This window comes from Ruegeria sp. AF8 (genome assembly GCF_056541825.1).
In genome coordinates, this window is sequence record NZ_JBQFYW010000002.1 from 170977 (window position 1) to 228647 (window position 57671).

The window sequence follows — 57671 nt, forward strand, 5'->3', positions numbered from 1 at the left end:
CTGATGGGCTGGACCGGCGGTTACGTGCTGCTGGCGCTGCTGCTGGCGCCTTATCTGCGCAAGTTCGGCAAATACACCGTGTCCGAGTTCATCGGCGACCGGTTCTACAGCCCGACCGCGCGCGTGGTGGCCGTGATCTGCCTGATCGTTGCCTCGACCACCTACGTGATCGGCCAGATGACCGGCGTCGGCGTGGCCTTTGGCCGCTTTCTTGAGGTGTCGAACACCGCTGGCCTTCTGATCGGTGCCTGCGTTGTGTTTGCCTATGCCGTTTTCGGCGGCATGAAGGGTGTGACCTATACTCAGGTGGCGCAGTACTGCGTTCTGATCACCGCATACACCATCCCGGCGGTCTTTATCTCGCTGCAACTGACTGGCAACCCGATCCCGGCTCTCGGCCTGTTCGGGGACACCGCGAGCGGCGAACCGCTGTTGACCAAGCTGGATGGCATCGTGACCGATATCGGTTTCAAGGAATACACGATGCACCACGCCGATACGCTCAACATGGTGCTGTTCACCCTGTCGCTGATGATCGGCACAGCTGGTCTGCCGCACGTTATCATGCGCTTCTTTACAGTGCCGAAAGTGGCCGACGCCCGCTGGTCGGCCGGCTGGGCGCTGGTCTTCATCGCGCTGCTGTATCTGACGGCACCGGCGGTTGGCGCCATGGCACGTCTGAACATCACCGACATGATGTGGCCCAACGGCACCAATGGCGAAGCGGTCTCGGTCGAGCAGATCGAAAACGACGCGCGCTATGACTGGATGGCCACCTGGCAGAAAACCGGCCTGTTGGGCTGGGAAGACAAGAACGGCGACGGCAAGATCCAGTACTATAACGACAAGTCCGAAGCCATGCAGGCCAAGGCTGCCGAAAAGGGCTGGGTCGGGAACGAACTGACCAACTTCAACCGGGACATCCTGGTTCTGGCAAACCCCGAGATCGCCAACCTGCCGGGCTGGGTTATCGGTCTGGTCGCTGCCGGTGGTCTGGCCGCCGCACTGTCAACTGCCGCCGGTCTGCTTCTGGCCATCTCCTCCGCCGTCAGCCACGACCTGATCAAGGGATCGATCAACCCGTCGATTTCGGAAAAAGGCGAGTTGCTGGCCGCACGGATCGCCATGGCCGTTGCCATCGCCGTCGCCACCTATCTGGGTCTGAACCCGCCGGGCTTTGCGGCGCAGACGGTTGCGCTGGCGTTCGGTCTGGCCGCGGCCTCGATCTTCCCGGCGCTGATGATGGGCATCTTCTCGAAGCGCATCAACAACACCGGTGCGGTTGCGGGGATGCTCGCGGGCCTGATCGTGACCCTGGTCTATATCTTCCTGCACAAGGGCTGGCTGTTCATTCCTGACACCAACTCGTTCACCGATGCCGATCCGCTGCTGGGCACGATCAAGTCGACCTCGTTCGGCGCCATCGGTGCGGCGGTCAACTTTGCCGTGGCCTATGTGGTCGCCGGTATGACCAAGGAGACCCCGCAGGAGATCAAGGATCTGGTCGAAAGCGTGCGTATCCCGCGCGGTGCCGGTGCCGCACAGGATCACTGAGGTGTCGGGCCTCTGGACTGGTTCCCTCCCGAATGAGGCCCGCCCTTTTTGACCAGACGGTCCCGTCCGGATATTCCGGGCGGGGCCGTATCAGTTTCTTGCCAAGGTTACCCCGATGCCACTGTCACCCGATCAGATCACCCGGTTCCTGGAATCCGTCCATCCCTATGACGGTCTTCCGCGCGCAGCGCTGGAAACCATTGCGCCGCAAATTGAGGCGTGGGAGGTAGAGACCGATTTCGCAGTCTACGATCTGGGCGAAAAACTTCCGGGATTATTCATCATCTACCAGGGCACGATCGAAATCAGCGACGAAAATGGTGTCGTCGTGTCCCATCTCGGTCTGAGAAACTCGTTTGGCGAACGCGGGTTGTTGCGCAATGGCAAGGCGGTGACCAGCGCCCGCGCCGATGCACGTTCCGTGCTTCTGGTCCTGCCGCCGGCCTTGTTTCACGAACTGATCGCCGCGCATGAGGTCGTGGCCAGGTTCTTCAACCGGGCCCGTGGACCGAAACCGCATCAGGACAATCTTGCCACAAGTGCGGTCGATACACTGATGACGCGCAACCCGGCCACCTGTGTCGCCGGGACATCCGTGCAGGACGCCGCGCGCCTGATGCGGGATCATGGCATTTCCTCGGTCTGTGTCACCGAGAACGAAGTTTTGAAGGGCATCGTCACGGTGCGCGATTTGTCAGGTAAGGTCGTGGCCGAGGCCCTGCCCGCCGCGACGCCCATTTCGGACATCATGACCCCCTGCCCGCTGACCCTTTCGCCCGGCGACATCGGCTCGGACGTGCTGCACGCGATGATGGAACACCGGATCGGGCATATCCCGATCACCGAGGGCGGGCGGCTGGTCGGGATGGTTACACAGACCGATCTGACCCGATATCAGGCGGTCAGTTCTGCCGAGCTGGTCAGCGCCATTGCAGATGCGGACAGTGCCGATGAGATGGCCAGTGTAACCGCGAAAATCCCTCGCCTGTTGGTGCAACTTGTGGCAGGCGGCAACCGGCACGAGGTGGTTACTCGTCTGATCACCGACATCGCCGACACCGCCACCCGCCGTCTGCTGACGCTGGCCGAGGCACGACTCGGCCCTCCGCCCGTGCCCTATCTTTGGCTGGCCTGCGGCTCGCAAGGGCGTCAGGAGCAGACGGGACTTTCGGATCAGGACAATTGTCTGGTGCTGGACGATGCCGTGACCGGGGCCGACATGCCTTATTTCGAAGCGCTGGCGAAATTTGTCTCGGACGGTCTGGATACATGCGGATATTTCTATTGTCCCGGAGAGATGATGGCGACAAACCCTCGCTGGTGTCAGCCGCTCCGCGTATGGAAGGAGTATTTTGCCGGCTGGATCACCAAACCCAACCCCGAGGCGCAGATGCTGGCGTCGGTCATGTTCGACCTGCGTCCCATTGGCGGAACCGTCGGCCTGTTTTCCGACCTGCAGACCGACACTTTGAAAGCCGCAAGCCGCAACTCGATCTTCGTGGCCCATATGATAGCCAATTCGCTTAAACACACGCCGCCGCTGGGATTGCTGCGAGGCTTCGCGACGATCCGCTCGGGCGAGCATCGCAACACGCTCGACCTTAAACACAACGGTGTCGTGCCAGTGACCGATCTCGGGCGGGTCTATGCGTTACAGGGGCAGTTGACCGAAACCAACACCCGTGCGCGCCTCAAGGCCGCCGAAGCGGCGGGAGTGCTGAGTCCATCCGGTGCGCGCGACCTGCTCGATGCCTATGACCTGATCGCGGAAACCCGGCTGGAACATCAGGCAACGCTGGTTCGCAGGAATGACAAACCCGACAATTACCTGGCCCCTGCGGAACTGTCCGATTTTGAGCGAAGCCATCTGCGCGACGCCTTTGTCGTGGTAAAGACGATGCAATCTGCGGTCGGGCACGGCAAAGGTATGCTGAGCTGACGCCGGGATTTGGGAGGAGGAGGCACCATGTTTCTGGAACTGATTGCTACGGTTTTTGCGGGTGTTGCCATCGCCGGGCTGGTGATGCTGATCAACCGCGCGACCGGAGGCCGCCTGCCGCGCTGGCTGGTGCCGGTAGTGGCGGGGCTGGGCATGATCGGGGTCACGATCACCAGCGAATATTCCTGGTATGATCGCACCCGCACCGCCCTGCCCGACGAGCTTGTCGTCGTGCAAGAGGTTGAAAGCCGTGCACTGTACCGCCCCTGGACCTACATAGCACCCTTTGTCGATCGCTTCGCTGCCATCGATGCCGCATCGGTTCAGACAAACCCGAAGGTTTCCGGCCAGCGCCTTGCCGATCTCTATTTCCTTGGCCGCTGGGCACCGGTGTCAAAACTGCCGGTTGTCGTGGACTGCACGGGTTTGCGGCGGGCCAACCTGTCCGATGGCGTTGAATTCGGCCCGGATGGAGAGGTTGTGAATGCCGAATGGATAAAGGCAGGCGCTGATGATCCGTTGATTGCGGCAATCTGCGAGGTACAGCGGTGATGTCCGGGCTGAGCCTTCGGCTTCGTGTCTTTCTGTTTTTCTGCCTTTTGGCCGCAGGCGGGCTGGCCGTGACCGGCGGGGCGCTGTGGCTGGGATACAGCCGCGCCGGAGCCCCTGACCTGCTGGACGCTTTCGTTTTCAGCGGGTTGCTGGTGGCATTCGGATTGCTGGGGCTGATCGTCGGGGTCTGGCTGCTGTTTGACGAAAACGTCGCTAAGCCCATCGAAAGACTGTCCGCGCAGATGCGAGCGCGCGCCCATGCGGGCGTGGCAACCGATCTGGATCTACACACGGCCCGCTATCTGGGCGATCTGGCCCCGGCCGCGGCCGGCCTGGCCGGAGTTTTGTCGGACACCACCATGAATACGGCCGAAACCGTTGCCGCCGAAACCGCGCGTTTGATGGCCGAAAAAGAACGCCTGACCGCGTTGCTTACCGACATTCCGGTTGCGATGGTTCTGGCAAGCCCACACCATCAAATCGTACTCTATGACGGCCAGGCCGCCGAGGTGTTGGCACAAATCGCGCCTCCGCGCCTCAACGCGCCGCTGTTCGACTATATGGGTCGTGACGCGCTGGAGGAGGCCTATGCCAGGCTCATCAAGACCGGCAAGGATGTGTCCTGCACCCTGTTCGGCGCGGACGGCGCGCAATCCTATGCGGTTCGGTTGAAGCCGCTTGGCAACGCGCCGGGCTATATGCTGATATTCGAAGAGGCCACGGCGCATATCCCACCGGACGCGGCGCGCCCTCTGGTCTATGATTTCGATCTGCTGGAGGCGCGTGTCGATGACGTGTTCGAGAACCGGCCGCTTGCGGATCTGTGCTTTGTTGTATTCGACACCGAAACCACCGGCCTGTTGCCGCACAAGGACGAAATTGTCCAGATCGGGGCTGTTCGCATCCTGAAAGGTCGCATCATTGCGGGTGAAACACTGGACATGCTGATCGATCCGGGCATTCCAATCCCGCCCGCCTCGACAAAGGTCCACAAGGTCAGCGACATGATGGTTCAGGGCGCGCCGGACATCGCCGCGGCCGGCCGCGCCTTTCATCACTTTGCCCGCGATGCGGTGATCGTGGCCCATAATGCCCCCTTTGACATGGCCTTTCTTCGCCGGCATTCGCACCGCATGGGGGTCGGATGGGATCATCCGATCCTGGACACGGTGCTGCTGTCCGCCGTCCTGTTCGGGGCCAGTGAAACGCATACGCTGGATGCGCTATGCGATCGGATGGGCGTAACCATCCCCGACGCTTTGCGCCACACCGCGCTTGGCGATGCACGGGCCACGGCGGAGGTTCTGGTCAGGATGCTTCCCATACTTCACGCCCGCGGCATGCGCACCTTTGGCGACGTGGTCGCCGAAACCCGCAAACATGGCCGTCTGCTGGAGGACCTGAACTGACGCAAAAGGCCACCGCGCCGACCTTGCTCCATGGACAAAGCGCGCCAAGCGTGGCAGGTGGGGCGGACTCAAGGATACGAACGCGCGCGATGACCGAAAAGACTTTTATTCCCGGCACGGACTCAACCCTTGCCTTTCGCGAGGCGTTGGGATGTTTCGGCACCGGCGTCACGGTTGTCACCACGGCAACCGCATCCGGACCGGTCGCAATTACCGTGAACTCTTTTTCTTCGGTTTCGCTGACACCGCCCTTGGTGCTTTGGTGTCTGGGCCGGGACTCCAACCGTTTCGACGCCTTCAGCACGACCCGCCACTATGCCATTCACGTGATGGCCGAAGACCAGCAGAACCACGCCCTCAGTTTTGCCCGCAACGGACTTGATTTTGCCCATGCCGAATGGATGCCGGACAGGAATGGCACGCCCTTGCTTGCCGGCTGCCTGGCCAGGTTCGATTGCCGGCTTGATGCCCGGCACGAGGCCGGAGACCATCTGATCATCGTCGGGGAAGTCGAACAGGTCATGTACCGCACCGGCAAGGGCCTGATGTTCAAACGCGGGCAATACGGCGCCTTCAAAGACCTGCTTTGAAACGCTCGGCTGCTACTTAGTGGCCGACAAACCCCTGAGGTGAATTGCCCAATGGGCAAGAGGGGCAGCGCCCCTTTCCGGGCTCCTCACTCCGAACACCGGCCTATTCGTCCGGAGCGCCGTGAACGGCGAATGCTTCCAGTTCGGCTTCTTTCGGCGTGATCACCCGATAGGCTTCGTGAACCCCGGTCTCTCCTAACTCGCGTGCGACGGTCAACAAGGTATTGGGCGCATGTTCGTCGCACAGCCCGGTCATCTGCGCGATTTCTTCCCGCGCAACGCCGAGCGCAACATTAACGGAGGGCGCACCGTAACGGTCGACGAAATGCTCCGCCAGCCCCTGCGTGAGACGTTTGATCTCGGCCTCTTCTACCTGCGTCACAGCGATAAATGTCACGCGTCCGAAGGTCTCAAGCCCAAGCCACCCGTTGGAAAATGCCTGCCGCGCCTTACCCACCAGATCGGCCTGCGACCAGTTTGAAAACTCGAACCCGCCTGAGATGCACCATTCTCCGGTGCGCGCCGGAGAGTGAAAGACATTCAAATCGCTTTCATCGAAATGGATTGCGCGCGCGAGTTTCATTCCTGTTTCTCCAACACTGTTTCCATCGGCACGAGATGCGTTCGGGCGTCATCCCGGATCAGCATTCCAAAGCGTTCGTCCGTACCCAGAAAAACACCCTTCCGATCACCGTTCGTGACCGGTTCGCCAACGCCTCGCAGCAGGACCATCCATTCACCGTGCAAAGGGGCGTTGCCGTCCTCTTCCCAACGGTTGAGCCAGGTCAGTGTGTGACGCGACCAGCTTTCGATCAATCCTGCCGGGGACACCTCGACGCAGCCCTCGTCATAGAGTGCGGTACGATCTGGCGTCTCGCCCGGCGCACCGGTCTGCATGAGCGCCAGCGTCCAGCCGATCACCAGCCAATCCGGTATCTGGCCGGGGTCAGAGGTCGAGGCCGCCGCGCGAAATTGCCCGCAGGCCGCACCGTTGACGCAAATCAGCCCGCCCCACCCCAGATGCACGGCCACTTCGGGCGGAGCAAGCACTCCCAACGCATTCTGGAATCCGACCGCACAGAGCGGCAGCATGGCCATCGCATCCCGCAATGGCACTTCCGGGGCAAAAACGATGGCCACCCGCAAACGGTCCGCCTGAATGTTGTAGGCCACCGTGCCCGCGTCGCAACCCAGCGCCGCGAGAGCCTGAGCGCGTTCGAACGGCTCTTCCCGCCCCTGCAGGGCGTGGCCCACAAGCAAGGGGGGAAAAACCGGGTGGGTCATGCGTGACCCTTGGTGATCAGATCGCGTGCGATGCGCCGGAAGGCGTCGGCCTGCGGGCTATCGGGCTTGCTGACCACGATAGGGGCGCCGCCGTCTGCCGCAACCCGGATATCGAGGTGCAACGGAATCTCACCCAGAAGCGGCACATCCAGCGCCTTGGCCTCGTTGGCGACGCCACCATGTCCAAACACATGCTCTTCGTGCCCGCAATTGGAGCAGATATGGGTGGACATGTTTTCGATCATGCCATGGATCGGGGTCTTGAGCTGACGGAACATGTCAATTCCCTTACGCGCATCGATCAGCGCGACATCCTGCGGCGTCGATACCACGATGGCCCCGTCCACCTTGAATTTCTGGCTGAGCGTCAGCTGCACATCGCCGGTGCCCGGCGGCAGGTCGACGATCAGCACATCCAGCGCGCCCCATTGCACCTGTCCCATCATCTGTTGCAAAGCACCCATCAACATCGGGCCGCGCCAGACCACCGCCTGACCCTCGTTCACCATCAAACCCATCGACATCATCGTGACGCCATGGTTGCGCAGCGGCAAAATGGTTTTGCCGTCGGGGCTGGCCGGACGACCCGATACACCCAGCATGCGTGGCTGTGACGGGCCGTAAACATCGGCATCCAGCAAACCAACCCGGCGCCCTTCGGCGGCAAGCGCACAGGCCAGGTTGGCTGAAACGGTGGATTTGCCCACCCCGCCCTTGCCCGAGGCGACGGCGATGATGCGATCCACCCCCGGCACCGCCTGCGGTCCGGTTTGTGACGGTTTGGGTTTCGGTTTCAAATCCGGCGGCGCTTTTTCGGAATGCGCCGTCATCATTGCCGACACTTTCTCGACGCCCGCGACCATCTTTGCCGCCTGTTCGGCGGTGGCACGCACCGGCTCCATCCGCTCGGCCTGTTGCGGATCGATCTCCAGAACGAACCTTACGGTGTCGCCTTCGACATTCAGCGCACGGACGATGCCTGCGCTCACGATGTCCTGGCCCGAAACCGGGTCTGTAATCTTTTTCAGGTTCGCCAGAACCGCGTCACGGGTGCTCATGCGTCGTCATCCTTGATCTGGCCGGTCACCACATGCTCTACCTCCAGCCCGTCGATGGTCAGCACCACCTTGGCCTCAAAGCTTTTGTCTGCGGGGTTACCCGCCTTGCGCAGCCCCTCTTCGATGGCCTGCTGGCTGGTCACACCCACCTGCTTGAGGAATTTGCGCATCGACATGTTGTAGTCTCCGCTCATCGCATGTGTCTCCATCTCATTCTGTTCATTTGACGCAATCGTCCCAACCCATCTAGGTTTGAGCCATGCGCTTTGTCTTGTTGTGCCTGAGCCTGATGCTCTACACCAGCCCCTCTTGGTCGCAAGAGGTGCTTGGCTTGGCCGCACCCGACGACGTGGCACGATCGGGATTGTTGAAACATATTCTTCCACGCTTTTCTCTCAAGACCGGTGTCAAGGTTGTCGCAGTCGAAACCGGGCCGATGGAAATCGTTACAGAAGCGCCCGGTGATCCGGTATTCCAGCGCAACGGCACACTTTATCTTCTGCGAATCGAGGACAAGCCCAAACAGCAAAGATTCCGAAAATGGCTGTTGTCCGATATCGGCAAACGGACGGTCGAAAGCTTTCAGCCCGAAAACGGGGCCTCCTTCAGTGCGCAGTTCGACGTCGCGGCGGTCACGGACACTCCGGAATTCGACGGCAATGCCGCGCTTGGCGCAAAGCTGTCTCTCAGCCATTGCGGGCGCTGCCACGTGATCGGACCGGAAAACCGGATGAACGGCCTTGGTTCGACGCCGTCTTTCGCGGTGCTGCGCACGCTGTCCGACTGGTCGGTGCGATTTCAGCAATTCTATGTCCTCAATCCGCATCCCGCCTTTACTCAGATCGAAGGCATAACCGCTCCTTTCGATCCCGAACGCCCACCGCCGATCCATCCTGTGTCGATCACCCAATCCGACCTGGAAGCCATTCTTGCCTTTGTCAGCGCCATTGCAGCCGCCGATCTTGGCGCGCCTCTGCAATCTCAGTGATCCTTTCGCTTGCCGAAATAATCCTCGGTGGTGACGACGCGCGGTTTGGGCTTGCCTGTGAACGGGTTGTTCTGGCTGTGGAACTGGGCCTGAACCCGGCAATCGTCGCACATCTGGATCAGGCGCGCCTGATCGGATGAAGCAAACATAGGATGATTTCCGGCCAACTTCTCCATGATCCGTTCGATGGTGGATTTCACCCCGAACGGTGCGCCGCATTCGACGCAGGCGAATGGCTCTTCTTCGTTCAGCACGCACTGAGAAAGCGCGGCGTCGTTCAGATTCAGTTGCGGAACCAGAGTGATCGCGGTTTCCGGGCAGGCCGTCCGGCACAGGCCGCATTGCAGGCAGGCATCCTCCTGAAAATTGAGCTGCGGTTTGTCCGGGTTATCGGTCAGGGCCGCTGACGGGCAGAGCGACACACAGCTGAGGCACAAAGTGCAGGCATCGGTGTCGACGACCACCGCGCCATAGGGGGCAGTTTCAGGCAAGGGCAGCGGTGCCTCGGGCTCGGGATTGAGCGCCTTTGCGGCAAGTCGCGTTATCTGGCGCCGGTTACCCAGCGGCAATACCGGTTCCGCCAGGGGCGCGGGCACAGGTTGCGCGTACAGAACCTCGGCCAACGCATCCGGATCGGTTTCGTCGATCAACCCGATCGAACTTTCGCCCGCTATCGCCTGCGCCAATTCCAGTTCCCGGGCCAGCGCATTGCGTTCGGTTTTGGGAGAAGCCAGAACATCCACCCGCGCGAAGCCATGCGACAGTGCCGCCAGCATCTCGGCATGGCCAAAGCCGGACACGATACCCAGTTCCAGCGGAAGCACACTCGCCGGCAACCCGCGACCGAAGCGGGCGGCCAATCGGATCATCTCGGCCCCGAACGCGTCATGCACCAGCAGGCGCGGCGACCCGCCGCCAGCTTGCCGATAGGTCCGTGCCAAAACCTGCATCCGGGCCAGAACCGAGGCGACCGGCGGATCTTCGTAGGTGATGGCCGTCGAAGGGCATAAAGCGGCGCACTCACCGCAGCCTGCACAGACCATCGGGTCGATCTGAACGTGATCGCCGACCGGAGTTATTGCCCCGGTCGGGCAGGTGTCGAGGCAGTTCGAACAGCCCGCCTGCCCCGCACGTGAATGGGCGCACAGGTTTTCGTTAAGGCGGACATACAAAGGTTTTTCGAAGGTTCCGACCAATTGCACAGCCTCAAAGGCCAGACCGGCGACTGCGACAGCATCCCGGTGGTCCGCGCTGAGATACCCTTCGCGTTTCTCGGGCGCATGCACCAGTGCAGATCCCCCACCAAGATCTATGACGATATCGCAACGCGACCTGGCCCCGTCGCGCGGCGCGGACCAGCCAAATGCGCCACGCCCCCCCGGCACAAGCCGTTGCATCGCATCAAGACGCAATTCGAACCCGCCCAGCGCGCCCTGAACCTGTCTTATTTTTCCGCGTATGGTATCGAATGCCCGCGACATGGGGCTGGCGCCGTCTGTCACCAGAACCGTCACGGCCAGACTGTCCGACAACCGCTGCGCAAGGTCAAAAGCCACGTCGCCCGGCCCGACAATGAAGCAGACGCCTTCACTCACGACATCCCGGCTGGGCGTCACCGGAAGGGGCAACATCGCTTCGGCCGCCAGCGCGGCCATTTTCGGCACCGCGTCCCGACCCTCGTCCGACCAGCCTGCCCGATCGCGCAAATCCACGAGCCCGAATGCGTCGACGCCAAGCTCTTCGGCGAGTTCCTCGAACACCACGCTTTCCTGCCCGCAGGCGATGAATAGCTCCCCCTCGCGCTGCATCGCTTCAGCGGCGGCGGACAGTTCAGTTGTGCAAAGCGCCGAGTGTACGCGAGAGCAGGTTGCCCCACACGCCCTGGCGACTAGATCTGCATCCAACGATTGCGTCCCACCGCAATCGCACAATACCAGTGTTTTCTCCATATCTCCCCTCGGGCAAACCTGTTCGACCGCCAATCACGCGCGCAACCGGCTGGTAAAGCAAGATGTGAAGCAAGCAAAAAAACGCCGCGCCATTTCTGCACTATAGTTCACAAAATTGGACACGCCAGCGAAGCGAACAAGAAAATTCCATCGATAAAATAATGGTGATTGCAAAAATTATCTTTTCTACGGACTTGGCACAGCCCCAGTTTGTGTACCATAGTTCACAACGCGGAAGGATGGGGAGAACCTTCCAGGGAGGAATACGTGGCCAAGGCCGCCAATCACATTGAAATGCCACTGGGCGTCGTCGTCCGGAAAACACCTGGCGTGACCCGATGGGCCACGTGGAACTGGCGTGCTGTCGCCGTATTGCCCGGCGCGGGGCCTGCCGACTGGCTGGAACTGCGGCGCGACGGCGATGCGGTCGAATACCACGCTGCCACGTTGCCGCTGACGCTCTGGGCATCCGACACCGAGGCCTACAAGGTCAATCTGTCTGACAGTCAGCCGTCAGTCTATCTGGTGCTGCGCGACGAGGCTGACAGCGGCGACACGCTGAACGCGGTTCTGGTCACGGCTTCTCCGTTCGAAGGGCAGGACTATGCCGACACCGGCGAAGAAATCGTCGAAAAGATTCCAATGCCCGAGGGGCTGATTGCCTGGATGCGGGATTTTACCTTGAAACACCATCGGGACGAGGCATTTGTGAAACGCCGCCGCGACAAGAAACGGGTGGATCTGGTGGAGGATGGCAAGGGCGACGCCCGCATCCGGCAGGACACGGACGTCTACCGCGCACCGCGAAGGGTCGTGCAATGAACTCTCCGGGCGATTTCTGGTCCCGCCGGAAGGCTGCCGTTCAGGCCGAGGCCGATGGCAAACGCATTTCGGCAGAAGCTCGGACGGTTGAGGCACGACAAGCCGAACTTGAGCAGAAGAGCGATGCTGAAATTCTGGCAGAGCTGGATTTGCCCGACCCGAACGACCTCAAACCCGGTGACGATGTCGCGGGGTTCATGGCTCGTGCCGTTCCCGACCGCATCCGCCGCCGCGCCTTGCGGCAGCTGTGGCGGCTGAACCCGGTACTGGCCAATGTGGATGGGCTGGTGGACTATGGCGAGGATTTCACCGACCCTGCACGAGTTCTGGACAATATACAGACGGCATATCAGGTCGGTCGGGGCATGATGGCGCATGTCGAAGCAATCGCCACCACATCCGAACACGAACACAAACCGGACGAGGATGAAGCCCCCCATGGCGAAATCACCGGCGGCGACCTGCCCATCGTAGAACCGGCACCGGCTCCTGAGACCGGGGTAGAAATCGCCGTCGCCGAAGAAGACGCAACAACAGCCGCACCGATTCCGCGACGGATGCGGTTTGAATTTGAAGGATAATCCGATGCCCGCAAGCAATGCGCAAACGCTGGAGATTGCCGCTGAAGACCGCATACGCGCCGACTTCTACAACTTTCTGGGTCTGCTGCTGGCCACGCCGCCCGACCAGGTATTGCTGAGCCAGATCGCCGGGCTGAGCGGCGATGAATCGGAACTGGGTCAGGCGATTCAATCCATGGCGCGCGTCGCCAAAGTAACCAAACCCGCCGCCGCAGAACGCGAATTCAATGCGCTGTTCATCGGCCTGGGCCGAGGCGAGTTGCTGCCCTATGCCAGTTTCTATCTCACCGGGTTCCTGAACGAGAAACCTCTGGCGCAACTGCGCAATGACATGGCCGCACGCGGCATCACGCGCGCCCGGAACGTGTTCGAGCCCGAGGATAACATCGCCTCGCTGATGGAGATGATGGCGGGCATGATCGTGGGCCGCTTTGGCACCCCTGCACCGCTGGACGACCAGAAAGCGTTTTGGAACAAACATATCGGCCCCTGGGCCGCGCATTTCTTTTCGGATCTGGAAGCAGCCGAGAACTCGGTTCTCTATGCCTCGGTCGGCACCGCCGGGCGGGTATTCATGGAAATCGAGCGCGAAGCGTTCCGGATGACGGCAGCGTGAATCGCTGCCACTCGCCAGCGCCGCAAACGGCGCTAGTTCGCAATTGGGAAAGGAGGAGCCCATGAGCAAGACCAAGGAAGAAGGCACCACACGCCGCAACTTCCTCAAACTGGCCGGAACAGCAGCGCCCGCTGCCGTCGCCGCAGCCAGTCTGACTGATAAGGCCGAGGCGGCCGAGCTGCCAACAGACGAAAGCCGCATTCAGGACACCGCGCATACCCGCGCCTATCTCGACAGCGCCCGGTTCTGAACCGGACGCCGTCACAACCCGGTCGACGGTTGCGTAAGGCCCGGACACCGGTTCAGGAATGACCAAGCAAGCCATCGCGAGGATGGTGAGCCAGGGAGGAGAGAAATGCTTAGGAAAAAGACCAACGGGGTTGCGAGACGCCCCCAGCGGACAAGTATCCTGTCCCAGGTCGGCGAGAAAACCGTCGATCGCCGCGCGTTCCTGCGCGGATCGGGCCTGACGATCGGTGGATTGGCCGCGATCAGCGCCACGGGCGGAACCGTGACGCCAGCCAGCGCCCAGACAGCGGCCAATCAGGCCGTCGAAAACATCAAATCCGTCTGCACCCACTGCTCGGTCGGCTGTACCGTGATTGCCGAAGTGCAGAACGGTGTCTGGATCGGGCAGGAACCCGGTTGGGACAGCCCGTTCAACCTTGGTGCGCACTGCGCCAAAGGTGCAGCGGTTCGCGAGCACGCCCATGGCGAACGCCGCCTCAAGTATCCGATGAAAAAGGAAGGCGGAGAGTGGAAGCGCATCAGCTGGGAAGAGGCGATCAACGAGATCGGCGATGGCATGATGCAGATCCGCCAGGAATCCGGGCCGGACAGCGTGTACTGGCTGGGCTCTGCCAAGCATAACAACGAACAGGCCTATCTGTTCCGCAAGTTCGCCGCCTATTGGGGCACGAACAACGTGGACCATCAGGCGCGTATCTGCCACTCGACCACCGTTGCAGGTGTTGCGAATACATGGGGCTACGGCGCCATGACCAATTCGTATAACGACATCCACAACTCCAAAGCCATCTTCATCATCGGCGGCAACCCGGCCGAGGCGCACCCCGTCTCGCTGCTGCACGTTCTGCGCGCGAAGGAGCAGAACAACGCGCCGCTGATTGTTTGCGATCCGCGCTTTACGCGCACCGCAGCGCATGCGGATGAGTATGTCCGCTTCCGTCCCGGTACGGATGTCACGCTGATTTGGGGCATTCTGTGGCACATCTTCGAGAACGGCTGGGAAGACAAAGAGTTCATCCGCACCCGTGTCTGGGGCATGGACCAGATCCGCGACGAGGTCCGCAACTGGAACCCCGATGAGGTGGAACGGGTGACCGGCACCCCCGGCAGCCAATTGCGCCGGGTGGCGCGCACCATGGCCAACAACCGTCCCGGCACGGTGATCTGGTGCATGGGCGGTACTCAGCACACCAATGGCAATAACAACACCCGCGCCTACTGCGTGCTTCAGCTTGCGCTTGGCAACATGGGCACCTCGGGTGGTGGCACCAACATCTTCCGCGGCCATGACAACGTGCAGGGCGCGACCGACCTTGGTGTTCTGTCCCACACCCTGCCCGGCTATTACGGCCTGTCCGCAGGGGCTTGGGGCCATTGGAGCCGTGTCTGGGGTGAGGATCTGGATTGGCTGAAGGGCCAGTTCGCCACGATCAAGGGCAAGGACGGCAAGGACAAGCCGCTGATGAACGAAAGCGGCATCCCCGTGTCCCGCTGGATCGACGGCGTTCTGGAAGACCCGGCCAACATGGATCAGGACAACAATGTCCGCGCCATGGTTCTGTGGGGTCATGCTCCGAACTCGCAAACCCGTGGTCCGGAAATGAAGACGGCGATGGAAAAACTGGACATGCTGGTCGTGATCGACCCGTATCCCACAGTTTCGGCCGTTCTGCATGACCGCACTGATGGCGTCTACCTGCTGCCGGCCTGTACGCAGTTCGAAACCCGTGGCTCGGTCACGGCGTCGAACCGGTCGCTTCAGTGGCGGGACCGCGTGGTTGAGCCGCTGTTCGAAAGCCTGCCGGACGAGGTCATCATGGCCAAGTTCGCCAACAAGTTCGGCTGGGCGGACCGGCTGTTCCGCAATATCGAGATGGAAGATCCCGAAACCCCGAATGTCGAAAGCATCACGCGTGAGCTCAACTCGGGTCTCTGGACCATCGGTTATACCGGGCAATCGCCAGAACGGCTGAAAAGCCATATGGCCAACCAGCACACGTTCGACAGAACAACGTTGCAGGCCGTGGGTGGTCCGAATGATGGCGAATACTACGGTCTGCCTTGGCCGTGCTGGGGTACGGCGGAGATCGGCCATCCCGGAACGCCGAACCTCTACGACATGTCCAAACCGGTGGCCGAAGGTGGCCTGTGCTTCCGGGCGCGGTTCGGAGTCGAGCGGGACGGAGATAACCTTCTGGCCGAAGGCGTATCGAATCCCGGGGCCGAAATTCAGGACGGCTATCCCGAATTCACCATGCAGATGCTGATGGACCTGGGTTGGGACGGCGACCTGACGGCCGAGGAACGCGCCGCCATTGACGCAGTTGCGGGTGAGAAAACCAACTGGAAAACCGACCTGTCAGGCGGCATCCAGCGGGTCGCCATCAAGCATGGTTGCGCCCCGTTCGGCAACGCCAAGGCCCGTGCAGTTGTCTGGACATTCCCGGACCCGATCCCGCTGCATCGCGAGCCGCTTTACACGCCGCGCCGCGATCTGGTGGCAGACTATCCCACCTACGAGGACCGGCATGCCTATCGCTTGCCTACCCTTTATGCATCGATTCAGAAGAACGACTTCTCAAAGGATTATCCGATAATCCTCACGTCGGGCCGTCTGGTCGAATACGAAGGCGGCGGCGAGGAAAGCCGGTCGAATCGCTGGCTTGCCGAACTGCAGCAGGACATGTTCGTCGAGATCAACCCGCGCGACGCCAACAACCTTGGCATTCGCGACGGAAGCCAGGTCTGGGTGGAAGGTCCCGAAGGCGGCAAGGTCAAGGTGATGGCGATGCTGACCGAAAGGGTCGGTGCCGGGGTGGCCTTCATGCCATTCCATTTCGGCGGCCATTTCCAGGGCGAGGATCTGCGGCACAAATATCCCGCGGGGGCCGACCCCTATGTGCTGGGCGAAAGTTCGAACACCGCGCAGACCTATGGCTATGATTCAGTGACCCAGATGCAGGAGTCGAAAGTGACCCTCTGCAAAATCTGGACAGCGTAAGGAGGACCGATATGGCTAGAGCGAAGTTTCTCTGCGACGCTGAACGCTGCATCGAATGCAATGCCTGCGTCACGGCGTGCAAGAACGAGCACGAAGTGCCCTGGGGCATCAATCGCCGCAGGGTGGTGACGATCAATGACGGCAAACCGGGTGAACGCTCGATCTCGGTGGCCTGTATGCATTGTTCCGACGCGCCCTGCATGGCCGTGTGTCCGGTGGATTGCTTCTATCAAACCGAGGACGGTGTGGTATTGCACTCCAAGGATCTGTGCATCGGTTGCGGCTATTGCTTTTATGCGTGCCCCTTTGGCGCGCCGCAATATCCGCAGGCGGGCAATTTCGGATCGCGCGGCAAGATGGACAAATGCACCTTCTGTGCCGGCGGTCCCGAAGAGACACATTCCAACGCAGAGTTCTCGAAATACGGGCGCAACCGGATCGCCGAGGGCAAGCTGCCCATCTGCGCCGAAATGTGTTCCACCAAAGCCCTGCTGGCAGGAGACGGCGATGTCGTATCGGCCATCTACCGTGAACGCGTCGTGGCGCGCGGGTTCGGCTCGGGCGCGTGGGGCTGGGGTACGGCCTATGACCAGAAGGGCGGTTAAACCGCTGATCTGAGACAACAACCGGGCGACCCGACCAACCGGGTCGCCCTCTGCCGCTTGCAGGGATCGAGATTACCATGATCCGAATGATTTTCGCGATCGTTTTCGCGCTGGGTTTGGCCACGGCCCTGTCCGCGCAGGAAACCGCGCCCGATACAGACTCGCGGACCGCCACGGGCGGCGCCACGACCCTTGAAGACATCCTCGCCCGGCAACGCGGCGAGCGGGTGGATGACGCCTATCGGTCCGGCAATACCGGCCAGGGCAATGTCGAGGCTCTGATCGGCCAACTGGGCACACGCGGCACCGCATCTGACAGCGACATGTTCCGCGCCCTGCGCTATGGCTCGGCGGACGTGACGACGTCTTCGCGCAGCCCGGCCTCGGGTATTGTCATTCAGGACAGCGGCATGTGGTGGCTGGATTTCCGTACTGGTCCGCTGCGCACATATGGCACCTACCTGCTGGGTGGGATGCTGGCAGTTCTGCTGCTGTTCTATCTGATCCGGGGGAAAATCCGCATCGACGGAGAAAAAACAGGCCGTACGGTCACGCGATTTTCGGGTTTTGAACGCTTCGGCCACTGGCTTTTCGGAGGCTCGTTCCTGATCCTTGGCGCGACCGGTCTGATCACGCTTTACGGGCGCGACTTCCTGATCCCATTTGTGGGGAAAACCGGTTTCGCCGCCATCGCTCTGGCCTGCAAGTGGGTGCATAACAACATCGCCTGGGCCTTTATGCTGGGGTTGATCATCATCACGCTGAATTGGGTCGCCCACAACATACCCAATCGCCATGACCTCAAATGGCTCGCTGCGGGTGGTGGCCTGTTTACCAAAAGCAGCCATCCGCCCGCCAAGAAGTTCAATGCGGGGCAAAAGGTCATCTTCTGGCTCTGCGTCATTCTTGGCGTGTCGATCAGCTTGTCGGGCCTGTCGCTACTTTTCCCGTTCGAACTGCCGATGTTCGCGAAAACCTTCGTCATCGCGAATGCCACCGGAATTCCCGAGCTACTGGGTCTTAATCTGCCCGAACAGATGTCTCCACATGAAGAGATGCAATATGCTCAGATATGGCATGTGATGATCGCCTATGGGTTCCTGGCCATCATCATCGCCCATATATATCTAGGATCGGTGGGCATGGAAGGCGCGTTCGATGCCATGGGCACCGGCGAGGTCGAGGAACAATGGGCGCGCGAGCATCACTCGCTGTGGCTGGATGAGGTCAAGGAGGCGCAGGCCTCCGACGGTTCGGCCTCGCCCGCGGAATAGATGCGGGCGCTCGCCCTTGCGTTAAGCCTGTTGCCGCTGCCCGGAGCGGCCGAGTTCTTTACACTCAAAGGGCACGGCGGCCCCGTAATGGGAATCGCAGTGGCCCCGGACGGGCGTATAGCCACCGCCAGTTTCGACAATTCTGTCGGCATCTGGACCGGACATGCACCGGAATGGCTGGACGGGCACGAAGCGGCAGTGAATGCAGTCGTTTTCAATGGAACGGCGATTTATTCGGCAGGCGACGATTTCTCGCTGCGCCGTTGGCCGGGCGGTGACGTGGTGGGCAGGCACAAGGGCAAGATCGTCGGGATCGCCGCCTCGAAAACTCATGTGGCGACGGCCAGTTGGGATGGCTCGATCGGGCTCTGGCCCGTCGACGGCGGTGCACCTTCAATTCTGGGTCCGACGGGGAGCGGCGTGAACGCGGTTGTTTTCACCACCGACGGCAGGCACCTGTACTCTGCCGGTGCCGATGGAACCATTCGTTTGTGGGATATCCAGAGCGGTACGGAACTGCGCCGCGTCGTAAGGCACGGATTTGGTATCAACGAACTGATCCTGAACGAAGATGACGGATGGCTGGCCTATGGCGCGGTGGATGGCGTGACCCGCATTCACTATCTCAGCACGGGCGAAGAACGCGATTTCACTCTGGACCGCCGCCCGATCCTTGCACTGGCCCTCAGCCCCGACCGGAGCCACCTCGCCGTTGGCGATGGCGAGGGGTATATCATGGTGATTGACACCGGGAACTGGCGTATCACCAAGGATTTTCGCGCCACCCTGCACGGTCCCGTCTGGGCGTTGGTCTATTCGCTGGATGGAGACAACATCCACGCCGGCGGCATCGACGACGCCATGTACAGTTGGCCGGTCTCGGCACTGGGAGAACATGGCGTGCTGGCCGAAAATGAACGCAGTTTCCTGAAGAACCCGACGCAAATGGGGAATGGAGAACGCCAGTTCGTCCGCAAATGTTCGATCTGTCACGCGCTGACCCCGGATGGCGGGCGCAAGGCTGGTCCGACACTGCATGGCGTATTCGGACGACGCGCCGGGGCGGTTACGGGATATCTTTATTCGGATACGCTGAAGAACTCTGATATCATCTGGACAGAAAAGACCATAAATGGCCTTTTCGATCTCGGGCCGGACCATTACATTCCGGGGTCCAAGATGCCGATGCAAAGGATCACCGGCGCGGAGGATCGCGCCGATCTGATTTCGTTTCTGCGTCGGGCCACGTCGGAGGAGGACTAACAATGAAAGCGTTTCTGGCCGCCCTCGCCACCATGGTCGTTGTCGCCGCGGCCGCCCCGATGGCCCTGGAACAACTTGGATTTTCGGCGCCTGAAACGGGTTCAGCGGTTCGCCTCGACTGAATGCCCGAGTTCCTGACCACCCGTGAACTGGCCGATCTTTTGCGCATCGGTGAGCGCAAAGCCTATGATCTGGCGTCGTCCGGCGAAATCCCGCATGTGCGCGCAATGGGAAAACTGCTGTTTCCGCGCGCCGAAATCCTGGCCTGGCTGAACGCATCGCATGCAGGCCCACAGGTTGCGGAACCGCCCCTGCCCCCGATCGTGGCAGGCAGTCACGATCCCCTTCTGGACTGGGCACTGAGGGAAAGCGGATCAGAACTTGCAACCTACTATGACGGATCCTTCGATGGGCTCGACCGGCTCAGGGACCGAGGCGCACAGGCCGCTGCCCTGCATATTCACGAAGAGGATGGCTTCAACCTGAACGCTCTTCAGCAGAGTATGGGAGAAGCGCCCGTCGTATTGATCGAAATCGCCCGCCGCAAGCGGGGATTGCTGTTGGCCCGCGAGGGCACCGGAATTTCCGGGTTTGCCGACCTGAAGGGCCGTCGCGTTGTTCAGCGGCAGAACAGCGCCGCAAGCCAGCGCCTGTTTTTGACGCAACTGGAGCGGCACGGGCTGAATGCGGATGACATGGCCCCTCTGTCATCTTGCGCCCGCACCGAAGAGGAACTGGCCATTGCCCTGCACGACGGCAAGGCCGAAGCGGGTTTCGGGCTGGGGGCGCTGGCGGGCCTTTATGGGCTGGGTTTTGTCCCGACGCATGAGGAACGCTTTGATCTGGCGATATGGCGCCGGGCATATTTTGACGCGCCGATGCAGAAACTCATGGCGTTCCTGCACTCGGACCGCTTCGCTGCCCGGGCAAGGGAACTGGGCGGCTATGACCTTGATGGTCTTGGCACCGTGCACCACAACGGACAATCCGGATAAGCCGCGGTCACCGGGATTTTTCGGGTCCCGGCTGACGCGGGCAACTCACTTTGCGTTCGGAAAAAATAGCTGTTGCCCGTCCAGCGAATAGGACGCAATGGCCATCTGGCCATCATCGCTTAACAGCCATTCGATGAATCGCTGACCGGCTGCGGCCTTGGTGCGCGGGTGCTTTTCGGGATTGACCAGGATGACACCGTATTGGTTGAAAAGTCGCGGGTCCCCCTCGAGCAGCACCTCCAAGCGTCCCTTGTTGCCGAAGGCAATCCAGGTGGCCCGGTCCGTCAAGGCGTAGGCGTCCATTCCGACCGCCACGTTCAGCGTCGCGCCCATGCCAGAACCCGTTTCCCGATACCACTCGCCCGAGGCGGCGCTCACATCGACATCCGCCGCTTTCCAGTGGCGCAGCTCCGCCTTGTGGGTGCCGCTGTCATCCCCGCGCGATGCAAACGGAGCCTGCGTTGAGGCAATCGCGGTCAGCGCGGCCACTATATCTTTGCCGCCCCTGATCCCGGCCGGGTCCGAGTTAGGGCCAATCAGAACGAAGTCGTTGTACATCACGTCGAAACGTTTCACCCCCCAGCCGTCGGCGACGAATTTCTCCTCAGCCGGTTTGGCATGGACTAGTAAGACATCGCCGTCGCCATTGGCCGCATTTCTGATCGCCTGCCCCGTGCCCACGGCGACCACGCGCACATCGATCCCGGTCTCGGCCTCGAAACCGGGCAAGATATGATCCAACAATCCGGAGTTCTGCGTCGAAGTGGTGGATTGCAAGACAATGAAATCATCCTCGGCCTGCGCCGATCCGACCGCAAAAGCAAAAGCGAGCGCGCTTGCCCGGAACCATGTTCCGATCATGATTTCCTCCAATTTCAAGGGTTACGTCACCAGCCCACCGGCCAGATAGAGGCGCGCCGCCTGGGTTGTCGGGGCATCAAGCACCTGTTTGGCAGCGCCGTGCTCGACCACACGACCGCCCTGCATCATTACGATATCCGCCGCAAGACGCCGGGCCTGACCGATATCATGGGTCACCATCACGATCCGCACGCCCTGTACCGAGGCATGCAGGACCATCCGTTCAATCGCCTGCGTGGCCGCCGGGTCCAGCGCGCTGGTGGGTTCGTCGAGGAACAGGATATCCGGCTCGGTCGCAAGCGCCCGCAGGATCGCCAGCCGTTGCGCCTCGCCGCCCGACAGCGAGCGCGCCGATTGCCGTGCCTTGGCCTGCAAACCGCCCTCGGCCAGCAGCTCCGCGATCCGGTTCCGGCGCGCTGTACGCTCCAGCCCCCGGCGTTTCAGCACGAAATCCAGATTGGCGGCGACCGAGCGGCGCAGCAAAACCGGTTTTTGAAACACCATCGCCTGCCTCGCCTTTTGTTCGGCATTCAAAATGGTTCCATCCTGGAAAACCTGTCCGGCATCCGGCAGGATCAATCCGTGCAAACACCGCAGCAACAGGCTTTTGCCCGCTCCGTTCGGCCCCAGTATGAGCGTCGGCCCCGGACCATCCAGCAATAGTTGCGGAACATCCAGCAAAACCCGGCCATCGCGCCCGACGCGCAGCTTGCGCACCTCCACTCCGCGCATGGTTTCCACGCCGAGATCACGCATGGAGCACCCCCTCACGCTCGGCTTTCAGGGTCAACACACTGACCATCGCATTCACCGCGATCGCGATGCCGATCAGGATTGCCCCCAAGGCCAGGGCCAGAGCGAGATTTCCCTTGGAAGTTTCCAGCGCGATGGTGGTCGTCATGACGCGGGTGACGTGGTTGATATTGCCTCCAACGATGATGACTGCGCCGACCTCGGCAATGGCCCGCCCGAACCCGGCCAACAATGCCGTGACCAGCGCCAGACGCGCATCCCACAGCAAAACCGGAACCGAGGCAAGGCGGGAAACCCCCAGCGAGCGCAGCTGTTCGGCGTATTCCTCGGCTAGCGTTTCAATCACCTGCCGGGTCAGGGCCGCCACGATGGGTGTCACAAGGACGACCTGCGCGATGATCATTGCTGTCGGCGTATAAAGCAGTTGAAGTACACCCAATGGCCCTGAGCGCGACAACATCAGATAGACCAGCAAACCGACAACCACCGGTGGCAGCCCCATCAGGGCGTTTACCAATACGATCACACCACGCCGACCGGGAAAACGGCTGACAGCCAAAGCCGCGCCCAGCGGCATCCCGATGAGAGCAGAAATCAAAACCGCAATGACGGATACGCGCAACGACAGAAGCACAATCGCCCATAGCTCGGCATCGCCCTGAAAGATCAGCGCCAGAGCCGCGTGCAGTTCTTCTGCAAAATTCTGCATGTTATTCCATCATCAAGAGTATCTGCGCAATCTGCAGGCAATCACAGCATTACTCTAATTCAAAACCTGAAAATCTCCAGCCGAGAAACCGGATTTGCAACAAAAAACGCGGCCCCGTTCGAGGCCGCGCCACCTTGCGATACCACCTGTCATCCAGGCGCCTGGATGGTCGATCAGTTCAGTGCGCCATCCGTGATCTGATGGGTCCATGCACCATCGGGCGCCGCAGTGATCACGGGATCCGAACCGCCGGCCAGCAGAGTGTTCACCGTGCGCTCATAATCCGCCGGATCAAGCGAGCCGTTGGACCCTGCCGTCAGCTTGGCGATCTCGCCCATCATCCGCTTTTGGTGCTTTTCGGTCTGCGCACCGGTTTCGTCGTTGTCGAGCACGATCAGTGCAGCTTCGTCGGGATTTTCCTCGGCGTATTTCCAACCCTTCATCGAAGCTCGCACAAAGCGGGTCATCTTGTCGACAAAGGCCGCGTCGCCCAGGTTTTCCTCCAGAACATACAGCCCGTCTTCCAGTGTGGCCACGCCCTGATCTTCGTATTTGAAGGTAACCAGTTCCTCGGGGCTGACGCCTGCATCGATCACCTGCCAGTATTCATTGTAGGTCATCGTGCTGATGCAATCTGCCTGACGCTGCAACAGCGGGTCCACGTTGAACCCCTGCTTGAGAACCTCAACACCGTTTTCGCCCTTGCCGCCGGTGTCGACGCCCAATTGGCTCATCCAGCTCATGAATGGGAACTCGTTGCCGAAAAACCAAACCCCCAAGGTCCGATTCCTGAGGTCATCTGGCGAGGCGATGCCGGCATCCTTCCAGCAAGTCAGCATCATGCCCGAGCTTTTGAATGGCTGCGCGATATTGACAAGCGGCAGGCCCTTTTCCCGCGCGGCCAGCGCGGCAGGCATCCACTCGACCGTTACATCCGCGCCGCCCCCGGCGATCACCTGCGTCGGTGCAATGTCGGGGCCTCCGGGCAGGATCGTGACGTCCAGACCCTCTTCTTCGTAGAAGCCCTTGTCTTTGGCCACGTAGTAGCCCGCAAATTGGGCCTGCGTGACCCATTTCAACTGCAGCGTAACCTCGTCCGCCGCGAGTGCGCCCGATGCGGCGAAGCCCAGCGACAGCGCCAGCCCAGTGATCATTTTTTTCATGTCTTACTCTCCTTGTTGAATTCGTTGCCCTCTTTTTTCGAGGATCTGTCTTGACTGCAATTCATCGTCTGCGTTGCGAAGGATGCCAGAACGTTACCGCCCGTTCGATCAATACCACGATACTGTAAAATGCCGTGCCCGCCACTGCGGCAACCGCGATCTCGGCCCAGACCAGGTCGATAGACAGGCTGCCCACACCGGTTGAAATGCGAAACCCCATGCCACGGGTCGGCGAACCGAAATACTCCGCCACGATGGCGCCGATCAGTGCCAGGGTTGTGGCGATTTTCAATCCGTTGAACACAAACGGCATCGCCGCCGGAAGACGCAGTTTCAGCAGGGTCTGCCAATACCCCGCGGCATAGGTCCGCATCAGATCCCGCTGCATCGCGTCGGTTTCACGCAATCCCTGCACCGTGTTGACCAATATGGGAAAGAACACCATCACCACGACGACCGCCGCCTTCGACTGCCAGTCGAATCCGAACCAGCTGACCAGTATCGGTGCGATGCCGACAATGGGCAATGCAGCAACGAAATTGCCGATGGGAAGCAGACCACGGGTCAAAAAGGCGGACCGGTCGATCAAAACGGCCGATACGACAGCCGCTGAACCGCCAATCAAGAACCCTGACAAAGCCCCCTTGAACACAGTCTGCTGAAAATCCGCCCACAAAATGTCAATCGACCGAACAAATTCTTCGGCCACATCTGACGGTGGCGGCAGAATGACAGGTGACACACCAAGGCCCCTCACCAACCCTTCCCAGAGGAACAGCAAGGTCACTCCGAACAAAACCGGGACAAGGACGCGTACGCCTCGGGTCTTGTTCCAGCGCGAAATGGCAAGCCGATAATTGGCCCACCAGGCCAACCCCCAAAAGATGAGCGCAAGCGATAGCCAAGTCATGTCCGCATCCCCATCCGACTGAGCGCAACGCGTTGCAGAATGTCGAGCAAAGTCACCAGCAAACCTGCCAGAATGGCCGCCGCCAGCAGGGCCGCCCAGATTGCCAATGGTGTCCCGAATTGATCCCCGATCAGAATCCGGGCGCCAAGGCCCGAAATCGCGCCGGTCGGCAATTCGCCGACGATGGTGCCGACCAGAGCAGCGGCAATGCCGACCTTGAGAGAGGTGAACAGATACGGCACCGATGACGGCAGGCGCAGCAAAAGAAAACTCTGGCGTCCCGACGCATTGTAGGTTTTCAGCAGGTCGAGTTGCGACAATTGCGGCGACCGCAATCCTTTCACCATCCCGACCAGAACCGGAAAATAGCACAGATAGGCCGAGATGATGGCCTTTGGCACGCCGCGCCCCTCGATTCCGACCTGAGAGCTGACCACGATGATCATCGGCGCCAGCGCGACGATGGGCACCGTCTGGCTGATGATCGCCCAAGGCATCAGGCTCATATCCACGACGCGGGAATAGACAATGGCCACGGCCCCCAGGATTCCCAGCGCAGTGCCCAGCAGAAATCCCCAAAGCGTCGATTGCAATGTGATCCCGGCATGATAGATCAACGAACGTTTCGACATCGCCCGCCCCCGCAAGGCCATTTCGCCCGTGGTCTTCCACAACTCGCGCCCGACCTGCAGCGGCGTCGGCAGGCGGGGCCGCTCCAGATCATAGCCGACGGACACCAGCCCCCGGTTTTGCGCCATCAATCGCCAGACCGAGACATCCTGCCGGGCCAGCGAGGTTTCCGGCACCACCTCTTGCCCGCCCCGTTCGGCCTGATCCAGCGCGACGCGAATATTCATCGGCGCCACGGCGATATACCAAAGGCCGACAATCACGGCGAGCACCGTCAGGATAGGCAGAAGATTTTTCATTCCGCCCTCCCCGCAATATCCAAAGCCTCAATCATCATAGGCGTGCCCCGCCCTCAATCCTTCGCGCACACGGTGTGCAACCTCCAGGAATTCCGGTGTATCGCGAATATCCAAGGGCCGCTCCTTGGGCAGCGGACTTTCGATCACATCTGTGATCCGGCCCGGGCGCGGGCTCATCACGACGATCCGGGAACTCAGATAAACTGCCTCCGGGATCGAATGGGTGACGAAGCCAATCGTCTTGCTGGTCTGCGCCCATAGCTTGAGCAACTGTTCGTTCAGATGATCGCGCACGATTTCGTCAAGCGCCCCGAACGGCTCGTCCATCAAAAGAATGTCCGCATCGAAAGCCAGCGCCCGCGCGATCGAGGCACGCTGTTGCATCCCACCCGAAAGCTGCCAGGGATATTTACCACCGAACCCTTTCAGATCGACCAGATCCAGAACACTCGCAACCCGTTCTTCCTGTTCTTCCCGGGAATACCCCATGATCTCAAGCGGCAGCTTGATGTTCTTGGCGATGGTACGCCAGGGATAGAGCCCCGCCGCCTGAAACACATAGCCGTAGGCCCGGCTCCGCCGCGCCTCGTCCGGGGTCATGCCATTGACACTCAGCGCACCTCCGGTCGGCGTCTCAAGCGCCGCGATACAGCGCAGGAACGTGGTCTTGCCACATCCGGACGGGCCGATAAAGCTGACGAAATCGCCCTTGTCGATGGTCAGGTTCACATCCTTGAGCGCATGTACCGGCCCGTCGTTGGTTTGAAACGTCAGGTCCAGATCTTCCGCCTTGATGACTTCTTCTTCCTTCAAATCTTCCCCCGTACGGTCTTCCAAGCATTGATAAGTTCGGACACCAGAAGGTCCGCGTGTTCTTCCTGAGTCGCATAGCCGATCACCGAAACACGAATGATCTCGTACCCCAGCCATTGCCCGTGGGTCGGGTATACCTTTCCCGCCGCCTGCACGATTTCCAATACCTCCCGCGTTTCGGCGTCGCTTTCGCCGCAGCGGATCGCAACTTGGTTCGCAACCACCTCGTTCATAACGGTCATGCCGGGTTCGGCGGCAATTTTTTGGGCAACCCTGGTGGCCAGCAAACAATGTCGGGCCACCATTTCGCGAACCCCCTGCCGCCCGAGATGGCGTAGGATGGCGTAACTGGGCACACCACGCGCACGGCGCGAAAGTTCAAAGACGGAATCCGTTGGCTCCCAGTGCGCATTGGTTGCCGGCAAATACTCCCCCCTCGCCGACATCGACGCCACCAGCGGGGTCCGATCATGGACGATGGCTACGCCAGCGTCGAAAGGCGCATTCAGCCATTTGTGCAGGTCGACGGCCCAACTGTCCGCGAGTTCCACACCGGCGAGCCGCGGGGCCAGATCCGGCACCGCCGACAGCCAGAGACCAAAAGCGCCATCTACATGAACCCAAGCATTTCGGGTGCGGGCCACGGGGATTATATCGGCGAAAGGGTCAAACGCACCGGTGTTGATATGCCCCGCCTGAAGGACCGCCAACACCGGACCGGTGGTCTGATTCAGGGCCTCCTGAAACGCATCCGGTCTTATCCTTCCCTGACCGTCCGTGGCCACGCGCAGCACTCGCGAGGCACCAAACCCGGCATATCGAAGAGCTGCAAAGGGCGCAGAATGCGCGTCGTCGCTGATCAGTACGGAAATCTCGGGCGCCCCGAACAGCCCGTCCGCCTCGACGTCCCAGCCTTCACGCGCCAGTAACGCATGGCGCGCCGCCATGATACCGGTGGTGTTTGCCAATGTCGCACCGGTGGCAATGCCCACTCCGCTTTCCGGTGGCAGATTCAGCAGGTCGATGACCCAATCGCAAACCGCACGCTCCATTCCGGTAATCGAGGGAGTTTCTGCCGAGGAGCCTACGTTCTGGCCCCAGGCCGACACCAACATGTCCGCCGCCACCCCGACCGGATGAGACCCGCCAAGGACATACCCGTAAAAGTTGGGCGAACTCATTTGGTTGATCCCCGCATCCGCATCTTCTGCGACATGCGCGATAACGGCTTCGGCGGGCATTCCCTCTTCGGCCAGCGATGTCCGGAAACGGGAAACCGCGGTATCGAGATCCAGAGCAGGAGGCACCGGACGCTCCGGCACACCCTGCCGATAGGCAACCGCCTTTTCGGCGGCCAACCGAATTGCGCCTTCCTGCTCGGGTGTAAGGCCGGACACGCGGCTCAAACCCCGGTCGCCGGAATTCCGCTCCGCTCTACCGGGCGGGGCGCGGTCAGTTCCTTCCAGGTGCTCAGCGCCTTGTTCACGGTCGTATTGGCCTCGCGCGCCACGAACTCACCATGGCCTTCCTGCGTGCGAATCTCGCCATCATGCACCGCCACCTGGCCCCGTGTCAGGGTAAAGCGCGGCAGGCCTTTGACCTCTTTGCCTTCGAAAACGTTGTAGTCGATCGAGGATTGCTGCGCATCGGCACTGATCGTTTTGGTTTTCTCAGGGTCCCAAACCACAAGATCGGCATCCGCCCCCACCAGAACCGCCCCTTTTTTTGGATAGCAATTCAATATCTTGGCAATGTTTGTTGATGTAACCGCAACAAACTCGTTCGGCGTCAACCGACCGGTGTTCACCCCATGCGTCCACAACATCGGCATCCGGTCTTCCAGCCCTCCGGTCCCGTTCGGGATCTTGGTGAAGTCGCCCACGCCATAACGTTTCTGATCGGTGGTAAAGGCGCAATGGTCGGTGGCCACGACACTCAGCGACCCGGACTGCAATCCGGCCCACAAGCTGTCCTGATGCTGCTTGTTCCGGAACGGAGGGCTCATGACCCGTCGCGCAGCATGATCCCAGTCGGGGTGGAAATACTCGCTGTCATCCAGCGTCAGATGTTGGATCAGCGGCTCACCCCAGACCCGCTTGCCCTGCATCCTGGCCCTGCGAATGGCTTCATGCGCCTCCTCACACGAGGTGTGCACCACATACAGCGGCACGCCGGCCATATCGGCGATCATGATGGCACGGTTGGTGGCCTCTCCCTCAACCTGCGGCGGGCGGGAATAAGCGTGTGCTTCGGGGCCGGTATTGCCTTCGGCCATCAGCTTGGCCTGCAATTCGGCCACCACATCCCCGTTCTCCGCATGCACCAGTGCCGTACCGCCTAATTCGGCCAGCCGTTTGAAACTGGCATACATCTCGTCATCGTTCACCATCAGCGCGCCTTTGTAGGCCATGAAATGCTTGAACGTATTGATGCCGCGCTGTTCGATCACCGTCTTGATGTCGTCGAACACCTGTTCGCCCCACCAGGTCACGGCCATGTGGAAGGAATAGTCGCAATTCGCGCGGGTCGATTTGTTATCCCAACGCTTCAGTGCGTCCAGCAGGCTCTCGCCCGGATTGGGCAGCGCGAAATCCACCACCATCGTGGTCCCGCCCGCCAGACCGGCCCGCGTGCCGGATTCGAAATCGTCCGAACTGTAGGTGCCCATGAACGGCATCTCCAGATGCGTGTGCGGGTCGATGCCGCCCGGCATCACGTAACAGCCGGTGGCGTCCAGTTGCTCGTCACCCTTCAGATCAGGCCCGATCTGCGTGATCACACCGCCCTCGATCAGCACATCCGCCTTGTAGGTCAGATCGGCGGTGACGACGGTTCCGTTCTTGATGACTGTGGTCATTCTTTAAACTCCCTATTCGTTCTAGGCGCATCCGCGAGTTCTCGGTCAAGAGAAGCTCGGTAGCGAACGCATCCGCGCATAAATTGCGGCCAATCCGGCACGACAGGCCCACCCCCCGGCGTATCAGGAAGCAATGCCCACATGTCCGGCCAATGCCAACACAGATCGTGGCCACTGGAATCTCGATGCGCACGGATCGCCGCTCTCAATTTGCGGGCTTCCGAGAGAAGCTGATCACGCTCCATGTTATCAAGGTCACGATCCGGGTTGTTCATTCCACGATCTCCGCTGTCTCCACGACCGCGTGGAACAGCACATCCGCCCCGGCGGCGGCCCAGTCCTTGCTGATTTCCTCGGCCTCGTTGTGGCTCAGCCCGTCGACGCAGGGGCACATGACCATCGCCGTCGGCGCCACCCGGTTGATCCAGCAGGCGTCGTGCCCGGCGCCCGAGATGATATCGGTATGCGTAAGTCCCAGCCGCTCGGCCGCGTTGCGCACGGCAGTAACGCAGCCCTCGTTGAATTTGACCGGATCAAAGCCGCCGACCTTTTCGAATTCAATCTGCAGGCCCATCTCGTCGACGATATCCTGTGCCGCAACCCGCAATCGGTTCTCCATATCGGTGATCACATCCAGTTCGGGAGAACGGAAATCGACCGTGAACACCACCTTGCCGGGGATCACGTTGCGCGAATTGGGATAGACATCGATATGCCCCGCCGCTCCGACCGCATGCGGCGCATGGGACCAGGCGATCTCATCCACTTTCTCAAGAATACGCGCCATCGCCAGACCGGCATTCTTACGCATCGGCATCGGGGTCGAGCCGGTATGGGCATCCTTGCCGGTCACCGTGATCTGGGTCCAGCTCAGCCCCTGCCCGTGAGTAACGACGCCGATATCCTTGCCTTCGGCCTCGAGAATCGGCCCCTGTTCGATATGAAGCTCAAAAAACGCGTGCATCTTGCGCGCACCAACCTCTTCATCGCCACGCCAGCCGATACGTTTCAACTCGTCCCCGAACTTCTTTCCTTCCGCATCTTCTCGATCATAGGCCCAATCCTGCGTATGCATCCCCGCGAACACACCCGAAGACAGCATCGCTGGGGCATAACGCGTGCCTTCCTCGTTGGTCCAGTTGGTCGCCACAATCGGATGTTTGGTCTTGATCCCCAAATCGTTCAGAGTGCGGATAATTTCCAACCCGCCCAGAACGCCCAACACACCGTCATATTTTCCACCCGTCGGCTGCGTGTCCAGATGCGATCCGACATAGACCGGCAGCGCCTCGGGCTCGGTCCCTTCGCGCCGGGCGAACATGTTGCCCATCTGGTCCAGCCCCATGGCACAGCCCGCGTCCTCGCACCATTTCTGAAACAGGGCGCGCCCCTCGCCATCCTCATCCGTCAGAGTCTGGCGATTGTTGCCGCCCGCGACGCCGGGGCCAATCTTGGCCATCTCCATCAGACTGTCCCACAACCTGTCGCCATTGATTCTGAGGTTCTGCGCCGGAGCTGCCATGTTCTTCTTCCCTGTTGCTTGCGATTTGGCTCGCTTTTGGTGTCTTGATTTGACCATCTGGTCAAACTCACGCTATCACGGGTCAGACATCAGTCAAGAAATTGCAGCACACCTGGCAAAATTTGCTAACCCCCGGGGATCAGGCTGGCAATAAATGAGATCAAAGTTCACCAATGGCCGAAAACCACACACCAACCCGTATCCAGAAAAAAAACCGTGCAGCCATTCTGGACGCGGCTCTGAATGTTTTCTCCACGCAAGGGTTCCGTGGCGCAACCGTCGATCAGATCGCCTCAGAGGCAGGGCTGAGCAAGCCCAACCTTCTATACTACTACCGCAGCAAGGACGCGATCTATTCCGCCCTGCTCGAACGGCTGCTGGACACATGGCTGGATCCCCTCAGGGCGATTGACCCGGATGGAGACCCGCTGCAGGAAATGCTGTCCTATATTCAACGCAAGCTGGAAATGAGCCAAAACCACCCGCGCGAAAGCCGCTTATTCGCGAACGAGATCATCCGCGGGGCGCCACATATTCATGCCGTGCTGTCCGCTGACCTCAAGACATTGGTGGATGAAACCGCGCAACTGATCCAGCGCTGGATCACTGCAGGGTCCATCGCCGATGTGAACCCCTACCACCTGATATTCTCGATCTGGTCGCTGACCCAGCACTATGCCGATTTCGATGTTCAAATCCGAGCTGTTCTGGGCAAAGAAGATCCTTTCGAAGGGGCAAAGCCATTTCTTGATACGCTCTACCGCAAACTTCTGACGCCTTAACGGTAACTAAGCCGTGTTCGGGAAATTTTCTGACATGAACCGCGTCAGACCAAATCCCGAACATTGGGTTGCGCAGCTCTTTGCGACCAAATCAGCACAGCATGGGGCAGCGGTGCGCCGCTCAATGACATGGGTCGGGCGCGAAGTGGGTCATGAAGCATTCATCAACGAAGTGCGGAGGCGCGGATATCATCTTTTCCGCACCGCCGACCAATATATCGTCATCTGCCACAACGGTCCGATCGCCATTCTGTCCTGAGAAAATCCGTCGAATTTTCTGTATTGAGGTTTTTCGACGAAAAAATCTTCTTACTCGGCCGCTTTCGCCATCGGATTGTTGGGATGCGTCGTCCAGTTCGCATAGTCAGCCTCGACCACCTTGCCGGTACGCGGATCAACCTCGCCAGCAGCCAACGGCACCATCGAAATGCACCCTTCCACCGGACAGACATCCACACAAAGGTTGCAGGCCACGCATTCATCGTCCTTGACCTCGAAGATACGGTCGGAAGACATCGAGATCGCCTGATGACTGGTATCCTCGCAGACGGCATAGCAGCGCCCGCATTTGATGCACTGATCCTGATCAATGCTGGCCTTGGCCACATAGTTGAGGTTCAGATATTGCCAATCCGTGACATTGGGCACCGCACGACCGACAATTTCAGAGACATTTGAGTAACCCTTCTCGTCCATCCATCTGGACAGCCCTGCGGTCAGTTCGTCAATGATCTTGAACCCATAGGTCATCGCGGCGGTGCAGACCTGAACCGTGCCGCAGCCCAAGCTCATGAACTCGGCGGCGTCGCGCCATGTGGTCACTCCACCTATGCCCGAGATCGGAAGACCGTGCGTGTCCGCGTTTCGCGCAATCTCGGAAACCATCGACAATGCAATCGGTTTCACCGCAGGGCCGCAATAACCGCCATGGCTGCCCTTGCCGTCAATCGACGGTTCGGGGCTGAAGGTGTCCAGGTTGACACTGGTGATCGAGTTGATCGTGTTGATCAGCGAAACCGCATCCGCCCCGCCATTTTTTGCCGCCGTCGCCGGCTTGCGGATATCAGTGATATTCGGCGTCAGTTTCACAATCACCGGCTTGTCGTAGTATTGCTTGCACCAGCGCGTGACCATTTCAATATATTCCGGCACCTGACCCACGGCAGAGCCCATGCCACGCTCGCTCATTCCATGCGGGCAGCCGAAATTGAGTTCGATCCCATCGGCCCCGGTTTCGGCCACTTGCGGAAGAATCGCTTTCCAGGCCCCTTCTTCGCACGGGACCATGATCGAAGCAATCAGCGCCCGGTCCGGGTAATCCGACTTTACGCGCGCCATCTCCTCAAGGTTCACCTCCAGCGGGCGGTCCGTGATCAGTTCGATATTGTTGAGCCCCAGCAACCTGCGGTCCGCGCCATAGATCGCGCCATAGCGCGGGCCGTTCACGTTGACCACCGGGGGGCCTTCGGCTCCAAGTGTTTTCCAAACAACGCCGCCCCAGCCCGCCTCGAAGGCGCGGCGCACGTTATATTCTTTATCCGTCGGCGGCGCCGAGGCCAGCCAGTAGGGATTGGGGCTGGAAATTCCCAGAAAGTTTGTCGTCAGATCAGCCATTTGCATCTCCCTGCGCTAGTCGCGCTTTTTGAATATCATCTCTACCGGCGCGATGTCGCCGGTTCCCACCGCCCGCGTCATGTTGGAAACCATTTCCGCGGCGCTTGCGCCCATCAGCATCGGCAACCCCAGCATCGGAGGGCCGGACTCCTCGATTTTTGCCTTGAGCTGGGCAAAGAACTCCCGGGCAACCTCGCCTCGGTCACGCCGCGAAAGCAATTCGAAACCGGCCTTGTCCGCAGCTTCCAGATAGGTTTCGGGCGTGGCCAGAAACGAAGCTGTCGGATCGCTTGCCCACGGCACCGGAAATACCGGAGCCGCACCAAAACGCATCACATCATATACTGCGAACGCGCCGCCAGGTTTGAGAACGCGCGCGACTTCGGAAAACAGCTTTTCCTTGTCGGGCAGGTTCATGCCCACATGCAAAAGTGTGGCGACGTCGAAACTGTCATTTTCGAACGGCATATCCAGCGCGCTGCCAACCTTGAACCGCGTCGGAAGGCTCAACAGACCAGTCAGTTGCCTGGCGGTTTCAACAAAATCCGGCGTCAGATCGAGCCCGGTGACATCCGCCCCGTAACGCGCCGTCATCAATCGTGCGGGGCCACCAATTCCGGCCCCCACATCCAGCACCCTGACGCCATCTTTCAGCCCCAACTGATCAAGCAGGGCGATGGTCGCCTCTTCCCCGCCGATATGGAATTCGTCGATGGATTTCAAATGTTCCGCCGCCACCTTGTTGGCCGCAATGCCACTGGCTTGAAGTGTATCCATGATCTTTTGAAACAACTCCGCGCCGCCGTAGTGCGATACGATCTTGTCTTCAGGACCTGGCATAGAATTTCCTCCGCTTGGCGATTCCTCCTGCCTCAGTCTACCCCATCAGGCTTGCATGGATGTCCATTGCCGCATCCCTCCCCTCGGCAACCGCCGTCACGGTCAGATCCTCACCACCTGAAGCACAGTCACCGCCAGCCCAGACGCCCGCAATTGAAGTGCGCCCCGGCCCGGACACCGCGATCTTGCTGCCATCCAGCTTCAATCCGTCCGGTGCGCCTTCCAAAGTCTGGCCTATGGCCTTGAGGACCTGATCGGCAGGGATGCGCACGGTTTCGCCGGTACCGGTCAGTTGACCATCCACGCTGGATGTATATTCCAATTCGATTTCCGAGGCCGTTTCAGACCCGTGGATTTTCACGGGCTGGACATTGGTCATTATCTTGACGCCGCTGGCGGCCGCCAGATCCTGCTCGTACCGGCTTGCCCCCATGGCGTCGCGCCCGCGGCGATAGGCTATTGTTACATGCTCGGCTCCGAGAAGTTTGGATTTGACTGCTGCATCCACGGCGGTCATGCCGCCACCAATCACCACGACATTCCGCCCAACGGGAAGATGCGCCAAATCGGCCGCCTGACGAACATCTGAGATGAAGTCGACGGCGTGACGCACACCATCGCTGTCAACACCCGGCGCGCGCAGGGCATTGACCCCGGCAAGGCCAATTGAAAGAAAAACGGCGTCGTAATTGTCGCGCAACCCGTCCAATGAAATGCCTTCACCAAGAACCGAACCGGTTTCGATGGCAATGCCGCCGATTTTCAGCAGCCAGTCCACCTCGGCCTGGGCAAAGTTGTTTGTCGCCTTATAGGCAGCAATACCGTATTCATTCAGACCGCCCGCCTTGGGCCTGGACTCGTGGATGACCACCTCATGACCATGCATCGCCAGGCGATGGGCGCACGCCAGCCCTGCGGGCCCTGCCCCCACGACCGCCACGGTTTTGCCTGTTGGGGCGGCGCGTTCAAACGGATGACCACCCGCCGCCATCACACTGTCCGTGGCGTAACGCTGCAAGCGGCCAATCTCGACAGGCTTGCCTTCGGCCGTTTCACGTACGCAGACTTCTTCGCACAGGGTTTCCGTCGGGCAGACACGGGCGCACATTCCGCCCAGGATATTCTGGTCAAAGATGGTTTTTGCCGCCGCTTCGGGCTGGCCCGCCTGAATCTGGCGGATGAACAGCGGGATATCTATGTCAGTGGGGCACGCCGTGGTGCACGGCGCGTCATAGCAGAAATAGCATCGATCCGCTGCCACCGCAGCCTCGTGCGGTGCAAAAGGCGGATGCAGATCCGCGAAATTCGACGTCAATTCTTCGCTGGAAAGCCGTCCGGCCACAATGCCGGGAGCCATCTGGCCCTGTGCCATCGCTCTACTCCCTGTAGATTTGTTTTCTTGCTCCCAGCTTGCCACATTTAAAAATTTTATCAATTGGTAAAATTTGTCGATTGGTCAAAAATCGAAAGAACCCGGACTGTCAGACCCGGATTTGTTGGTTTTGACCGGCTTAAATTCCGAAAATGCCGCTCAGACCATCCCGGTCAGATGTCCGGACTTTATCCAGACCCTTGCCCCCTTTGATCCGGCAGTCGCACCGAACTCGGAATTCGGCGGCAACCGAAGCCAGTCCCACTTGCGGAAACGTTCGCCGGCTTCGGTGAACTCACCCTTGATCACAAACACCTCTATCCCACCATTCGCGAGAATCGCGATTTCGGCACCCGGTGCCCAGGACTCGACGCGCACATCCTCGCGCTCATCACGAAACAGCGGGATGTCGTCGTTTCCGAGCGTGGATCGGCAGACCTCGGTCCGGTCGGCCGGGTCGAACTGATGCAGTTTTACAAGAATGATGGCGCCTTCGGTTGCTGATGGCGTGTGCGACGAGGTTGGAGGATTGCGGACATAGCTGCCGATTGGGAAGTCGCCGCTTTCATCCTGAAAAACACCGTCGAGAACGAGGAACTCCTCGCCACCGTCGTGAGTATGGGCGGCAAATGCGCTTCCCGGAGCGAAACGGACGATAGTTGTCGCCCGGGCGACCTCCGCACCAATCCGGTCCAGCATTTTCCGCTCGACCCCTACCGCCGGAGACTGCACCCATTCGTTTTCATCGAAATGCACCGCAGCGCGCTGCGTAAAGTCGGCGTTGATCCTCATCAGCATTCTCCTGACCTGCTTTTCAATCTGAAATGGTATTTCAGGCCGAAATGTCCAACCTGATCCAAGGATCACCCAACCAGAAACACTGTTGCGACCGAAGTGGTTCCCACCCAACAGGACACATTCTATAAGCGTTCAACGGCTGGCGCTGTGCAACATGCAAGAGAGCATCAATGACACAAAAAACAGAGGCAAGCTTCAACGTCGTAGTCATCGGGCAAAACAATCGCCTGCAATACGAGGCCGTTCTGTTTGCGGCATCCTTGCGCCTCTATTCACCCAATTTCACGGGCCGCCTGATTGTCGCCGTGCCGCAGGAAGGACCGAAATGGAGCAGTGATCCGAGTATCCACAATCAGGATGTGCTGAACGCACTGGAATTTCTTGGCGCGGAAATCCTGCCGTTCAAAAGCACCGCCTTTGGCGAGAGCTACCCCTATGGCAACAAGATCGAAGCCCTGCTGGCATTGCCCGAAGGCGAGCCATTCGTGTTCTTCGACACAGACACACTCATTACCGGCGAACTTGGCACGGTTCCCTTTGACTTTGACCGCCCTTCGGCTTCGTTGCGGGTCGAGGGCACCTGGCCAAAGCCGACCCTCTATGGCCCGGGACATGACGGAATCTGGCGGGCGCTGTACCGGCATTTCGAACTGGACTTCGAAAGTTCCCAGGATCAAAGCCAGCCGGTGGGCCATTGGCGGCGCTATCTCTATTTCAACGCTGGGTTCTTCTACTATTCCTGCCCACGAAAGTTCGGCCGCCGCTTCCTCGACTATGCCTGTGCCATTCGCGACGGAGACATTCCCGAACTCGTGGGGCAAAGCCTCGATCCCTGGCTGGATCAGGTGGCGCTTCCGCTGGTGATCCATTCCTTCGGCGGAGGGCGCGATGCGTTGCCGCCGGGGCTGCTGGATGGAACCGTCAGTTGCCACTATCGCCTGTTTCCGCTGCTTTACGCCCGCGAAAGCGATCATGCAATCGAAGCCGCGCAAGCGGCAGCCGCACCGAATAAAATCAAGAAGGTGCTGAAACACTATGAACCAATTAGAAAAATTGTAATTCAGAGGAAGGGTGAAAAGGTGCGGGCGCTGTTCGATCAGAACGACCTGCCGGCACGCGAGCAGATCATTCGCAAAAGGATCAAAGACAAAGGGCTTTGGCTGCGGTAGCCCGGCATCCGCGTCCCGGGGAATGCGCGATACCTCTCTTTACCTCGGGTCCGTTGTGCAACCGCATGCGATAGCTTACAGAATCAGGCAAGCATATGTTCCAAAGGGAGACTTGATTATGTCCAACGGCCCCACCTACGGCTTTGACACGTTGCAAATTCATGCCGGAGCCCGTCCCGATCCGGCAACCGGCGCAAGGCAGACACCGATTTATCAGACCACGGCCTATGTGTTCCGCGACGCCGATCACGCAGCAGCGCTGTTCAATCTGCAAGAGGTGGGCTTTATCTATTCGCGCCTGACCAACCCGACGGTCGCCGTATTGCAGGAGCGTATCGCGACGCTTGAGGGCGGCGTTGGCGCAGTATGCTGCTCTTCGGGCCATGCGGCGCAGATCATGGCGCTGTTCCCGCTGATGGGACCGGGCTGCAACGTCGTCTCCTCAACCAGGCTCTACGGCGGCACGGTCACGCAGTTCAGCCAGACCATCAAGCGGTTCGGCTGGTCGGCAAAATTCGTCGATACCGATGATCTGGACGCCGTGAAGGCGGCCATCGATGAAAATACCCGCGCCGTTTTCTGCGAATCCGTTGCCAACCCCGGAGGGTATGTGACCGACATCCGGGCGCTGGCCGACATTGCGGACGCCGCAGGCATTCCGCTGATCGTGGACAACACTTCGGCCACCCCGTATCTCTGCCGCCCGATTGAACAGGGCGCGACGCTGGTGGTGCATTCGACCACCAAATACCTGACCGGAAACGGCACGGTGACGGGCGGCTGTATCGTGGATTCGGGACAGTTCGACTGGTCGGCCAATGACAAGTTTCCTTCGCTCAGCGCGCCGGAACCGGCCTATCACGGACTGAAGTTCCACGAGACGTTCGGCCCGCTTGCCTTCACTTTCCACAGCATCGCGATCGGGCTGCGCGATCTGGGCATGACGATGAACCCGCAGGCCGCACATTATACGCTGCTGGGTATCGAAACCCTGTCCCTGCGGATGCAACGCCACGTGGAAAACGCGATGAAGGTCGCGGCCTGGCTCGAAGCGGACGATCGTGTGGAGTTTGTGACCTATGCCGGCCTGCCCTCGTCGCCCTATCGCGAACGCGTACAGAAATGCTATCCCAAAGGGGCCGGCGCATTGTTCACTTTTGCCGTCAAGGGTGGCTATGACGCCTGCGTAAAGCTTGTCAATGCCTTGGAAATTTTCAGCCACGTCGCCAACCTGGGTGATGCGCGCTCGCTGATTATCCACTCGGCGTCGACCACGCATCGCCAGCTGACGGTGGAACAGCAGGAGGCCGCGGGGGCAGGACCGAACGTGGTGCGCTTGTCCATCGGGATCGAAGATGCCGACGATCTGATCGCCGACCTGGATCAGGCACTGGCAAAGGCCTGCGCCTGACAAGGCGGCAGGGCGCTAAGCGATGAAGCCGCCGCGCACCAACGACCTCGGGCAACCGATAGGAGAACCGGTCGACACCGGTTTTCCACGCCCTGCGCCTCCCCGCACACCGATGCTGGGACAGTTTTGTTCTGTATTGCCACTGGATATTAAAGCGCATGGACCAGCGCTGTTTCGGGCCTATGCCCGCGACACAGGCGGGCGGAACTGGACTTATCTTCCTTATGGGCCATTCGACAGCGAGACCGGGTTTCTGGGCTGGATGAGCGATACTTGTCTTGGGAACGATCCGCTTTTCCACACGGTTTGTGACCCAAATGGCGCCCCCATCGGCGTGGCGAGTTATCTGCGGATAAAACCTGCGACCGGCACCATCGAGGTCGGGCATATTCACTTTTCGCCGCTCCTCCAGCACCGCCCCGAAGCGACCGAGGCGCTGTTTCTGATGATGCGCCGCGTTTTCGACGAACTGGGCTATCGCCGCTATGAATGGAAATGCGACGCGCTGAATGCCGCGTCGTGCCGCGCGGCGGAACGTTTTGGTTTCCGCTATGAAGGAACGTTCCGCCAGGCGACCCACTACAAAGGACGCAACCGGGACACCGCCTGGTTTGCGATCATCGACAAGGATTGGCCCCGGATCCGGCAAGCTTACGAAACATGGCTTGATCCCATGAATTTCGACACATCGGGCCACCAGAAAACGGCGCTGATGGCCCGTATGGAAGAATAAAGCACTCCGCGAAATACTTGAAACACCGGCTATCACACAACGCGTTGAAATCTTTGAATTCCGCAGCGGTGAGTGCTTCAGCTGCTTCGCGAAGTGCCGCAGCGGCCTATTCCGCGATCTCGAACACCATCGACACCGACGTTTCGACGGCAATTTCACCGGCCGCAATCGGGACACTGCCGGCATCCGCCATCGACATTTCGGCCATTCGCATCATCGGGCGGCCACCTCCGCCGTGATCATTGATGGCTATGACCTTGCCGAGGGTGATACCGGCGGCGTCGGCAAGTTGCCCCGCTTTCTCCATCGCATCCGCAACTGCCTTGGCGCGCGCCTGGGCGGTCAATGGTTTCGGGTCCTGCATTCCAAAGCTCAACCCGTTGAAGTCATTTGCGCCGTCACGGATGACTGCATCCACTACGGTGCCCAGATTATCCAGGTCCCGCACCCTCACGATCACCCGGTTCGATGCCACAAATCCGGTTATTCTGGGCTCTTCACCACCTTGGCCATGTCGCCCGACCCAAACCGGAGAAAGCGACAGATCACGGGTCTGGATATCGCGCGCCTCTATTCCCATCTCACCCAGCCGCGTCAGAATCGCCGCGACCGCGTCCGATGTCGCCTGCATCGCCGCGACGGCCTCGGCATTCTGGTTTGTTACCCCCAATGTGATCGTCGCCATGTCTGGCACCGCTTCGACCGTCCCGGTTCCGTTGACCGTGATACGGCCTTCATCGGCACGCGCCAGGCCGGCGGCTGTTGCCAACAGAACGGCAATAAGAAAAGCCAATATCTTCAAAACACTTTCTCCCGTTGTTGCAGTTCTCAAGATGGGTGCGCGGGGCTTTGCCGGACAAGGGGAGATTTGGTGTTTTCCTTTCCCTCGGCGAATTCCTGCTTTAGTGTCGGCGCGCGGACGCGATGGTGTCTGCACATGATCTGAGGTTTGCGGTATTTGCAGGGCATGACACCCACCTTTGCATTGCTGTTGTCGGTCGACAAAATCACGTTGCTGCACCGGGCTGATCAAGGCTGGTTGCGGGTCGGAGACGTGCGAACCGATGAACCTGACCTCGACGACGCACTTCAGAGATTGCGGCGGCGCGCAAATAAGCTCGGCGATGACACACGTTGCAAGGTTGTGATACCGAACGATCAGATCAGATATCTGACCGTTGATACCAATTCGCTTTCCGAAACCGACCGGCAGGCCAAGATCGAATCGGAGCTTGAATCCGCAACGCCATATCGGCTGGACGATCTGAAATACGACATCGCCGAACGTGAAGCGGACGCTCAGATCGCTGCGGTGGCCAAGGTAACGCTGCTCGAGGCCGAAACCTTTGCCCGGGAATACGGGTTTCAACCGGTCAGCTATGTTGCCTTGCCGGAACCTGGTGCGTTTCCGAAGGAGCCATATTTTGGCGCAACTCCGGGTATGGACGAGATAGTCGAACCGGATGAAGAGCGGATCGAGATCGTCGGAGAAGCCGACTTCTCTGCTTCCGAAGATCTTCAGCCCGCTCTTGCTTTCGATACGCTGGCGCAGGCGGAGGACAACCCGGCCCACTCGGAAAAAACCGCCGCCAAACCGGTCGAGGAGCAGCCGAGCAGCATTGATTTCTCATCCTGCCGCCGCCCCACACTTGACGATACCAATGAGGAAGACGTCGAGGCATCACCTGTCAATCCCAAGACGAACCTGCACCCGGAAGTGCCACCGCCGCCCCCTCCGGCGATACACCCGATTGCCGATCCCGCTCCGGCGTCTGCGTTTCAGGCACCCGCCGCACTGGGCAGATCGCCACTGGATGAAGCCGAAAGGTTGACGATCTTCGGTGCCCGGAACCGGGCGCCGAATCATCGAAGGATGGCAATTCCCGTTTTTGCCGCTTCTTTCATTGCTGTCTTGGCCTTGGCAGGTTGGTTTGTATTGCGACCGAATACTGATCCGGTCAGTCAACCGGATGAACCCAGGGCGGAACAGGTGCCTCCTGAACGGATCAGCCTTGCGGAACCCGATGAACAACCCGGAACAACCATCACTCCGGACATTCCCGATACGGCCGGAACGCCTGTTTTGTCCGTGACCGACAACGCGGTTCTTGACGCTTTGCGCGTCGAACCGCGGACCGTTGAGGAGGTTGACACCGATCCGGAAGGCGAAGAGGTGCTGTATGCGGCGACCGGCATCTGGAGCGATGCGCCTCTCCCGCCGCAGGACCCCGAACTCGACACCTCACTGGATGACCTTTACGTGGCCTCGATCGATCCGGCCGATCTGTCGCAGGATGCCCTCGCACTGCCCGACGCGTCATCTTTCGAAACCGACCAACCTCCGGGTCAGGCGGGGTTGCCTGGCACGGCTGGTGCAACATTCGAACTGGATTCGCGGGGTCTGGTGACTGCCACACCCGAAGGGGCTCTCAACCCCGATGGCGTGATCGTTTATCTGGGGCGGCCCGCGCAGGTTCCCCCGCCGCCGCCTGAACGCGCCGAACCAGAGCCGGAAATAGACGAAGCGCAGGTCGTACTTGCCGGGTTCAGACCAAAGCTGCGCCCCGAATCCCTTGTTGAAGACAACGAACGACTGCAACTGGGTGGTCGGTCGGTCGAAGAACTGGCTGGCTTGCGCCCCAGATCGCGCCCCGAGTCCCTGCAAGCCGATCCAATGATTGACGAAACGCCAACCGCTTTGGCGGTGGTGGTCGCACTGAAACCAAAGCTCCGTCCGAAAGTGCCGGCGGCGAACACGGCATCAGTACCGTCGGCGGCAAACGGATCACTTGGCACCACCGCGGGTCAGGGCAATGCCGCAACATCCGACGAAGCTGGCAGCTTTGCCGCAAAATCGGTTAAACCGAAGATACCTTCTTCGGCTTCGGTCGCGCGTCAGGCCACGCTGGACAATGCGCTCAACCTCAGACGTGTCAATCTGATCGGCGTCTATGGCACCCCTGCCAACCGCCGTGCCCTGATCCGCTTGCCCAGTGGACGGTATAAAAAGGTTAAGGTCGGCGACCGGGTCGACGGTGGAAAAGTGGTCGCCATCGGGGACAGCGAGTTGCACTATCAAAAGAACGGCCGAAAGGTGACGCTGGGTATGCCGAAAGGCTGAGTTCATGGTTCTCAGCCTTGAAATTCATTTAGACCGCCACCTGATAACCGGCACCTGGACGCGAACGATCCGCTGCGATCAATCCGATATGAAACACAAAAAAAAGCGCCGCGCGAGGGAATCGCGGCGCTTTTCCGATCCGGGGCCATTGAACTGCCCCGATTCTCTTGTCCGACTATTGGGCCGCGTGAATTTCACCGGATTCTATCTGCTCGCGCTCGATGGATTCGAACAGGGCCTTGAAGTTGCCCTCGCCAAAACCGTCGTCACCTTTGCGCTGGATGAATTCAAAGAATATCGGCCCGATCACGGTCTTCGAGAAGATCTGGAGCAGAATCCTGGTTTCACCACCATCCACGACGCCTTCACCGTCGATCAGGATGCCATGTTTCATCATCCTGTCCTTGGGTTCATCATGGCCCGAGACCCGGTCATAAGACATGTCATAATATGACTCGTTGGGACCGGGCATGAATTTCAAACCCTTGGCCGCGATCGCATCCGTCGAGTCATAGATGTCATCGGTGCCCACGGCGATATGCTGAATACCCTCTCCCTTGTATTTCTTGAGATAGGCTACGATTTGCCCTGTCTCGCCCCGGTCTTCGTTGATCGGGATACGGATGCGGCCACAGGGCGAGGTCAGCGCGCGGCTGAAAAGCCCGGTGTACTTGCCTTGGATGTCAAAGAAACGGATTTCCTCGAAGTTGAACAGATCGCCATAGAACCCGAACCACTTGTCCATGTTGCCCTGGAAGACATTGTGCGTCAGGTGATCGAGGTAATAGAACCCATCGCCACGTGGCTTCGATTGCTTAAGCCATTCGAATTCCTCGTTATAGGGCGACGTTTCATAGTACTGGTCGATGAAATAAATCAACGAACCACCGATGCCTTTGATCGCGGGCACGTTCATCGTCTTGTCGGCAGCATCATAGGGCTCCGCGCCTTTCGAGACCGCGTGCTCGTATGCCTTCTGCGCGTCCACCACGCGCCACGCCATTGCCGGAGCGCAGGGACCGTGCTCATCGACGAATTTCGCGGCAAAGCTGTTTGGATCGGCATTCAGCACATAGGTCACATCCCCCTGTTGCCACAGTTCAACCGCAGGCTTGTCCCTGTGACGGGCGACAAGTTCGAAACCCATCCTGGAAAACAGATCGCGCAATTCCTGCGGCTCGGGGTGGGCGAATTCGACGAATTCGAAACCATCGGTACCTGCCGGATTCTCGGCACTTATTACAGATTTAGGGGCATTGTGGGGGAAAGGACCCATGAGGCGTCTCCGTCGAAATGGTGTGGAACATTTGCTGAGTCGAGAATACCCCTTATCCAATGCTGATTTTGCGCAAAGTTTCTCTTCCGTCAGGATTTACATGCGCGTTTCACGCATTAATCTTGTTGGAAACAAGGATATACCGCAAATGCTGGACGCTACTGACACCAAGCTGTTAGCTGCCTTGCAGATAAACGCACATCTGACTTCGCATCAACTTGGCGAACAGTTGAACCTGTCGCCCAGCCAGGCCGGGCGCCGCCGCCAGCGGTTGGAGACCGAAGGTTACATCACCGGATATGCCGCCAAGCTCGATCCATTGAAACTTGGTTTGCACGTACAGGGCTTTATTCAGGTTCATCTGGGCACCCATGGCCCCGACCAATCCGCCGGTTTCGCCCGCATGGTTCATTCACGCTCGGAAATCACAAGCGCCTGGACAATGACCGGAGAGGCGGATTATCTCCTACATGTCTATTGCGACGATCTTCCCGCGCTCAATCGGTTGCTTCATGAGGTCATTCTGCCGCATCCTGCTGTTGCGCGGGTACAAAGCCAGATCGTAATGGACCAACTGAAACGGGATGCGCCGCTGCCCACTTGAACGCCTGAAAGGTCAGCAATGGAAAACTTCCTCTATCAGGCCTCGATATATCTGGCCGCCGCGGTCATCGCAGTGCCGTTGTCGGCGCGTCTGGGGTTGGGATCCGTTTTAGGATATCTGGCTGCGGGCATCGTTATCGGGCCGATTCTGGGATTGGTCGGCGCCGAAACAGAGAGCCTGCAACACGTTGCCGAGTTCGGCGTCGTCATGATGCTGTTCCTGATCGGCCTCGAGCTGGAACCCAAGGCGCTTTGGGACATGCGAGACAAACTTCTGGGGCTTGGCGGACTTCAGGTCGGGCTTTCAACGCTGGCCATCATGGTGGTGGCCATGATCGCCGGGCACGCCTGGACCATTGCCCTTGCGGTCGGACTGACTCTTTCGCTGTCCTCGACAGCAATCGTGCTTCAGACACTGTCGGAAAAGGGGTTGATGCAGACAAATGGCGGCCGAGCAACGTTTTCGGTGCTGCTCACACAAGACATTGCGGTCATTCCCATTCTTGCATTCCTGCCGCTGCTCGCCCTCAGCCCCGTCGCGCGGATACAAAGTGATGGTTCCATCAGTCGCGGTGGGATCGAGGCCGGACATCATGAGTCGCTGTCCCTGGTCGACGGCCTGCCTGGCTGGGCGGTTACGCTGGTCACAATCGGAGCGATCGTCTTTGTCGTTCTTGCAGGCATCTACCTGACCCGCCCTCTGTTCCGCTTCATTCACACCACACGACTGCGCGAGATGTACACAGCCTTGGCGCTGATGATCGTGGTGGGCATTTCTTTCCTCATGACGCTCGTTGGGCTTTCACCCGCGCTTGGTTCATTTCTGGCCGGCGTGGTTCTGGCCAGTTCGGAATTTCGTCATGAAATGGAAAGCGACCTTGAACCTTTCAAAGGTCTGCTTCTGGGATTGTTTTTCATCACCGTCGGGGCCGGCATTGACATCGCCTATTTCTTCCGCGACCCGCTGGACCTGATCGGGCTGGCTCTTTTGGTGATCTTTGCCAAGGGCGTCATTCTTTATGTTGTAGGGCGTGCTTTCAGGCTCAAGGGGCGGGATCGCTGGCTGTTTACGCTTGGTCTTGCCCAGGCCGGGGAATTCGGTTTTGTGCTATTGGCGTTTTCCACCAAACAGAATGTCATCCCACCGGAACTTTCACAGAAGCTGCTGATGATCATCGCGCTGACCATGCTTATCACGCCGCTGTTGTTCATCCTTTATGACATCCTGTCCCGCAACATGCGCGACAAAGCCCCCATGCCAGAGCCGGACATGATCGACGACGCCGGGCCGGTTATCATTGCCGGCATCGGAAGGTTTGGTCAAATCGTCAACCGGTTGGTACAGGCCAGCGGCTTCAAAACGATCGTGCTGGACCACAATATCGAAACGATCCAACTCATGCGGCGTTTCGGTGTCAAAGGCTTTTTGGGCGATCCGACCCGCCCGGAATTGCTGCGCGCGGCAGGGCTGGCCAAAGCGCAGGTTCTGGTTGCCGCCATGGATGATCCCAAAATGGTGACGCGACTTGTGAGCTATGCGCGCCGCCAGCGCTCCGATCTGCACATCATTGCCCGCGCGCATGACCGCAACCATGTTTACGAACTCTATCAGGCCGGGGCCGACGACATTGTGCGTGAAATGTTCGACGGTGCGCTGCGCGCAGGCCGCTATGTTCTGGAAAATGTGGGGCTCAGCGAATACGAGGCCGCGCAAGCCGAAAAGACGTTTTACCATCACGACCGCACCACGATCCGGGATCTTGCGGATCTGTGGGTTCCCGGCATGCCAACCGCCGAGAACAAGAAATATATCGAACGCGCGCAGCTTCTCGAAAAAGATCTCGAAACCGCGCTTTTGGAACTGGCCGAAGAACACGCCAAGAAAAGAGCCTGACCCGCCCGCAGTCCGGATGAACCGCCCTAACCGTCCGAGACACCCGCCTCGGCAAAAGTCGCCATACCGGAATGGCAGGCGACGGCACTTTTGACAATGTTGATGGCAAGCGCCGCGCCCGAGCCTTCGCCCAGTCGCAACCCAAGCGACAACAGCGGCGTTTTGTTCAGTTTTTCCAGCACCGCCCCATGAGCGCCCTCTGCGCTCTGATGTCCGGCGACTGCATGATCCAGTGCACCGGGCACGGTGCGACCCAAACATGCCGCCGCCGCCGAACAGATAAAGCCATCCAGGATCACAGGTATGCGCAACACCCTCGCAGCGGCAATCGCTCCTGCCATGGCCGCAATTTCACGACCACCGAGACGACGCAGAATTTCAATGCCATCCCCGCCATCGCGATGCAGCGCCACGCCTTCGGCCACAACGCGGATCTTGTTGGCAAGCCCGGCATCGTCAACACCGGTTCCGCGCCCGGTCCAGTCCGCAGCCTCACCGCCGAACAGGGCGCAGGCAATGGCGGCGGCCGGTGTGGTGTTGCCGATTCCCATTTCACCGACGACCAAAAGATCGGCCTCCGGGTCCACCGCACGCCAGCCGGTGCGCAGCGCTTCCAACAATTCGTCCTCGCTCATCGCGGGTGCCTTGGTAAAGTCATGCGTCGGCCGGTCCAGCCCCAGTGCATATACATCCATCTTTGCGCCCGCCGCCTTGGCCAAATGATTGATCGCGGCACCGCCATGCTGAAAGTTCAGTACCATCTGTTCGGTCACTTCCGCCGGAAAGGCCGACACACCCTGCGCCATGACCCCATGGTTACCCGCGAAAACGATCACCTGTGGCGCCTGGATTGTCGGCCGTGCATCTCCTCGCCATCCGGCATACCAGATCGCCAGGTCCTCCAGCCGGCCCAGCGCTCCGGGGGGCTTGGTCAACTGTCCGTTCCGCTCTTCTGCGCCCTTGACCGCTTCGGCATCGGGACCGGGCGCACCGGCGAGAAGAGTACGAAACATTTTCAGATCGGAAAGTTCGGGCAGCATTGAAAGCCTCGTTGCATCAGAGTGGTGCTGTGTGTTTAACCAATGCTTGCAAAGCGACAAGACCCTGAAAGGCCTGGGAGTGACCAAAAACGACACCGCCCCGTTTTCTGCGTGGGATATCCCGCTGGCTCTGGTCCTGCTGACCCGCCTGCCCCTGCCGCGCCTGCCCGAAGAGGCGTTTGCCCGCCAGTCGTGCGCCGCATGGGCCTATCCGCTGGCGGGGCTTGTTGTCGGAGCGCTGGCCTGCGGTGTCGCCTGGATCGCTATCTGGGCGCAGCTGCCAGCGTTTGCAGCCGCCGTCCTGTTGGTTGCGATACTGATCATCGCGACCGGAGCAATGCATGAAGACGGGTTGGCCGACACCGCCGATGGACTCTGGGGCGGTTTCACGGCCGAGCGCCGGCTCGAGATCATGAAGGACAGCCATATCGGCACCTATGGCGTGCTGGCGCTGTTGCTTGTGCAGTTGCTGCGGATCAGTGCCGTCGTAGCCCTGATTGGCGCGGGTCTGCTGACGGGCGTATTGGCCGCCTGCCTGTTTTCCCGCGCCATGATGCCGGCGTTGATGCGTACTCTGCCCAACGCACGCAATTCGGGGTTGAGCCATTCGGTCGGCGCTTCGCCCCTGCCTGCCGTTCTGGCTGGCATCGGCCTGGCCATTATACTGTCTTTGTTGTTGCTAGGCGGATCAGCCATCGCACCGATGCTCTGCGCCCTGATCTCGGCGGTCATTGTCGCGCGCGTTGCCACGATCAAGATCGGTGGTCAGACCGGCGATATTCTGGGCGCCACCCAACAGGTATCCGAGGTTACATTCCTTTTGGCGCTGACAGCTTCGATCTAGGACGCCCCACCGGTTTCAATGCGCAGCGTCGCGCCACAGTGTTTGCAATGCACGGCGTCCGGATCGTGCCGGAACAGACCGCAGCTTGAGCATTTATAACGCACCTTCTGCGGCATGAAAATCGCCTGTGCCAGGCGGACAAACAGCGCAACGCCGACGACCATGATGAAGACTGAAAACAGCTTTCCAGCAGGTGTGCCAAGCGTAATATCCCCGAACCCGGTTGTCGTCAGCGTCGCCATGGTGAAGTAAAGCGCATCAATATAGGGGGTCTGCGCGTCCTCGGGGACAAAGAAGACCAGTACTGCGGTCGAGGTCGCAAACACAAAGACCATCAGATTGATCGCCGCGATCACGGCATCCTCGTGGGTCCTGAAAAATGGACTGTCCCGGCGCAAGTCCCGCAGCAGATGATAGGAATGGATCAGCCTCAGTGCGCGCAGTATCCGCAGAAACGCGAGATTGCCGGTCAGGAACGGGTCGAGCAGCAGGGATACGATCACGACGATGTCCGCCAACGTGTAAACCTGTCGCAGCAGTTTCCGGCGGTCTTTCGATATCCACATTCGGGCAGAGAAATCCAACAGGATAATCAGCCCAACCCCAAGGCTTGCTGCCGTCAGCCCGGGTCCATGCGGGATGTTCGCGGTGGCGACAAAAAAGATGATCGATGCGATGTCGAACAGGATCAGCCCATAGCGGAACCAGACCGAGACTGGCTCGTGGCTGATGTATAGAAACTTGACAGTTTGCTTCATCATGACCCCGTATCTTCCTGCATTTACAGAAAAATACCCGACAAGCGCCGCGATACCAAGCACCGGGCCATGAAAAAAGGCCGCCCCGGATGACGGGACGACCCTCGTAATGGTTTGAACGCGATCAGGCTGCGCGCGAGGTCAGGACATCATCCACCTGCTTGGCGGCCGACATCTCATCCCCGCCGGAAACAGCCGCGACTTCGCGGGTCAGACGTTCCAGCGCGGCCTCGTAAAGCTGACGCTCGGAATAGCTCTGCTCGCGCTGATCGTCGGTGCGGTGCAGGTCACGGACCACTTCGGCGATCGAGATCAGATCGCCCGAATTGATCTTTTGTTCGTATTCCTGCGCACGGCGGGACCACATGGCGCGTTTGACCTTGGCCTTGCCCTTCAGCGTCTTCATCGCCTGGCTGATCACATCCGGCGAACTCAGCGAGCGCAACCCGCTTTCGGTCGCCTTGTTGGTTGGCACGCGCAGGGTCATCTTGTCCTTTTCAAAGGAAATCACGAACAGCTCGAGCGTGAACCCGGCAACTTCCTGCTCTTCAATCGAAATGATCTGTCCGACACCATGCGCCGGATACACAACATACTCGTTCGGGCGGAATTCGAGCTTTTTCGACTTGGTCATTCACATCTTTCCTTGGTTGGAAACCGGTATGCAAGCAACAAAAAAAACCAAACGGGGCTCAATCTCGGCCCCGGCTGGCGGTGTCATTGTCACTAATTCACAACTCCAAAGCACGCATACGTTCGGAGCACATCCCGGTCTCTGTCATCTGTACTTACTATGTATACCACAAAAAACCGGCCGCTGAAAGCTGACCTAGCGTAAGATAAGGGCAAACACCTTGTTTTCAAGACACTGACAATCGTTTGAACGATCAATCAACAACTGTCAGGCCGAATCGTTCAGCCACCTTCGCCGGGCGCCTCGGAGAAATACTTCTCCATCTTGCCTTCTTCGCCATCCCGTTCTTCGGCATCCGGCAGCGGATCCTTCTTGGTCACGATCACCGGCCATTGTTCAGCAAATTTGCGGTTGAACTCCACCCACTGCTCCATCCCCGGTTCGGTATCCGGGCGGATTGCGTCGGCAGGACATTCCGGCTCGCAGACGCCGCAATCGATGCATTCGTCGGGATGAATGACCAGCGTATTCTCACCTTCATAGAAACAGTCCACCGGGCAGACTTCGACACAATCGGTGTATTTGCAGCCAATGCAGTTTTCGGTGACAACATAGGTCATGGTCGGGATCCTGTTTACGCTTTGGGCGACTAGCTAAATCAGACTTGCCCGGTCTTCAAGGGAAGATCACCCTTCATCGGGCCGAGAAAGATCAAGCATACGCCGATCCTTCTTGGATGGGCGCCCTTTTCCTTCAAATTTCGGATTCGGTGGCGGCACGTCCCGTTTTTCGGTCAGATCAACATACAATGTTTGCGCCTCGGGCGCGGGGCCGCGCCTTGAGCCCAGGGCTTCGACACGAACGACTCGTATGTCCCGGCCCTGCGCGAAGGTCAGAACATCTCCTGGGCCGACGCTATGGGCAGGTTTCAGCACCCGGTTTCCGTTCACGCGTACATGCCCGCCACCAACCTGCCGGGCGGCCAGGCTGCGCGTCTTGAAAAATCGCGCATGCCACAGCCATTTGTCGATCCGAAGCTTGGCCTGAGCCTCGCCCATGCCTGGTCAGTCGCCTTCCTTAAGGGCCATCAATGCGGCAAAGGGATTGTCCGGATCAATGGCCTTTTCCTTTTTCGGCGGACGGGAGGAGAATGTCTTGGCTCCCTGCGGCGGCTTGCCCCCCTTCTTACCGTGCGGCTTGCCGCGCCCGTCCTGGGGTTTTCCACGCGGCTTGCCTTTTCCCTGACCCTGACGCTGATCCCGGCGCGGACCACGGTTGGCCTGACGCTTGCGGCCCCAGGTGAAGGTGTAATAGACCTCTACCTCGGACTCGTCCGATGCCGGTTCGGCTGTGGGAACCTCGACTGCCGCCTCGGTGCTTTCGGTGGCCTCGGCTGACGCCTCGGCGGGTGTGGCGATCACTTCGGGTGCCGTGTCCGCAACCGGCGCTTCTTCGGCAGTTGGTGGTTCCTCCGCCTCCGCCGCGGGCTGCTCGGCTTCGGCCGGTGCAGGTTTGACCTTTTCTCGCTCGCCTCGTTCAGCACTATAGCCCAGCCCCTGCATCAACTCGGCGAACTGATCCAGTGTCATCCCGGTGATCGAGAGCATATCCGCCTTGGCCTCGAACCCGCCACGGCTGTCCTCTGAACGCAGCATATCTGCCAGACGCTCCAGCATGTCGATGCGGATCGAACGCTCGCCCGCCGCGCGATATCCGCACATGGTGTCATATCCGTTGGGCGCGTCGGCAACGGTTGGAACCGTCACCAGCCCCGGCGGCGGAGCTTCGGGGAATTCCTGCAGGTTTTGCGCCAGCGACCACAAAACCAGACGCAGCCGGGTCGGCGCCGGCTTTAGCAACAGCGGCATGAAGATGGTGAATTGCCCGAACCGTATACCGTGCTTGCGAAGCGCGCCGCGTGCATCCTGATCCAGATCCTTGACCTCTTGCGCCACCTGTGCACGTGGCAGGATGCCGAACGCCTCAACCATGCGGAAAGCGAAGCCGCGCGCAAGACCGGTCAATTCCTCATCCCGCGAAAGGGACAGCAACGGCTCGAAAAGCGCTGCTATCTTGCGGTCGATGAAATGCTGCAGACGGCGCTGGACTTTTTGCTCGACATCCGGGCCGGCCGCCTCGTCCACAAAGACTTCCACCTGCGGCTTGAGCGGTTCAGCACCCGAGACTAGTTTGCCCACGGCATACTCGCCCCACATCAGGCCGCCCTGTTCGGTAAAATCAATTTCGGTATCGGGCGCATTGTAGAAACGGTCGGCGCGAAGATGGAATTGCGGCGCCAGCGCCTGCAGGGACGCCGATTTCAGCGCTTTCGCTTCGGCTCCTTGTGCGCTTTTGTCCGGGCTGAACCGGAACCCTTCCAGACGACCGACGAATTCACCTTCGACAGTCACTTCACCCTTGTCATTAACCTCGGCCAAAAGGGCCTCCTTCTGCTTGAGCCGGCGCAGCAAAACGGATGTGCGCCGGTCCACAAATCTTTGAGTCAAACGATCATGCAATGCGTCTGACAGCCTGTCTTCTACAGCGCGCGTTTCCGCGCGCCAATGTGATTCGTCACGTATCCAGCCATTGCGTTGCGTGACATATGTCCACGTGCGAATATATGCCAGCCGTTTGGAAAGTGAATCAATGTCGCCGTCGGTTCTGTCGATCCGGCGGATTTGTCGCGCCAGGAACTCTTCGGGAATGGCGCCGCGTTCGTGCAGATGGCCATAAATCACCTCCAGCAGGCTGGCATGTTCGGCGTGGCTGATGCCGCGAAAATCGGGGATTCGGCAAACATCCCAAAGCAGCCGCACCGATAGGCCATCACTTGCGCGCGCGGCGACTTCGGCCACCTGCGATAGCGACTTCAGGACATTGAGATCGTCGGCAGGCCGCGCTTTGACCAGATTTTCTTTGTCGGGGCCAACTTCCAGCGATGCGATCAGCGCCTCGACCGAACCAAAACGCAGCGCCTCGTTACGCCAGTTCAGTTTCTTCAGCGGCGTGAAGCGGCTTTCCATGATCGCCCCGGCCACGCCGTCATCCAGCGGTGGGGCTTCACCGGTGACGCCGAATGTCCCGTCGGACATGCCGCGCCCCGCCCTGCCCGCGATCTGAGCGAGCTCGTTCGGCGCCAGCGGCCGCATCCGTCGCCCGTCGAACTTGGCGAGCGACGAAAACGCCACATGGTTCACATCGAGGTTGAGCCCCATGCCAATGGCATCCGTGGCCACCAGGTAATCGACTTCGCCATTCTGATAGAGCGCCACCTGCGCATTACGCGTGCGCGGGCTGAGCGCCCCCATCACCACGGCGGCGCCACCTTTCTGACGGCGCAGCAGTTCGGCAATGGCATAGACGTTTTCCACCGAGAACCCGACAATGGCGCTGCGCGGCGGCATGCGCGAGATTTTTTTCGAGCCGGAATAGACCAGTTGCGACATCCGCTCGCGCCGGACAAACTGCGCCTGGGGAACAAGGGCGGCAATGGGGCCGCGCATGGTGTCCGCCCCCAGAAACAGCGTTTCATGCGTACCGCGGGCGCGCAACAGGCGGTCGGTGAACACATGACCCCGCTCGGGATCGGCGCAAAGCTGAATCTCGTCCACGGCAACGAAATCGGCGCCCATGCCTTCGGGCATCGCTTCGACTGTGCAGACCCAGTATTGCGCGCGGCTCGGCACAATACGCTCTTCGCCGGTTACCAGGGCTACGACCGAGGGGCCGCGAATGGCGACGATCTTGTCATAGATCTCGCGCGCAAGCAGTCGCAACGGCAGGCCGATCACGCCTGTCCGGTGCCCCAGCATCCGGTCGATGGCATAGTGGGTTTTGCCTGTGTTGGTCGGGCCCAGAACGGCCACGATTCGAGATGACCCGCTCACCTTCGCCCCCTGCCCCGCATTCCGGGGCGTCTAGAGTGCCTTGCCCACGACCTGGGGCCTCAGCCGATTCACGGCCTTGGTTACTTCCTCGTGATGGGGATGTATAGCCAGCGCACGCGAATAGACCTCATAGGCGTCTTCCGGGCGATTCAACGCCTCGAAGATCAAGCCCAGCCCGAATATCGCGTCGTAGTGGTTAGGGTTAAGCGCCAGCGCCCGTTCGAGGTCGGCTAGCGCCAGACCGTATCGCTGCAGCCCAAAAAACGCCGATGCACGGGCATGCCAGCCTTCGGCAAAATCCGGCGCGTGATCGGTCAAGGCGGTCAGATGATCAATGGCGGCCTCGACATCGCCGGCCTCCAACGCTTCACGTCCCCGCTCAAGCAGGAAATCGGCAGAAGCGGAACCGGACCTGGCCCAAAGAGACTGCAACTGCCGATTGATGTGAATGGACTGCGCCGGATCAGCCAGCAACAGCTCGCCCAGCAATTTGGTCTCGTCGCCCGAATCCGCATCTTGCGCCACGCTTATTCCGGAATACGTGACTGTAATCACGATTGCCGCGACGATAGGTTTGAGATTGGGGTATGCAAAACTCATAACAAGGGTCACTGTAGCGTGGCGCCAGATTAAGTCCAATCACGGCGCCGTTTCAACATGAGGAAAACATGAGCGACATTCTTGAGCAGGCCGCGGCCGCATTGAACGAAAAGCTGGCAGGCGGCGCTTTCGGCGCTTCGGCGAAATTTTCGATTGCCGATATGGGCTCGATCGTTCTGGATGCCGACGGCGCGCGCGTCAGCGATGAAGATACCGATGTGACCCTGAGCGCGGATGCCGACACTTTCGAACAAATCCTCAGCGGCGATCTGAACCCGACGGGCGCATTCATGTCGGGCAAGCTGACCATCGACGGTGATATGGGTGTCGCCATGCAACTTGCGTCGGTTCTGGCCTGATGATCCTGTCGCCGGCTCCATTCTTTTCGGACGTGGCCGGCGAACCCGCCGATGGAAAAGCCCATTGGGTTCAGACATCCGACGGCATCCGTATCCGGGCGGGCCACTGGCGGCCCGACGAAACGCGGCACGGTACCGTCATGATCCTGCCGGGCCGTACGGAATATATCGAGAAATACGCGGATGCCGCCCGCGAGTTCGTCACGCGCGGTTTTGCCTGCCTTGCCGTGGACTGGCGCGGACAGGGGTTGGCGCAAAGGCTGCTGAGCGACCCGCGCATCGGGCATGTCGGTCATTTCACCGACTACCAAAAAGACCTGACGGCGGTCCTTGATCTGGCCTCGGAATTGAAGCTGCCCAGACCATGGTTTGTTATCGGCCATTCCATGGGCGGCGCCATCGGGCTGCGCGCGGCCATCGAACGCGACTGCTTTTCCGCCTGTGTCTTTACCGGTCCGATGTGGGGAATTTACTTTACCCCGATCATGAAGCCCCTCAGTTGGGTAACCGCCTATTGGGGGCCGAAATTCGGATTGGGTCACAAGACACCGCCGACGACTTCACTGGCAAGTTACGTGGCCTCGCAGCCCTTTGAGGGCAACGTGCTTACGCGTGATCCTGAAATGTACAAGATGATGCAGGATCAACTGGCGGCACATCCTGAACTGGCCCTTGGGGCACCGTCGACAATCTGGCTGCGCGAGGCGCTGACGGAGTGCGACTATCTGATGGCGCAGCCTGCACCAGACCTGCCCTGCTTGACGTTTTTGGGCAGCCACGAGCAGATCGTGGACCGAAAGGCCATCCGCACCCGAATGGCGAACTGGCCCAAGGGGACTTTGGTCGAGATCCCGGATGGAGAGCACGAAGTGCTGATGGAGGCTCCTGACGTGAGAGGCCCCGTTTTCGACCAGATCGCCTCCTTGTTTCAAAATACACAAACACCCCACGCAATGACGCCACCCGACATGCCTTGCTTGTGATCCGTATGCGGCGCGCTTAGATGTGTGCCGATACAGTTTCATGAGGTATTCGATGCTCAATCTTCCCTTTCCCGTCCGAGATGCCAACGTTGCCGGTGGAGCCAGAGATCTTGGTGACCTTCCGGAATGGGACCTAACCGATCTCTATACGTCCGAGGACGCACCGGAATTGGCGCGGGATCTGGACTGGCTGGCGGGCGAATGCGCCTCTTTTGCATCCGACTATGAAGGCAAGTTGGCCGAAATGGACGCCGATCAATTGCTGCGCTGCGTCCAGCGCAACGAAAAGATCAACGCGATCGCGGGCCGGATCATGTCATTTGCCGGTTTGCGCTATTACCAGCTGACCACCGATGCCGAGCGCGCCAAGTTCCTGTCTGATTGCCAGGAAAAGATCACTGTCTTCACCACACCGCTGGTGTTCTTCACGCTGGAGCTGAACCGGATCGAGGATGAAGTTCTCAGGGCGCATTTCGCGGCCAATGCCGATCTGGCACGCTATGAACCTGTGTTCCGCCGTATTCGCGCGATGAAACCCTATCAGTTGTCGGACGAGATGGAGAAGTTTTTGCACGACCTCGGCGCGGTCGGGGATGCCTGGGAAAAACTGTTCGACGAGACGATTGCGGGCCTGACCTTTGTCGTGGACGGTGAGGAACTGAACATCGAGGGCACGCTGAACCTGCTGACCGAGCAGGACCGAGCCAAACGCGAGGCTGCCGCGCGTGAACTGGCCGGCATTTTTGCCGACAACATCAAAACCTTCGCCCGTGTTCACAACACGCAGGCAAAGGAAAAGGAAATCATCGACCGCTGGCGCAAGATGCCCACGCCACAGACGGGTCGTCACCTGTCGAATGATGTGGAACCCGAAGTGGTCGAGGCGCTGCGCGAGGCCGTCGTGGCCGCCTACCCCAAGCTGAGCCATCGGTACTATGAGCTGAAACGTAAATGGCTGGGTTTGGACAAAATGCAGGTCTGGGACCGCAACGCGCCCCTGCCGATGGAGGACACCCGTATCGTAAACTGGGCTGAGGCCGAGAAAACGGTGATGGAGGCCTATAACGCCTTTGATCCACGCATGAGCGAGATCGCGTCGCCCTTTTTCTCGAAAGGCTGGATCGATGCCGCCGTCAAGCCCGGCAAGGCTCCGGGCGCGTTTGCGCACCCCACCGTGACCGAGGTACATCCATATGTGATGCTCAACTATCTGGGCAAGCCGCGCGACGTGATGACCCTTGCGCATGAACTGGGTCACGGCGTCCATCAGGTGCTGGCCGCAGGACAGGGAGAGATGTTGTCGTCTACCCCGCTGACGCTGGCCGAAACCGCCAGTGTGTTCGGCGAAATGCTGACATTCCGCAAGATGCTGGAAAAGGCGGAAACGACGGAACAGCGCAAAGTGCTGCTGGCCGGCAAGGTCGAAGACATGATCAACACGGTCGTGCGCCAGATCGCGTTTTATGACTTTGAATGCAAACTTCACGAGGCGCGCCGTGGCGGTGAGCTTACACCGGACGACATCAACGCCCTGTGGATGAGCGTTCAGGCAGAAAGCCTTGGGCCTGCGTTCGAATTCATGGATGGGTACGAGACATTCTGGGCCTATATCCCCCATTTCGTGCATTCGCCGTTTTATGTCTACGCCTATGCTTTCGGAGACGGCTTGGTGAACGCACTGTATTCGGTTTACGCCGAGGGCAA

55 protein-coding genes (2 of these 55 only partly in view) are annotated in these 57671 nt (G+C 59.8%); 27 read left to right on the forward strand and 28 right to left on the reverse strand.

The window, feature by feature from the left end; genetic code table 11:
- The 5 genes from ACR0AO_RS06235 to ACR0AO_RS06255 all read left to right on the forward strand — a co-directional run.
- Positions 1-1554: the 3' portion of a sodium:solute symporter family protein gene (locus tag ACR0AO_RS06235; RefSeq protein ID WP_480601268.1), read on the forward strand. The gene continues 228 nt to the left of window position 1, outside the view; the window shows 1554 of its 1782 coding nt (coding positions 229-1782); the start codon falls outside the window, past its left edge; its stop codon occupies positions 1552-1554.
- 115 nt (positions 1555-1669) lie between these two features.
- Positions 1670-3493 (forward strand): DUF294 nucleotidyltransferase-like domain-containing protein, encoded by a 1824-nt coding sequence (locus ACR0AO_RS06240; protein ID WP_480601270.1) that lies wholly within the window; start codon positions 1670-1672, stop codon positions 3491-3493.
- A 27-nt stretch (positions 3494-3520) separates the two neighbouring features.
- A complete protein-coding gene (locus ACR0AO_RS06245) occupies positions 3521-4045 on the forward strand; it encodes a hypothetical protein (RefSeq protein WP_480601273.1) in 525 nt (174 codons plus the stop codon).
- Positions 4042-5454, forward strand: a complete 1413-nt coding sequence (locus ACR0AO_RS06250; RefSeq protein ID WP_480601275.1) for a 3'-5' exonuclease — start codon at positions 4042-4044, stop codon at positions 5452-5454. The genes ACR0AO_RS06245 and ACR0AO_RS06250 overlap by 4 nt, the downstream gene beginning before the upstream one ends.
- 89 nt (positions 5455-5543) lie before the next feature.
- Entirely contained in the window at positions 5544-6044 is a 501-nt protein-coding gene (locus ACR0AO_RS06255) for a flavin reductase family protein (RefSeq protein ID WP_480601277.1), read from the forward strand.
- A gap of 103 nt (positions 6045-6147) precedes the next feature.
- Here the strand turns inward: ACR0AO_RS06255 and ACR0AO_RS06260 are convergent, their stop codons facing one another.
- The 4 genes from ACR0AO_RS06260 to ACR0AO_RS06275 are packed head-to-tail and all read right to left on the reverse strand — an operon-like array spanning position 6148 to position 8580.
- A complete protein-coding gene (locus ACR0AO_RS06260; protein WP_480601279.1) occupies positions 6148-6627 on the reverse strand; it encodes a DUF6505 family protein in 480 nt (159 codons plus the stop codon).
- On the reverse strand, positions 6624-7328 hold the full coding sequence (locus ACR0AO_RS06265; RefSeq protein ID WP_480601281.1) for a biotin/lipoate--protein ligase family protein: 705 nt from the start codon (positions 7326-7328) through the stop codon (positions 6624-6626). The genes ACR0AO_RS06260 and ACR0AO_RS06265 overlap by 4 nt, the downstream gene beginning before the upstream one ends.
- Positions 7325-8386, reverse strand: coding sequence for an Mrp/NBP35 family ATP-binding protein (locus ACR0AO_RS06270; RefSeq protein ID WP_480601283.1), 1062 nt, complete (start codon positions 8384-8386; stop codon positions 7325-7327). The genes ACR0AO_RS06265 and ACR0AO_RS06270 overlap by 4 nt, the downstream gene beginning before the upstream one ends.
- Positions 8383-8580, reverse strand: a complete 198-nt coding sequence (locus ACR0AO_RS06275; protein WP_480601285.1) for a DUF6494 family protein — start codon at positions 8578-8580, stop codon at positions 8383-8385. Before ACR0AO_RS06275 ends, ACR0AO_RS06270 begins: the two co-directional genes overlap by 4 nt.
- Before the next feature lie 65 nt (positions 8581-8645).
- Here ACR0AO_RS06275 and ACR0AO_RS06280 point away from each other — a divergent pair, with 65 nt between their 5' ends.
- Positions 8646-9374: a hypothetical protein gene (locus tag ACR0AO_RS06280; protein WP_480601289.1), complete on the forward strand. Its 729-nt coding sequence runs from the start codon at positions 8646-8648 to the stop codon at positions 9372-9374.
- Here ACR0AO_RS06280 and ACR0AO_RS06285 read toward each other — a convergent pair.
- A complete protein-coding gene (locus tag ACR0AO_RS06285) occupies positions 9368-11323 on the reverse strand; it encodes a 4Fe-4S binding protein (RefSeq protein WP_480601292.1) in 1956 nt (651 codons plus the stop codon). The two genes, ACR0AO_RS06280 and ACR0AO_RS06285, sit on opposite strands and share 7 nt — an antisense overlap.
- A gap of 267 nt (positions 11324-11590) precedes the next feature.
- On the opposite strand from ACR0AO_RS06285, the gene ACR0AO_RS06290 reads away from it, so the two are divergent.
- The 9 genes from ACR0AO_RS06290 to ACR0AO_RS06330 all read left to right on the forward strand — a co-directional run bounded on the left by ACR0AO_RS06290 (position 11591) and on the right by ACR0AO_RS06330 (position 20729).
- Complete coding sequence (locus ACR0AO_RS06290; RefSeq protein ID WP_480601295.1) at positions 11591-12145, forward strand: DUF3305 domain-containing protein; 555 nt, start codon at positions 11591-11593, stop codon at positions 12143-12145.
- Entirely contained in the window at positions 12142-12726 is a 585-nt protein-coding gene (locus ACR0AO_RS06295) for a DUF3306 domain-containing protein (RefSeq protein WP_480601298.1), read from the forward strand. The genes ACR0AO_RS06290 and ACR0AO_RS06295 overlap by 4 nt, the downstream gene beginning before the upstream one ends.
- Before the next feature lie 4 nt (positions 12727-12730).
- On the forward strand, positions 12731-13342 hold the full coding sequence (locus ACR0AO_RS06300) for a TorD/DmsD family molecular chaperone (RefSeq protein ID WP_480601301.1): 612 nt from the start codon (positions 12731-12733) through the stop codon (positions 13340-13342).
- Between the two features lie 61 nt (positions 13343-13403).
- Positions 13404-13592, forward strand: coding sequence for a twin-arginine translocation signal domain-containing protein (locus ACR0AO_RS06305; RefSeq protein ID WP_480601304.1), 189 nt, complete (start codon positions 13404-13406; stop codon positions 13590-13592).
- Positions 13593-13697: 105 nt separating this feature from the next.
- Positions 13698-16592, forward strand: coding sequence for a formate dehydrogenase subunit alpha (locus ACR0AO_RS06310; protein WP_480601306.1), 2895 nt, complete (start codon positions 13698-13700; stop codon positions 16590-16592).
- Positions 16593-16603: 11 nt separating this feature from the next.
- Positions 16604-17197 carry a formate dehydrogenase FDH3 subunit beta gene (fdh3B, locus tag ACR0AO_RS06315; protein ID WP_480601309.1) on the forward strand — a complete coding sequence of 198 codons (594 nt, stop codon included), beginning with the start codon at positions 16604-16606 and terminating at the stop codon, positions 17195-17197.
- Between the two features lie 77 nt (positions 17198-17274).
- Positions 17275-18471 (forward strand): formate dehydrogenase subunit gamma, encoded by a 1197-nt coding sequence (locus ACR0AO_RS06320; RefSeq protein ID WP_480601312.1) that lies wholly within the window; start codon positions 17275-17277, stop codon positions 18469-18471.
- Positions 18472-19734, forward strand: a complete 1263-nt coding sequence (locus ACR0AO_RS06325) for a c-type cytochrome (RefSeq protein ID WP_480601315.1) — start codon at positions 18472-18474, stop codon at positions 19732-19734. It begins immediately after the preceding gene.
- Positions 19735-19856: 122 nt separating this feature from the next.
- Entirely contained in the window at positions 19857-20729 is an 873-nt protein-coding gene (locus tag ACR0AO_RS06330) for a substrate-binding domain-containing protein (protein ID WP_480601318.1), read from the forward strand.
- A 45-nt stretch (positions 20730-20774) separates the two neighbouring features.
- On the opposite strand, the gene ACR0AO_RS06335 is transcribed toward ACR0AO_RS06330, so the two are convergent.
- The 10 genes from ACR0AO_RS06335 to ACR0AO_RS06380 all read right to left on the reverse strand — a co-directional run bounded on the left by ACR0AO_RS06335 (position 20775) and on the right by ACR0AO_RS06380 (position 31246).
- Positions 20775-21590 carry an ABC transporter substrate-binding protein gene (locus ACR0AO_RS06335; protein WP_480601321.1) on the reverse strand — a complete coding sequence of 272 codons (816 nt, stop codon included), beginning with the start codon at positions 21588-21590 and terminating at the stop codon, positions 20775-20777.
- 21 nt (positions 21591-21611) lie between these two features.
- Entirely contained in the window at positions 21612-22346 is a 735-nt protein-coding gene (locus ACR0AO_RS06340) for an ATP-binding cassette domain-containing protein (protein WP_480601323.1), read from the reverse strand.
- Positions 22339-23052: an ABC transporter permease gene (locus tag ACR0AO_RS06345; protein ID WP_480601325.1), complete on the reverse strand. Its 714-nt coding sequence runs from the start codon at positions 23050-23052 to the stop codon at positions 22339-22341. Before ACR0AO_RS06345 ends, ACR0AO_RS06340 begins: the two co-directional genes overlap by 8 nt.
- Before the next feature lie 173 nt (positions 23053-23225).
- Positions 23226-24215 carry an ABC transporter substrate-binding protein gene (locus ACR0AO_RS06350; RefSeq protein ID WP_480601327.1) on the reverse strand — a complete coding sequence of 330 codons (990 nt, stop codon included), beginning with the start codon at positions 24213-24215 and terminating at the stop codon, positions 23226-23228.
- 61 nt (positions 24216-24276) lie between these two features.
- A complete protein-coding gene (locus tag ACR0AO_RS06355) occupies positions 24277-25125 on the reverse strand; it encodes an ABC transporter permease (protein WP_480601329.1) in 849 nt (282 codons plus the stop codon).
- A complete protein-coding gene (locus ACR0AO_RS06360) occupies positions 25122-26054 on the reverse strand; it encodes an ABC transporter permease (RefSeq protein WP_480601331.1) in 933 nt (310 codons plus the stop codon). The genes ACR0AO_RS06355 and ACR0AO_RS06360 overlap by 4 nt, the downstream gene beginning before the upstream one ends.
- A 27-nt stretch (positions 26055-26081) precedes the next feature.
- Positions 26082-26867 (reverse strand): ABC transporter ATP-binding protein, encoded by a 786-nt coding sequence (locus tag ACR0AO_RS06365; RefSeq protein ID WP_480601333.1) that lies wholly within the window; start codon positions 26865-26867, stop codon positions 26082-26084.
- On the reverse strand, positions 26864-28264 hold the full coding sequence (locus ACR0AO_RS06370) for a pyridoxal phosphate-dependent decarboxylase family protein (RefSeq protein ID WP_480601335.1): 1401 nt from the start codon (positions 28262-28264) through the stop codon (positions 26864-26866). The genes ACR0AO_RS06365 and ACR0AO_RS06370 overlap by 4 nt, the downstream gene beginning before the upstream one ends.
- A gap of 5 nt (positions 28265-28269) precedes the next feature.
- A complete protein-coding gene (gene hydA / locus ACR0AO_RS06375; RefSeq protein WP_480601337.1) occupies positions 28270-29724 on the reverse strand; it encodes a dihydropyrimidinase in 1455 nt (484 codons plus the stop codon).
- 271 nt (positions 29725-29995) lie between these two features.
- Entirely contained in the window at positions 29996-31246 is a 1251-nt protein-coding gene (locus tag ACR0AO_RS06380) for a Zn-dependent hydrolase (protein ID WP_480601339.1), read from the reverse strand.
- A 173-nt stretch (positions 31247-31419) separates the two neighbouring features.
- Here ACR0AO_RS06380 and ACR0AO_RS06385 point away from each other — a divergent pair, with 173 nt between their 5' ends.
- Positions 31420-32028 carry a TetR family transcriptional regulator C-terminal domain-containing protein gene (locus ACR0AO_RS06385; RefSeq protein WP_480601341.1) on the forward strand — a complete coding sequence of 203 codons (609 nt, stop codon included), beginning with the start codon at positions 31420-31422 and terminating at the stop codon, positions 32026-32028.
- 34 nt (positions 32029-32062) lie between these two features.
- On the forward strand, positions 32063-32287 hold the full coding sequence (locus ACR0AO_RS06390) for an N-(5'-phosphoribosyl)anthranilate isomerase (protein WP_480601344.1): 225 nt from the start codon (positions 32063-32065) through the stop codon (positions 32285-32287).
- 50 nt (positions 32288-32337) lie between these two features.
- Here ACR0AO_RS06390 and preA read toward each other — a convergent pair whose 3' ends face one another.
- From preA to ACR0AO_RS06410, 4 genes are all read right to left on the reverse strand, one after another.
- A complete protein-coding gene (gene preA / locus ACR0AO_RS06395) occupies positions 32338-33642 on the reverse strand; it encodes an NAD-dependent dihydropyrimidine dehydrogenase subunit PreA (RefSeq protein WP_480601347.1) in 1305 nt (434 codons plus the stop codon).
- 15 nt (positions 33643-33657) lie between these two features.
- Positions 33658-34482 (reverse strand): class I SAM-dependent methyltransferase, encoded by an 825-nt coding sequence (locus ACR0AO_RS06400; protein WP_480601349.1) that lies wholly within the window; start codon positions 34480-34482, stop codon positions 33658-33660.
- 37 nt (positions 34483-34519) lie between these two features.
- On the reverse strand, positions 34520-35854 hold the full coding sequence (locus ACR0AO_RS06405; protein WP_480601351.1) for an NAD(P)-dependent oxidoreductase: 1335 nt from the start codon (positions 35852-35854) through the stop codon (positions 34520-34522).
- Between the two features lie 159 nt (positions 35855-36013).
- Positions 36014-36646 (reverse strand): cupin domain-containing protein, encoded by a 633-nt coding sequence (locus ACR0AO_RS06410; RefSeq protein WP_480601353.1) that lies wholly within the window; start codon positions 36644-36646, stop codon positions 36014-36016.
- 176 nt (positions 36647-36822) lie between these two features.
- Between ACR0AO_RS06410 and ACR0AO_RS06415 the strand changes: the two genes are divergently transcribed.
- From ACR0AO_RS06415 to ACR0AO_RS06425, 3 genes are all read left to right on the forward strand, one after another.
- The gene (locus ACR0AO_RS06415; protein WP_480601356.1) at positions 36823-37821 is read left to right on the forward strand and encodes a hypothetical protein; all 999 of its coding nucleotides are present in this window, start codon (positions 36823-36825) and stop codon (positions 37819-37821) included.
- Positions 37822-37939: 118 nt separating this feature from the next.
- Positions 37940-39232, forward strand: a complete 1293-nt coding sequence (locus ACR0AO_RS06420; RefSeq protein WP_480601358.1) for an O-acetylhomoserine aminocarboxypropyltransferase/cysteine synthase family protein — start codon at positions 37940-37942, stop codon at positions 39230-39232.
- Between the two features lie 22 nt (positions 39233-39254).
- Complete coding sequence (locus ACR0AO_RS06425; protein WP_480601360.1) at positions 39255-39965, forward strand: GNAT family N-acetyltransferase; 711 nt, start codon at positions 39255-39257, stop codon at positions 39963-39965.
- Between the two features lie 106 nt (positions 39966-40071).
- Here the strand turns inward: ACR0AO_RS06425 and ACR0AO_RS06430 are convergent, their stop codons facing one another.
- Entirely contained in the window at positions 40072-40767 is a 696-nt protein-coding gene (locus ACR0AO_RS06430) for an SIMPL domain-containing protein (RefSeq protein WP_480601362.1), read from the reverse strand.
- A 165-nt stretch (positions 40768-40932) separates the two neighbouring features.
- On the opposite strand from ACR0AO_RS06430, the gene ACR0AO_RS06435 reads away from it, so the two are divergent.
- Positions 40933-43086 carry a hypothetical protein gene (locus ACR0AO_RS06435; protein ID WP_480601365.1) on the forward strand — a complete coding sequence of 718 codons (2154 nt, stop codon included), beginning with the start codon at positions 40933-40935 and terminating at the stop codon, positions 43084-43086.
- A gap of 175 nt (positions 43087-43261) precedes the next feature.
- Here ACR0AO_RS06435 and hppD read toward each other — a convergent pair whose 3' ends face one another.
- A complete protein-coding gene (gene hppD, locus ACR0AO_RS06440) occupies positions 43262-44362 on the reverse strand; it encodes a 4-hydroxyphenylpyruvate dioxygenase (protein ID WP_480601367.1) in 1101 nt (366 codons plus the stop codon).
- Positions 44363-44510: 148 nt separating this feature from the next.
- Here hppD and ACR0AO_RS06445 point away from each other — a divergent pair, with 148 nt between their 5' ends.
- Together ACR0AO_RS06445 and ACR0AO_RS06450 are read left to right on the forward strand one after the other, a co-directional pair.
- Complete coding sequence (locus ACR0AO_RS06445; protein WP_480601369.1) at positions 44511-44966, forward strand: Lrp/AsnC family transcriptional regulator; 456 nt, start codon at positions 44511-44513, stop codon at positions 44964-44966.
- 18 nt (positions 44967-44984) lie between these two features.
- Positions 44985-46859 (forward strand): monovalent cation:proton antiporter-2 (CPA2) family protein, encoded by a 1875-nt coding sequence (locus ACR0AO_RS06450; RefSeq protein WP_480601371.1) that lies wholly within the window; start codon positions 44985-44987, stop codon positions 46857-46859.
- A gap of 26 nt (positions 46860-46885) precedes the next feature.
- Here the strand turns inward: ACR0AO_RS06450 and cobT are convergent, their stop codons facing one another.
- Complete coding sequence (gene cobT / locus ACR0AO_RS06455) at positions 46886-47899, reverse strand: nicotinate-nucleotide--dimethylbenzimidazole phosphoribosyltransferase (protein ID WP_480601373.1); 1014 nt, start codon at positions 47897-47899, stop codon at positions 46886-46888.
- Positions 47900-47978: 79 nt separating this feature from the next.
- Here cobT and cobS point away from each other — a divergent pair, with 79 nt between their 5' ends.
- On the forward strand, positions 47979-48743 hold the full coding sequence (gene cobS, locus ACR0AO_RS06460) for an adenosylcobinamide-GDP ribazoletransferase (RefSeq protein ID WP_480601375.1): 765 nt from the start codon (positions 47979-47981) through the stop codon (positions 48741-48743).
- Here the strand turns inward: cobS and ACR0AO_RS06465 are convergent.
- The 6 genes from ACR0AO_RS06465 to ACR0AO_RS06490 form a co-directional block, all read right to left on the reverse strand.
- Positions 48740-49501, reverse strand: coding sequence for an ion channel (locus tag ACR0AO_RS06465; protein WP_480601762.1), 762 nt, complete (start codon positions 49499-49501; stop codon positions 48740-48742). The genes cobS and ACR0AO_RS06465 overlap by 4 nt on opposite strands.
- 124 nt (positions 49502-49625) lie before the next feature.
- On the reverse strand, positions 49626-50135 hold the full coding sequence (locus ACR0AO_RS06470) for a CarD family transcriptional regulator (RefSeq protein ID WP_480601378.1): 510 nt from the start codon (positions 50133-50135) through the stop codon (positions 49626-49628).
- Between the two features lie 281 nt (positions 50136-50416).
- Positions 50417-50755, reverse strand: coding sequence for a ferredoxin FdxA (gene fdxA, locus ACR0AO_RS06475; protein WP_480601380.1), 339 nt, complete (start codon positions 50753-50755; stop codon positions 50417-50419).
- A 66-nt stretch (positions 50756-50821) separates the two neighbouring features.
- The gene (locus ACR0AO_RS06480) at positions 50822-51193 is read right to left on the reverse strand and encodes an RNA-binding S4 domain-containing protein (protein WP_480601382.1); all 372 of its coding nucleotides are present in this window, start codon (positions 51191-51193) and stop codon (positions 50822-50824) included.
- A 6-nt stretch (positions 51194-51199) separates the two neighbouring features.
- Positions 51200-54025, reverse strand: a complete 2826-nt coding sequence (locus ACR0AO_RS06485; protein ID WP_480601384.1) for a helicase-related protein — start codon at positions 54023-54025, stop codon at positions 51200-51202.
- Positions 54026-54055: 30 nt separating this feature from the next.
- Positions 54056-54625 carry a tetratricopeptide repeat protein gene (locus ACR0AO_RS06490; protein WP_480601386.1) on the reverse strand — a complete coding sequence of 190 codons (570 nt, stop codon included), beginning with the start codon at positions 54623-54625 and terminating at the stop codon, positions 54056-54058.
- A gap of 68 nt (positions 54626-54693) precedes the next feature.
- On the opposite strand from ACR0AO_RS06490, the gene ACR0AO_RS06495 reads away from it, so the two are divergent.
- The 3 genes in view from ACR0AO_RS06495 to ACR0AO_RS06505 are tightly spaced (at most 52 nt apart) and all read left to right on the forward strand, a layout consistent with a single transcriptional unit that may run on beyond the window.
- Positions 54694-54984: an SCP2 sterol-binding domain-containing protein gene (locus tag ACR0AO_RS06495; protein ID WP_480601388.1), complete on the forward strand. Its 291-nt coding sequence runs from the start codon at positions 54694-54696 to the stop codon at positions 54982-54984.
- Entirely contained in the window at positions 54984-55967 is a 984-nt protein-coding gene (locus ACR0AO_RS06500) for an alpha/beta hydrolase (RefSeq protein WP_480601390.1), read from the forward strand. The genes ACR0AO_RS06495 and ACR0AO_RS06500 overlap by 1 nt, the downstream gene beginning before the upstream one ends.
- A 52-nt stretch (positions 55968-56019) precedes the next feature.
- Positions 56020-57671, forward strand: partial view of a M3 family oligoendopeptidase gene (locus tag ACR0AO_RS06505; protein ID WP_480601393.1) — the 5' portion only. Its footprint extends 169 nt past the window's final position; only the first 1652 of its 1821 coding nucleotides appear in the window; the start codon lies at positions 56020-56022; its stop codon lies off the right edge, out of view.

Bases quoted from the DNA above. Each gene is read 5' to 3' on its own strand.
- ACR0AO_RS06310 (WP_480601306.1), top strand. From the start codon at position 13,698: ATGCTTAGGAAAAAGACCAACGGGGTTGCGAGACGCCCCCAGCGGACA.
- preA (WP_480601347.1), bottom strand. From the start codon at position 33,642: ATGGCTGATCTGACGACAAACTTTCTGGGAATTTCCAGCCCCAATCCC.
- cobT (WP_480601373.1), bottom strand. From the start codon at position 47,899: ATGCTGCCCGAACTTTCCGATCTGAAAATGTTTCGTACTCTTCTCGCC.
- ACR0AO_RS06490 (WP_480601386.1), bottom strand. From the start codon at position 54,625: ATGAGTTTTGCATACCCCAATCTCAAACCTATCGTCGCGGCAATCGTG.
- ACR0AO_RS06295 (WP_480601298.1), top strand. From the start codon at position 12,142: ATGAACTCTCCGGGCGATTTCTGGTCCCGCCGGAAGGCTGCCGTTCAG.
- ACR0AO_RS06495 (WP_480601388.1), top strand. From the start codon at position 54,694: ATGAGCGACATTCTTGAGCAGGCCGCGGCCGCATTGAACGAAAAGCTG.
- ACR0AO_RS06265 (WP_480601281.1), bottom strand. From the start codon at position 7,328: ATGACCCACCCGGTTTTTCCCCCCTTGCTTGTGGGCCACGCCCTGCAG.
- ACR0AO_RS06415 (WP_480601356.1), top strand. From the start codon at position 36,823: ATGACACAAAAAACAGAGGCAAGCTTCAACGTCGTAGTCATCGGGCAA.
- ACR0AO_RS06360 (WP_480601331.1), bottom strand. From the start codon at position 26,054: ATGAAAAATCTTCTGCCTATCCTGACGGTGCTCGCCGTGATTGTCGGC.
- hppD (WP_480601367.1), bottom strand. From the start codon at position 44,362: ATGGGTCCTTTCCCCCACAATGCCCCTAAATCTGTAATAAGTGCCGAG.
- ACR0AO_RS06280 (WP_480601289.1), top strand. From the start codon at position 8,646: ATGCGCTTTGTCTTGTTGTGCCTGAGCCTGATGCTCTACACCAGCCCC.
- ACR0AO_RS06385 (WP_480601341.1), top strand. From the start codon at position 31,420: ATGGCCGAAAACCACACACCAACCCGTATCCAGAAAAAAAACCGTGCA.
- ACR0AO_RS06405 (WP_480601351.1), bottom strand. From the start codon at position 35,854: ATGGCACAGGGCCAGATGGCTCCCGGCATTGTGGCCGGACGGCTTTCC.
- ACR0AO_RS06285 (WP_480601292.1), bottom strand. From the start codon at position 11,323: ATGGAGAAAACACTGGTATTGTGCGATTGCGGTGGGACGCAATCGTTG.
- ACR0AO_RS06320 (WP_480601312.1), top strand. From the start codon at position 17,275: ATGATCCGAATGATTTTCGCGATCGTTTTCGCGCTGGGTTTGGCCACG.
- hydA (WP_480601337.1), bottom strand. From the start codon at position 29,724: ATGACCACAGTCATCAAGAACGGAACCGTCGTCACCGCCGATCTGACC.
- ACR0AO_RS06255 (WP_480601277.1), top strand. From the start codon at position 5,544: ATGACCGAAAAGACTTTTATTCCCGGCACGGACTCAACCCTTGCCTTT.
- fdxA (WP_480601380.1), bottom strand. From the start codon at position 50,755: ATGACCTATGTTGTCACCGAAAACTGCATTGGCTGCAAATACACCGAT.
- ACR0AO_RS06425 (WP_480601360.1), top strand. From the start codon at position 39,255: ATGAAGCCGCCGCGCACCAACGACCTCGGGCAACCGATAGGAGAACCG.
- ACR0AO_RS06410 (WP_480601353.1), bottom strand. From the start codon at position 36,646: ATGAGGATCAACGCCGACTTTACGCAGCGCGCTGCGGTGCATTTCGAT.
- ACR0AO_RS06480 (WP_480601382.1), bottom strand. From the start codon at position 51,193: ATGGGCGAGGCTCAGGCCAAGCTTCGGATCGACAAATGGCTGTGGCAT.
- ACR0AO_RS06305 (WP_480601304.1), top strand. From the start codon at position 13,404: ATGAGCAAGACCAAGGAAGAAGGCACCACACGCCGCAACTTCCTCAAA.
- ACR0AO_RS06330 (WP_480601318.1), top strand. From the start codon at position 19,857: ATGCCCGAGTTCCTGACCACCCGTGAACTGGCCGATCTTTTGCGCATC.
- ACR0AO_RS06380 (WP_480601339.1), bottom strand. From the start codon at position 31,246: ATGGCAGCTCCGGCGCAGAACCTCAGAATCAATGGCGACAGGTTGTGG.
- ACR0AO_RS06355 (WP_480601329.1), bottom strand. From the start codon at position 25,125: ATGACTTGGCTATCGCTTGCGCTCATCTTTTGGGGGTTGGCCTGGTGG.
- ACR0AO_RS06340 (WP_480601323.1), bottom strand. From the start codon at position 22,346: ATGCGTGATCTCGGCGTGGAAACCATGCGCGGAGTGGAGGTGCGCAAG.
- ACR0AO_RS06345 (WP_480601325.1), bottom strand. From the start codon at position 23,052: ATGCAGAATTTTGCAGAAGAACTGCACGCGGCTCTGGCGCTGATCTTT.
- ACR0AO_RS06240 (WP_480601270.1), top strand. From the start codon at position 1,670: ATGCCACTGTCACCCGATCAGATCACCCGGTTCCTGGAATCCGTCCAT.
- ACR0AO_RS06300 (WP_480601301.1), top strand. From the start codon at position 12,731: ATGCCCGCAAGCAATGCGCAAACGCTGGAGATTGCCGCTGAAGACCGC.
- ACR0AO_RS06435 (WP_480601365.1), top strand. From the start codon at position 40,933: ATGACACCCACCTTTGCATTGCTGTTGTCGGTCGACAAAATCACGTTG.
- ACR0AO_RS06400 (WP_480601349.1), bottom strand. From the start codon at position 34,482: ATGCCAGGTCCTGAAGACAAGATCGTATCGCACTACGGCGGCGCGGAG.
- ACR0AO_RS06450 (WP_480601371.1), top strand. From the start codon at position 44,985: ATGGAAAACTTCCTCTATCAGGCCTCGATATATCTGGCCGCCGCGGTC.
- ACR0AO_RS06245 (WP_480601273.1), top strand. From the start codon at position 3,521: ATGTTTCTGGAACTGATTGCTACGGTTTTTGCGGGTGTTGCCATCGCC.
- ACR0AO_RS06420 (WP_480601358.1), top strand. From the start codon at position 37,940: ATGTCCAACGGCCCCACCTACGGCTTTGACACGTTGCAAATTCATGCC.
- ACR0AO_RS06445 (WP_480601369.1), top strand. From the start codon at position 44,511: ATGCTGGACGCTACTGACACCAAGCTGTTAGCTGCCTTGCAGATAAAC.
- ACR0AO_RS06470 (WP_480601378.1), bottom strand. From the start codon at position 50,135: ATGACCAAGTCGAAAAAGCTCGAATTCCGCCCGAACGAGTATGTTGTG.
- ACR0AO_RS06260 (WP_480601279.1), bottom strand. From the start codon at position 6,627: ATGAAACTCGCGCGCGCAATCCATTTCGATGAAAGCGATTTGAATGTC.
- fdh3B (WP_480601309.1), top strand. From the start codon at position 16,604: ATGGCTAGAGCGAAGTTTCTCTGCGACGCTGAACGCTGCATCGAATGC.
- ACR0AO_RS06335 (WP_480601321.1), bottom strand. From the start codon at position 21,590: ATGATCGGAACATGGTTCCGGGCAAGCGCGCTCGCTTTTGCTTTTGCG.
- ACR0AO_RS06390 (WP_480601344.1), top strand. From the start codon at position 32,063: ATGAACCGCGTCAGACCAAATCCCGAACATTGGGTTGCGCAGCTCTTT.
- ACR0AO_RS06325 (WP_480601315.1), top strand. From the start codon at position 18,472: ATGCGGGCGCTCGCCCTTGCGTTAAGCCTGTTGCCGCTGCCCGGAGCG.
- ACR0AO_RS06500 (WP_480601390.1), top strand. From the start codon at position 54,984: ATGATCCTGTCGCCGGCTCCATTCTTTTCGGACGTGGCCGGCGAACCC.
- ACR0AO_RS06350 (WP_480601327.1), bottom strand. From the start codon at position 24,215: ATGAAAAAAATGATCACTGGGCTGGCGCTGTCGCTGGGCTTCGCCGCA.
- ACR0AO_RS06465 (WP_480601762.1), bottom strand. From the start codon at position 49,501: ATGAAGCAAACTGTCAAGTTTCTATACATCAGCCACGAGCCAGTCTCG.
- ACR0AO_RS06270 (WP_480601283.1), bottom strand. From the start codon at position 8,386: ATGAGCACCCGTGACGCGGTTCTGGCGAACCTGAAAAAGATTACAGAC.
- ACR0AO_RS06275 (WP_480601285.1), bottom strand. From the start codon at position 8,580: ATGAGCGGAGACTACAACATGTCGATGCGCAAATTCCTCAAGCAGGTG.